This is a genomic window from Streptomyces sp. NPDC013455 (assembly GCF_040632975.1).
In the GTDB taxonomy this organism is placed as follows: domain Bacteria; phylum Actinomycetota; class Actinomycetes; order Streptomycetales; family Streptomycetaceae; genus Streptomyces.
In genome coordinates this window covers 1-57,365 of sequence record NZ_JBEYCX010000022.1, presented here as the reverse complement: position 1 = coordinate 57,365, position 57,365 = coordinate 1, and the positions used below count along the sequence as shown (strand labels likewise).

Genomic DNA, 57,365 nt, shown 5'->3' with positions numbered 1-57,365 from the left:
GACTGCGCGATGCCGTTGGTGGCGGCCGTCTGCGTCAGCCGGCGCGGGAAGATACCGGGGATCGGCTTCTTCTCCAGGTCGGCGAGGAGGTCGGCGATGCGGTCCTTCACCTCCTGCTCGGTGTCGCCGACGGGGCACTCCGTCGTCTTCGACGTGCAGTCCTGCGCGAAGCTGTCGAGGGCGCGCTGGAAGCCCCTCGCCTGGCCCAGCGCGCTCTGCTCGGGGGTCTGCGTGGGGTCCACGACGGCGTCCAGGACGGCCCGGCCGACGTGCCTGGGGAACAGGTGGGCGTAGACGCCGCCGAGTTCGGTGCCGTAGGAGATGCCGAAGTAGTGCAGCTTGGCGTCGCCGAGGACCTGGCGCATCAGCTCCATGTCGCGGGCCGCGTCCGTGGTGCGCACGTGCGGCAGGATCTTCTCGGAGTTGCGCTCGCAGGCCGCGTTGAACCGGCGGGTGCGCTGGAGGAGCTGGGCGCGCTCGGCGCCGTCCTCCGGGGTCGCGTCCTGCTGGAAGTACACGTCCAGCTGGGCGTCGCTCTCGCACGTCACCGGCGCGCTGCGGCCCACGCCGCGCGGGTCGAAGCTGACCAGGTCGTAGCGGGTGCGCAGGGCGGCGTAGTCCGCGCCGAACGCGGGCAGGGTGGTGACGCCGCTGCCGCCCGGCCCGCCGAAGTTGAACACGAGCGAGCCGATCCGCTTGTCCGCCGGGCCGCCGGCCTTGGCGCGGATCAGGGCGATGCCGATGGTCTCCCCCTTCGGCTCGCCCCAGTCCAGCGGCGCCTTCATGGTGGCGCACTGCCACTCGGTGCCGTTCGGCAGCGGGGACGGAGGGCTGCCGCCGCCCTCCGCCGCGGACGGGGCGGGGCAGTCCTGCCAGTCCAGCTTCTGCCGCGTGAGGTCCCCGTCCTCGGCGCCGTCGCCGCCGCAGCCGGCCAGTACGGCGGAGAGCAGCACGGCGGTGGTCGTCAGCGCGGCGGCGCGCAGCCGGAACGGGTTCGCCATACCCCCATGGTGGGGGTGCGCACGCCGGGGCGCGCGGGGCGCGGGCCGGACGAGGTAACAGCACCCGGCGCGATGCGGGCCCGTGGGAGCACACCCTGTGAGATGCGCACCCTGGGAGATGGGCCCCGGCCAGACGCTACAGGGCTCCCTTGCGGGTGAGGTGGTTGAAGGCCAGCCAGCCCGGCAGCACCGGCAGCCACAGGGTCAGCAGCCGGAACAGCAGGACGGCCGGGGCGGCGACCTCCTTGGGCAGGCCGAAGGCGATCAGACCGAGCGTGAGGCTCGCCTCCACGGCGCCGACGCCGCCCGGGGTGGGCGCGGCGGAACCGAGCGCGTTGCCGGCGAGGAAGACGACGGCGACGCTGGCGATGCTCAGCGAGGTGGTGCCGTCGCCGAAGGCCCGCACGGAGGCGTCCAGGCACATCACGAAGCAGGCGGTGAGCAGGAGCATGCCGCCGATGCCGGTGATGAGCTTCTGCGGCCGCTGGAGCACGTCGAGCATGCGCGGCACCACTCCGGCGAACAGCGACCTCACGCGCGTGATGACGAATTTCCGCAGGAACGGCACGGACGTCACCACGAGGACGAGGACCGCCACGGTCAGCAGGCCCGCGATGACCGTGCGGGACGGCGACAGCGACGGCGTCTTCTCGGTACCGGTCAGATAGCCGAAGGACAGCAGCATCAGGATGTGGCAGCCGAGCCCGAACAGCTGCGACGCGCCGACACTCGCCACCGCGAGCCCCGGGCGCACGCCGGTGCGCTGGAGGAAGCGCGTGTTGAGGGCCACACCACCGACCGCGGCCGGCGCCACGATCTTCACGAACGACCCGGCGACCTGCGCCGCCACCGTCCTCGGGAACGGCACCCGCTCCGGCACGAAACCCAGCAGCGACATGGCGGCGGCCACGTAGCTGAGCGCGGAGAACAGCACCGCGGCGATCACCCAGCCCCACTGGGCCTGCGCGAACAGCGTGCCGAACTCGATGTGGGTGAGCTGCGTCAGGAGGTAGTACGCGCCGATCGCACCGGCGATGAAGCTGATCAGCGTCCGCGGCCGCACCCGCTCCAGGCGGGCCGGCTCCACGGGCGCCTGCGGCCTGATCCGCAGCACCTCGTGCCGGATCTGGGTGAGCAGGTCCTCTTCCCGGGCCTCTTCGAGGGCTTCGTCGATGGCCCGCCGCTCGGCGCGCTGCTCGGCGCGGACCGTCTTCTTGTCGGGCTTGGCCTGGTCGGGCCCGGCCGCCTCGCCCGTCTCCTCCAGCCGGGCCAGCTTGGCCTGCCGGGAGGCTTCGAGCACCGCCTCGCGTTCCCGCTGGGCCCGCTCCCGGGCCAGCCGCCGCAGCGTCGCGCGCGTGGAGCGCGTCAGCGCGATCGGCTGGAGCATCGGCAGGCAGTCGGCGACCGCGTCCGGGCCCAGCACGCCGACCGCCGAGGCCACCGCCCGCTCGGCGCCGACCCGGAGGCCGAGTGTGGTGAGCAGCTGTGCGACGTCCATCCGCAGCAGCAGTTCACCGGCGGCGATCTCGCCGCCGCGCAGCTCGGTGAGGATCACCTTGCCGGAACGATCCACCAATAGGGCGTCACCGGCCAGCCTGCGGTGCGCGATGCGCCGCGACTGCAACGCCTTCACCTGGTGCCAGGTGTGGCGCAGCAGATCGTCGGTGATCTCCTCGTCGGCCAGCGCGTCCAGTCTGCGCCCGCCGGTGTGCTCGTAGACGAGCATGACCGCGTCGGGGCCGAGTTCGGAGGTGGCGATCAGCTTGGGGGCGTTGGCGCCCGCCGCGATCGCCGCGTACGCCAGCAGCGCCTCCTGTTCCAGCGCCTGGCGCAGCGACTGGAGGCTGGAGCGGGTGGCGAAGCCGCGCAGGGTCAGATTGCGCCACGCGCGGTAGAAGAAGCCCTGCGCCTGCTGTTCCCGGTCGACGACCGTGACGTCCAGCGGCGGGCCGTTGTCCAGGGTGACGAAGTAGCGCCGGCCCCGGTCGCCGCTCTCCGTCTCCACGGTCTCCTCGCGGGCCGCGCTGACCGGCTGGAAGCCGACGTGCCTGAGGCCCGCCATCAGGGTCTGGCCGGTGGGGCGGACGTTGGGCGAGCCGACCGCGTAGAGGGTGCCGTAGGCGATGGTCCAGCCGATCAGCACCGTCAGGATGATCGAGAAGGGGGTCGTGTAGCCGGTGACGAGCATCGAGAACGCGTCGAGCAGCAGCACGATCCACAGCACCGCGCGCCACCGGGGCCGCCGGGACATCCCGACGGCGGTCATATAGGCGATGACCGGTGCCAGATAGCCGTGCACCGGGTCGGTCAGGGCGTGGACGTCCCCCGGCGAGGGCTGGGTCAGCGCCTCCTGGATCGAGTCCGGGGCGGCCCGTGCGACCCACAGGTCGGTGGCGAGGGTCACTCCGTGGGCCAGGACGGCCGCCAGGACGCCGTCGGCGATCCGCAGTCCGTCCCGTTTGATCAGCCGCTCGATCGCGAAGGCGACCGGTACCAGCAGGATCGCGATGCTGGACGCCAGCCCCGCGATCTTGATCAGCAGGTCCGGGGCCTGGCCGGTGCCCTTGTTGATGTCCTGTTCGAGGCCGGAGGTGGTGCCGTGCGCGAACGCGGCGATCGCCAGCAGTACGGCGATGGCGAGCACGCCCACCAGGAGCCGCATGAGGTCGGAGGGGCGGTGCACGCGCGCGGGGAGCAGGGGTTCGTCGCCCTCCACCCGCTCGGCGTGGGGGTCGTCCTCGGCGCACGCGGGGCGGTCCGCCGACGCGTCCGCCGCGCCGGGCGCCGGCTCGGCGGCACCGGCACTGGGACCAGCATCAGCATCAGTACCCGGACCGGCACCGGAGTGCGGTGCGCTGTCGTCCTTCTCGTGCGCACCGGTACCGCCGTTCCGCCCGCGGGCACGGGTGTCGTCCTGGTGCGTGTCGCCGTCGCCGCCGCCCGCGCGGGCGGTGTCGGGGCGCGCCGAGGCGTCAGGGGTGCCCGCCGCTCCTTCGGGGTGCACGCCCTGCTCCTTCGTCGTCTCTTCTTTGTCTCGTATCACCAGTCACCGCCCGCATGATGGTGGCATGACCCGCCGGCGCACACGGGCATCAGGGTGCGGATGCGCGGGCGCACAGTCTGCCCCAAGGACCGCCGGGGGGCGAGAGGACCGTGGCTCACGGTCCCGGCCGGGATGTCCGAGGGGTGCGGCAGGATGGGGTGAATGAGCCAGCACAGCCCTCCCGAAGACGCCCGTGAGGAGTACGCGGACGCGCTGCCCGAGTACGCCGAGCGGGTCCTCGAGGTCGCCGAGCGGATACCGCCGGGCCGGGTGATGACGTACGGCGATGTCGCCGAGTGGCTGGAAGAGGGCGGGCCGCGCCAGGTCGGCCGGGTGATGGCCCTCTACGGCGGCGCCGTCCCGTGGTGGCGCGTCGTACGCGCCGACGGTGTGCTGCTGCCCGGACACGAGCTGCGGGCGCTGGCCCACTACCGCGCCGAGGGCACGCCGCTGAAGCAGGCGGGCAGGAGCGCCGAGGGCCACCTGCCGCGGCTCGACATGCGGCGGGCCCGGTGGGACGGCGCGGACGCGGAGGGTCACACCTGACAGCTTCCGCCATCCGGTGGCCCCGGGGCGCGCCTGTGGTCCGAACGGGTGACGTGGGGGACACCCGCGGGATGCCGTACGTTCGAGGGATGTGGGACGCGCGTGGCGCGAGCGCCGCGAGGGAAGAAGCGGAAGCTCTGCTTCCGCCCGGAGCGGCGGCGTAGCGTCGGCAGCACGTGTCCCGCTCACCCCGCGGTCACCGCCTCGCGCGCGTGACCGCCCGCCCACCAGCACAACCACCAGGACCGGCCGATCACGTGAGCTCCTCCTCGTCCACCAGGCCCCTGCCGCACCCTCCGGTGCGGCAGGGGAGTCGTGGCGCTTACCGACTGGTCCGTACCCCGCCGGCCGTCGTGGATCCCCCTCGTCTGGACGCGGCACAGCGCGCCGTGGTCGACCACCGGAGCGGACCGCTCCTCGTCCTCGCCGGCCCCGGCACCGGCAAGACCACCACCCTGGTCGAATCCGTCGCCGCGCGGATCGCCCGGGGCGGCGACCCCGAGCGGATCCTGGTGCTGACCTTCAGCCGCAGGGCCGCCGTCGGGCTGCGCGACCGCATGGCCCTGCGCATGGGCGCGGCCCGCGCCCCCAGGGCGACCACGTTCCACTCGTACTGCTACGCGCTGGTCCGCGCCCACCAGGACAGCGGCCGGTTCACCGAGCCCCTGCGCCTGCTCTCCGGCCCGGAGCAGGACGTCACCGTCCGCGAGCTGCTCGCCGGCCAGATCGACCTGGAACGGCTCGGGCTGACCCACGTCCGCTGGCCGGACGAGCTGCGCGCCTGCCTGACCACGCGCGGCTTCGCCGACGAGGTCCGCGCCGTCCTCGCGCGCAGCCGCGAGCTGGGCCTCGGCGCCGACGCCCTGGACGCCTTCGCGCGCCGCATCGGCCGCCCCGACTGGCGGGCCGCGGCCGCCTTCCTCGCCGAGTACCTGGACGTGCTCGACCTCCAGGGCGTGATCGACTACGCGGAACTGGTCCACCGCGCGGTCCTGCTCGCCCGCCGCCCGGAGACCGCCGCCCGGCTCGCCGCCCAGTACGACGCCGTGTACGTCGACGAGTACCAGGACACCGACCCGGCCCAGGTCCGGCTGCTGCACGCCCTGGCCGGCGGGGGACGCACCCTGGTCGCCCTCGGCGACCCCGACCAGTCGATCTACGCCTTCCGAGGCGCCGACGTGAACGGCATCCTCGACTTCCCGTACGCCTTCCCGCGCGCGGACGGCCGCCCCGCGCCCGTCGAGGTGCTGCGCACCTCCCGCCGCTCCGGCGCCGCGCTGCTGGCCGCCACCCGCCTGATCACCCAGCGCATGCCCGTGCCCCGGCTGCCCGCCGGCACCGTGCGCGCCCACCGCGAGCCCGCCCCCGTACGGGACGGCGGCCGGGTCGAGGTCCACACGTACCCGACGCCCGGCGCGGAGCTGGACAACATCGCGGACATCCTGCGCCGCGCCCACCTGGAGGACGGCGTCGCCTGGAGCGACATGGCCGTCCTGGTGCGCGCCGGGGCCCGCATCCCGACCCTCCGCCGCGCCTTCACCTCGGCCGGCGTCCCGCTGGACATAGACGGCGACGACCTGCCCCTGCGGCACGAGCCGGCCGTGGCACCCCTGCTCACGGCTCTGCGCGCGGTGGCCACGGCGGAGGCGGGCCGCCGCGACGGCCGCACCGAGGCGGAGGAGCCCGCGGGAGCGCCGGCGGAAGGGGGCGACGCGACGCCCGACGGGACGGCCGCGCGGGGGGAGACTTCCGCGGCACCGGCACCGGCACCGGCACCGGCAGCGGAAGGCGACGCGGCACCGGCACCGGCACCGGAAGGCGACGCGGCACCCGAGAAGACCCCCGCGCGCGGGGAGTCTGCGGAGGCAGACGCGGCGCGGGCGGAGACGGCCGCGCGGGAGGAGCCCGCGGCGGCACCGGCTGAAGAAGGCCCTCGGGAGACCGCGGCCGACCACGACGGGACGCACCCCCCGCGCGCCTGCTGGCTCGACACCGAGACCGCCCTCACCCTGCTCACCTCCCCGCTCGCCGGCATGGACGCCGCCGATCTGCGCCGCCTCGGGCGGGCCCTGCGCGAGGAGGAGCGGGCCGCGGGCAACCCCCTGCCGCCCCCGTCCGACGAGCTGCTCGCACGGGCCCTCGCCGAGCCCGAGCGTCTGGCCGTACACGACCCCGCGTACGCGCGCGGGGCGCAGCGCCTCGGCGCGCTGCTCCGCAAGGCCCGCGAGCGTCTGGCGGGCGGGGGCACGGCCGAGGAAGCGCTGTGGGACCTGTGGGAGGGCACACCCTGGCCCGCGCGCCTGGAGCGGTCCGCGCGGCGCGGCGGCGCGGCCGGCCGCAACGCCGACCGGGACCTGGACGCCGTGTGCGCGCTGTTCGCGACCGCCGCCCGCGCGGAGGAGCGCACCGGAGGCCGCGGCGCCCTGAACTTCCTGGAGGAGATCGAGGCCGAGGACATCGCCGCCGACACGCTCACGCGCCGCGCGGTACGGCCCGACGCCGTCCGCCTGATGACCGCGCACCGGGCCAAGGGACTGGAGTGGCGGCTGGTCGTCGTCGCCGGGGTCCAGGAGGGCGTCTGGCCCGACCTGCGGCGGCGCGGATCCCTGCTGGAGGCCGACCGCATCGGCCGTGACGGTCTCGCCGAGCCGCTGACCCCGGGCGCGCTGCTCGCCGAGGAGCGCCGCCTGTTCTACGTCGCCGCCACGCGCGCGCGTGACCGGCTCGTCGTCACCGCCGTGAAGGCGCCGGCCGACGACGGCGACCGGCCGTCCCGGTTCCTGACCGAGCTGGGCGTCGAGCCGAAGGACGTCACCGCGCGCCCCCGCCGCCCGCTGGCGGTCTCCGCGCTCGTCGCCGAGCTGCGCGCCACCACCGTCGACCCGCGCGCGTCCGCCGCCCTGCGGGAGGCCGCCGCACGCCGGCTGGCCCGGCTGGCCGCGCTCGCCGACGAGGAGGGCCGCCCCCTGGTCCCGTCCGCGCACCCCTATCGCTGGTGGGGCATGTTCGAGCCGACCGAGAGCAAGGTGCCGCTGCGCCACCGGGACCAGCCCGTGGTGCTCTCCGGCAGCGCCCTCGACCAGCTCGCCCGCACCTGCGCGCTCCAGTGGTTCCTCGGCCGGGAGGTCAAGGCCGACGCCCCCGCCACCGCCGCGCAGGGCTTCGGCAACGTCGTCCACGTCCTCGCCGACGAGGTCGCCTCCGGCCGCACCCCCGCCGACCTCGACGTCCTCATGGAACGCCTGGACTCCGTGTGGAACGCGCTCGCCTTCGACGCGCCCTGGAAGTCGGGGCAGGAGAAGGAGAACGCGCGCGTGGCGCTCGAACGCTTCCTGCACTGGCACGTGCTGGACCGGGCCGGCCGCACCCCCGTCGCGAGCGAGCAGGACTTCGACGTCACCCTGGAGGCGGGTGATTACCAGGTCCGCATCCGCGGTCAGATGGACCGCGTGGAGACGGACGCGGAGGGCCGCGCCTACGTGGTCGACTTCAAGACCGGCAAGCAGGCACCCACCGCGCGCGAGGTGGAGCGGCACCCCCAGCTCGCGGTCTACCAGCTCGCTCTCCGCGAGGGCGCCGCCGACGCGGCCTTCGACGGCGTGCGCCCCGAACTAGGCGGCGCCGAACTGGTCCACCTCAGACAGGGCGCCGCCCAGCGCGACGGCGGCGACAGCCTGCCCAAGGTGCAGACGCAGGAACCGCTGGCGGGGGAGTGGGTCGGGGAGCTGCTGGCCACCGCCGCCGGCAAGGTGCTCGACGAGCGGTTCACGCCGAGCACCGGCCAGCACTGCACGCACTGTGCCTTCCGCGCCTCGTGCAGCGCCCGGCCGGAGGGCCGGCACGTGGTCGAGTGACGCACCGCCCGCCCGGCCGGAGGGCCGGCAGGGGGGCGAGTGACGTACCGTCCGCCTGGCCGGAGGGCCGGCGCGGGGTCGAGTGACGTACCGTCCGTCTGGCCGGAGGGCCGGCAGGGGGTCGAGTGACGTACCGCCTGCCTGGCCCGGAGGGCCGGCGCGGGGTCGAGTGACGTACCGCACGGCCCGGGCTGACCTGCGGTTCTCCGGTCCCGGACGGGTCGGGAGGCCCCGACTGTCAGTGCCCGCCGCTAGCCTCTTTCGACATGTCCGCCCGTATCAGCGACCCCGAGCAGCTCAAGGAGCTCCTCGGCATCCCGTTCACCCCGGAGCAGACGGCCTGCATCACCGCGCCGCCCGCCCCGCAGGTGATCGTGGCCGGCGCCGGTTCGGGCAAGACGACCGTGATGGCGGCCCGCGTGGTCTGGCTGGTCGGCACCGGACAGGTCGCCCCCGAACAGGTCCTCGGCCTGACCTTCACCAACAAAGCCGCCGGTGAGCTGGCCGAACGCGTCCGCAAGGCACTGATCAAGGCCGGCGTCACCGACCCCGACGCCCTCCCGCCGTCCGGCCGCCCCTCGGCGTCGGCGCCCGCCGACGCGTCCTGGCCGGACCCCGGCCACCCGCCGGGCGAGCCGGTCATCTCGACGTACCACGCCTTCGCCGGCCGGCTGCTCACCGACCACGGTCTGCGCCTCGGCCTGGAACCCACCTCGCGGCTGCTCGCCGACGCCACCCGCTACCAGCTGGCCGCGCGTGTCCTGCGCGAGGCCCCAGGCCCCTACCCGGCACTGACCCGCTCCTTCGCCGACCTGGTCAGCGACCTGCTCACCCTGGACTCCGAACTCGCCGAACACCTCGTCGCCCCCGACGAGCTGCGCGCCTGGGACGCCGGCCTGCTGCGCACCCTGGAGGGCGCCAAGCTCACCAACGCCGACCTGCGCAGGGTCCCGGAGACCGGCGCGGCCCGCCGGGAACTCGCCGACCTCGTCCGGCGCTACCGGGCCGCCAAGCGCGAGCGGGACCTGCTCGACTTCGGCGACCAGATCGCCCTGTCCGCCCGCCTCGCCGGCATCCCCGAGGTGGGCCGGCTGCTGCGCGAGGAGTTCCGCGTGGTGCTGCTGGACGAGTACCAGGACACCTCCGTGGCCCAGCGCGTCCTGCTGGCGGGACTCTTCGGCGGTGGCACCGGCCACCCCGTCACCGCGGTCGGCGACCCCTGCCAGGCCATCTACGGCTGGCGTGGCGCTTCCGTCGCCAACCTGGACGACTTCCCCGAGCACTTCCCCCACGCCGACGGCCGGCCCGCCACCCGGCAGGCGCTCAGCGAGAACCGCCGCAGCGGCGGCCGGCTGCTCGACCTCGCCAACGGCCTCGCCGGGCCGCTGCGCGCCATGCACGCGGGCGTGGAGGCCCTCCGCCCGGCCCCCGGCGCGGAGCACGACGGCACGGTCCGCTGCGCCCTGCTGCCCACCCACGCCGAGGAGATCGACTGGATCGCCGACTCCCTCGCCCACCTCGTGCGCACCGGCACACCTCCCGGCGAGATCGCCGTCCTGTGCCGGACCGCTGCCGACTTCGCCGAGATCCAGGGCGCGCTCGTCGCCCGGGACGTCCCCGTCGAGGTGGTGGGCCTGTCCGGGCTGCTGCACCTGCCCGAGATCGCCGACCTCGTCGCCGTCTGCGAGGTCCTCCAGGACCCTGGAGCCAACGCCGCCCTGGTGCGCCTGCTGACCGGACCGCGCTGGCGCATCGGCCCGCGCGACCTCGCCCTGCTGGGCCGCCGCGCCCGCCTGCTCGTCGCCCACGCGCGCGTGGACGGCACCGACGACCCCGACCGCAGGCTCGCCGCGGCCGTGGAGGGCGTGGACCCGTCCGAGGTGATATCCCTCGCGGACGCCCTGGACACGTTCCTCGAGGCACCCGTGGAAGACGGCGCGGACGACGACGGGCTGCCGTTCTCCCCGGACGCGCGCGTGCGCTTCGCCCGGCTCGCCGCCGAGCTGCGCGACCTGCGCCGCTCGCTGTCCGACCCGCTGATGGACGTCCTGCACCGCGTGCTCGCCGTCACCGGCCTGGAGGTGGAGCTGTCGGCGTCCCCGCACGCGCTCGCCGCCCGCCGCCGCGAGACCCTGTCCAACTTCCTGGACATCGCCGCCGCCTTCGCCGCGAGCGACGGCGAGGCCACCCTGCTGGCCTTCCTCGGCTTCCTGCGCACCGCCGCGCAGTACGAGAAGGGCCTCGACAACGCGCTCCCCGGGGGTGAGAACACCGTCAAGGTGCTCACCGCGCACAAGTCCAAGGGCCTGGAGTGGGACGTCGTGGCCGTCCCCGGACTGGTGAACGGCACGTTCCCCAGCGCCCAGGGCCGCGAGAAGTGGACCGCCCAGGCCAAGGTGCTGCCGCACGCGCTGCGCGGCGACCGCGACACCCTGCCCGACATCGAGTCCTGGGACGCCCGGGGCATGAAGGCCTTCCACGAGGCCATGAAGGACCACCAGCACACCGAGGAGCTCCGGCTCGGCTACGTCACCTTCACCCGGCCCCGCTCCCTGCTCCTCGGCTCCGGCCACTGGTGGGGACCGAGCCAGAAGAAGCGGCGCGGCCCCTCCGACTTCCTCGAAGCCCTGCACGACCACTGCGCCGCCGGGTACGGCGAGATCGAGGTGTGGGCGGACGAGCCCGCCGAGGACGCGGAGAATCCGGCCCTGCAGGCGGCCGGCGCCGACCAGGTGTGGCCGCTCCCGCTGGACGCCGGTGCCCTGGCCCGCCGCCGCGCCGCCGCCGAGACCGTCCTCGCCCACCTGGAGGCCACCGCCCGCCCCGACGTCCCCGGCCCGGCCCTGCACGACCCCGCCGGGGACGAGAACCCCGACTGGCCGGCGCCGGACGAGGATCCGCACGGCGAGGATGCCCACGCTGGTGACCCCTACGGCGAGGATCCGTACGCCGAGGATCCGTACGCGGGGGATCCGTACGCGGGCGATCCGTACGCGGAGCCGTACGCCGAGGACGCCGACGATCCGTACGCGCCCGGCGACCCGTACGCGCCCGACGCCCCGTACGCCGACGCCGCGTACTCCGGGGATGCGCACGCCGGCGACCCGTCCGCCGACGAGACGTACGGCGACGAGCACGGCGGGGGCGAGCCGCACCGCGGCGGGGGCGCACCGCACCGCGGGGGCGAGCCGCACGGTGAGGGCCGTGACGGGAGCGGCCCGGGCGACGGATGGTCCTCGGTGCCCCGCCAGGCGGCCGGCCCGCCCCGCCGCCCCCGGCCCGCCGCGCCGCCGGTGCCGGCCCCCCTCACGCCCGAGGAGGCCCGCACCATCGCCTCCTGGGACCGCGATCTGGAGGCGCTGACCGGAGAACTGCTGCGCGCCCGGCGGACCGTCACCGACGTCCCCCTGCCCGCCACGCTCACCGCGTCCCAGCTGATGCGCCTCGCCGAGGACCCCGAGGGGCTCGCGCAGGAACTCGCGCGCCCCATGCCGCGCCCCCCGCAACCGGCCGCGCGCCGGGGCACCCGGTTCCACGCATGGGTCGAATCCCGCTTCGAGGAGCTGACGCTGCCCCTGCTGGAACCGGACGAGTTGCCCGGCGGTGACGCGGAGATCGCCGACGAGCGCGACCTGGAAGCCCTCAAGGCGGCCTTCGAGCGCACCGAGTACGCCCGGCGCACCCCCTACCGGGTCGAGGCGCCCTTCCAGCTCGGCCTCGCCGGCCGCGTCGTACGGGGCCGCATCGACGCCGTCTACAGAAGCGACGGCGACGACGGGACGACGTACGAGATCGTCGACTGGAAGACCGGCCGCACCGGCACCGCGGACCCCCTCCAGCTCGCCGTGTACCGGCTGGCCTGGGCAGAGCAGCGGGGCGTTCCGCCCGAGTCCGTCACGGCCGCCTTCCTGTACGTGCGCAGCGGTGAGGTCGTACGTCCCGAGGGCCTGCCGGACCGGGCCGCGCTGGAACGGCTGCTCGCGGGGGAGACGGAGCGGTCACCGCACGGGACCTGAGTGTGACGAACCGCCCTCCGAGGATGTCGGCGCGGGCGGATAGGCTCAGGACCATGAGCCAGACCCCGGACAGCGCCGTCCGCATGTACATCGAGCAGCACCGCGCCGCCTTCCTCGACGACCTCGCCGCATGGCTGCGCATCCCCTCCGTGTCGGCTCAGCCCGACCACGCGCCCGACGTACGGCGCAGCGCGGACTGGCTCGCCGCCAAGCTGACCGAGACCGGCTTCCCGACCGCCGAGGTCTGGCAGACCCCCGGTGCCCCGGCCGTCTTCGCCGAGTGGCCCTCCGACGACCCGGAGGCGCCCACGGTCCTGGTCTACGGCCACCACGACGTCCAGCCCGCCGCTCGTGAGGACGGCTGGGACAGCGACCCCTTCGAGCCGGTCGTCCGCGGGAACCGGCTCTACGCGCGCGGGGCGGCCGACGACAAGGGCCAGGTGTTCTTCCATACCCTCGGCGTCCGCGCCCACCTCGCCGCCACCGGTCGCACCGCGCCCGCGGTCCACCTGAAGCTGCTGGTCGAGGGCGAGGAGGAGTCCGGCTCCCCGCACTTCCGCGCCCTGGTGGAGGAGCGGGCCGGACGGCTCGCCGCCGACGCCGTCGTCGTCTCCGACACCGGCATGTGGGCCGAGGACACCCCGACCGTGTGCACCGGCATGCGTGGCCTCGCCGAGTGCGAGATCCGGCTGTACGGCCCCGACCAGGACATCCACTCCGGCTCCTTCGGCGGTGCCGTGCCCAACCCGGCCACCGCCGCCGCCCGGCTGGTCGCCGCCCTGCACGACGAGCACGCGCGCGTGGCGGTCCCCGGCTTCTACGACGGCGTCGTCGAGCTGACCGACCGCGAGCGCGAGCTCTTCGCCGAACTGCCCTTCGACGAGGAGCGCTGGCTGCGCACCGCCAAGTCCCACGCCGCCCAGGGCGAGGCCGGATACACCACCCTGGAGCGCGTCTGGGCCCGCCCGACCGCCGAGGTCAACGGCATCGGCGGCGGTTACCAGGGCCCCGGCAGCAAGACGATCATTCCGTCCACGGCCATGGTGAAGCTGTCCTTCCGGCTGGTCGCCGGCCAGGAGCCCGAGCACATCGAGAAGGCCGTCCGCGCCTGGGCCGGCGAGCAGGTGCCCGCCGGGATCCGGTACGAGATCGAGTTCAGCTCGGCCACCCGCCCGTGCCTGACCCCGCTGGACCACCCCGCGCTCCAGTCCGTGGCCCGCGCCATGGGCCGCGCCTTCCAGGGGCCCGTCCGCTTCACTCGCGAGGGCGGCTCGGGGCCCGCCGCCGACCTCCAGGAGGTCCTCGGCGCCCCGGTGCTCTTCCTGGGCATATCCGTCCCCTCGGACGGCTGGCACGCCCCCGACGAGAAGGTCGAGCTGGACCTCCTCCTCAAGGGCGTCGAGACCAGTGCCTACCTGTGGGGAGACCTGGCCGAGAACTGGCGCCCCGCACGCTGACACGGCCCGCGCCGTACGGAACGGCACCGCGCGGCGGGGCACACTGGAAGGACCGCCCCGTCGCCCCGCCCGCGCCCGGCCCTGCGCCCTCCCGCCCTACGTCCCGCCGAACCGCCCGCCGAAGAACCGCCGCCCTGGGGGAGTTGGAAGCACCCGTGACCACCTGGACCGACCACTCAGCCGACCGACCCATCTCGCTGACCGCCCCGAGCGGCATCGACCGCGCCGCCCACCACCGGCTGGACGAGGCCTGGCTCGCGGCGGCATGGAGCCACCCCACGACCCGCTGCTTCGTGGTCTCCGGCGGCCAGGTGCTCATCGACGAGACCCCGGACGGCCGGACCGAGCTGGTCATGACCCCGTCGTTCGAGGCCCCGCTGACCGAGGCCCACCGCTACTTCCTCGGCATCGACGAGGAGGGCGTCAGCTACTTCGCCCTCCAGAAGGACTCGCTGCCCGGCCGTATCGACCAGTCCGCGCGCCCCGCGGGGCTGCGGGAGGCCGGCCTGCTGCTGTCCGCGCGCGACGCCGGACTCATGGTGCACGCGGTCGGTCTGGAGAACTGGCAGCGCACCCACCGCTTCTGCTCCCGCTGCGGTGAGCGCACGGTCATCGCGGCGGCCGGCCACATCCGCCGCTGCCCGGCCTGCGGCGCCGAGCACTACCCGCGCACCGACCCCGCCGTGATCATGGCCGTGACCGACGAGGACGACCGCATCCTGCTCGGCCGCCAGGTCCACTGGCCCGAGGGCCGCTTCTCCACCCTCGCCGGCTTCGTCGAGCCCGGCGAGTCCATCGAGCAGGCGGTGCGCCGCGAGGTGTCCGAGGAGGTCGGCGTCACCGTCGGCCCCGTCGAGTACGTCGCCAGCCAGCCCTGGCCCTTCCCGTCCAGCCTCATGCTCGGCTTCATGGCCCGCGCCACCTCCACCGAGATCGACGTCGACGGGGACGAGATCCACGAGGCCCGCTGGTTCTCCCGCGAGGAGCTGCACGCGGCCTTCGAGGCCGGCGAGGTGCTGGCGCCCTACGGCATCTCCATCGCGGCCCGCCTGATCGAGATGTGGTACGGCAAGCCCCTGCCGACCCGCAGCTTCATCTGAGCCCATGCCGATCCACGGCGTCATCGCAGCGCACAACGCACAGGGCGGCCCCTGAGAGACAGGGGCCGCCCTGGCGGCCGATCACCGCGGAGATCCGCGGAGCGGTCACCGCGGAGTTCCGCGGAGCGTCACGCGGCGAGCTTCTGCTTCACCTGAGCCAGCGACGGGTTCGTCAGCGTGGTGCCGTCCGCGAAGAGCACGGTCGGGACCGTCTGGTTCCCCCCGTTCGCCTTCTCCACGAAAGCGGCGGACTCGGGGTCCTGCTCGATGTTGATCTCGCTGTACGCGATGCCCTCCCGGTCGAGCTGGCTCTTCAGCCGCCGGCAGTAGCCGCACCAGGTCGTGCTGTACATCGTCACAGTGCCCTGCATGTCTCTCGCGCTCCTCAGGCAGCTCGGGAAAAGTCCGTCCAGGGAGAGAACGTAAGCCACCGGCCCGCCATTCCCGACCGGGGTACCGCCTCCGCGCTGTGACGCCTGCCGCATCACCCGACCGCGAGCCCACTGTTCATACGACTGCCGGCCCCCGCCTGTGGACAACCGGCGCAGCCGTCCCGGGCGACCTGGCAGCATGGCTGTGTGACAGCAGCAACGCACTCCACCCTCTTCCCGCGGGTACCGGACTCGGCCGACGCGGTGCTCGAAGGGCTCGACCCCGAGCAGCGCGAGGTGGCCACCGCCCTGCACGGTCCGGTGTGCGTGCTGGCCGGAGCGGGCACCGGCAAGACCCGGGCGATCACCCACCGCATCGCCTACGGAGTGCGCGCCGGCATCCTGCACCCGTCCAGCGTGCTCGCCGTCACGTTCACCAACCGCGCCGCCGGAGAGATGCGCGGCCGGCTGCGCCAGCTCGGCACCCAGGGCGTCCAGGCCCGCACCTTCCACTCGGCCGCCCTGCGACAGCTCCAGTACTTCTGGCCGAAAGCGATCGGTGGCTCGATGCCCCGGCTCGTGGACCGCAAGATCCAGCTCGTCGCCGACGCCGCCGCCGCCCTGGGCACCCGCCTCGACCGGAACGAGCTGCGGGACGTCACCGCCGAGATCGAATGGTGCAAGGTCACCCAGACCGTCCCCGCGGACTATCCGTACGCGGCCGCGAAGGCCGGTCGGGAGGCCCCCCGCGACCCGGCCGAGATCGCCCATCTCTACGCGGCCTACGAGGACCTCAAGCGCGACCGCGCGGTCATCGACTTCGAGGACGTCCTGCTGCTCACCGTGGCCATCCTGCAGGACCGGCACGACATCGCCGAACAGGTCCGCGCGCAGTACCAGCACTTCGTCGTGGACGAGTACCAGGACGTCAGCCCCCTCCAGCAGCGGCTGCTGGACCTGTGGCTCGGCGACCGGGACAACCTGTGCGTGGTCGGGGACGCCAGCCAGACCATCTATTCGTTCACGGGAGCAACGCCCGATCACCTGCTCGACTTCCGTGCCCGCCACCCGGGCGCCACCGTCGTGAAACTGGTCCGCGACTACCGCTCCACCCCCCAGGTGGTCCACCTCGCCAACGGACTGCTCGCGCAGGCCCGCGGCCGCGCCGCCGGCCACCGGCTGGAACTCGTCTCCCAGCGCCCTCCGGGCCCCGAGCCGGTCTACACCGAGTACACCGACGAGCCCGCCGAGGCCGAGGGCGCCGCCCGCCGCATCCGCGAGCTGATCGACGCGGGCGTCCCGGCCGCCGAGATCGCCGTCCTGTTCCGCACGAACTCCCAGTCCGAGACCTACGAGCAGGCCCTCGCCGACGCCGGGGTCCCCTACCAGCTGCGCGGCGCCGAACGCTTCTTCGACCGGCCCGAGGTCCGCAAGGCCGGCATCGCCCTGCGCGGCGCGGCCCGCTTCGGCGGCAACGACTCCCTGCTGGACCAGGCCGTCGACCTGCCCTCGCAGGTGCGGGCGGTGCTGTCCGGCGAGGGCGGCTGGACCAGCGAGCCCCCGGCCGGCTCCGGCGCCGTCAGGGAGCGCTGGGAATCCCTGGCCGCCCTGGTCAACCTCGCCCACGACCTCGCCGCCGCCCGGCCCGCGGCCACCCTCGGCGACTTCGTCGCGGAACTGGACGAGCGGGCCAGCGCCCAGCACGCCCCGACCGTCCAGGGCGTCACCCTCGCCTCCCTGCACGCGGCCAAGGGCCTGGAGTGGGACGCCGTCTTCCTGGTCGGTGTCGCCGAGGGCATGCTGCCCATCACCTACGCCCGGACCGACGAGCAGATCGAGGAGGAACGCCGTCTCCTCTACGTCGGTGTCACCCGCGCCCGCGAGCGGCTCCACCTCTCCTGGTCCCTGTCCCGCTCGCCCGGCGGACGCCCGAGCCGCAGGGCGAGCCGCTTCCTGGACGGCCTGCGCCCCGGCACCACCCCCACCGTCGGCCGCTCCGCGGCCGCCGCGGCCGGCGGCGTGGAACGCGGTACCGCAGGCGGTACCGGTGCCGTCCCCCGGCGCGCCCAGCGCACCCCTGCCCGCTGCCGGGTCTGCGGGCGCACGCTCACCGACGCGGGCGAGATGAAGCTGATGCGCTGTGAGGACTGCCCCTCGGACATGGACGAAGGGCTCTACGAGCGGCTGCGCGAGTGGCGGGCGGTCCAGGCGGAGCGCAGCGGCCAGCCGGACTTCTGCGTCTTCACCGACCGGACGCTGATGGCCATCGCCGAGGCGTGCCCGGAGAACACCGCCGAACTCGCCCGCATCCCGGGCGTCCTCAGCCGCAAGCTGCGCAGCTACGGAGCGGATGTTCTCGCCATATGTGCAGGTCAGGAGTGCGAGGAGGGCGGCGGGAGGGATTGATGCGAACTCGTCGGAAAAATAGTTTGCACATGCCCCGGCAATCCCCATAGGTTCTAGGCACGGAAGCAGCGGCCTTCTCCAAGGCCCTGGTTCCGTGTTGTACTTGCATATCCGACGGACCGGTTCACCCGGTCCCCAAGACGCCGAGAGGAGGCGAGTCCAGTGATCAGCATCAACTTCAGCACCATCAGCGCGGCCAAACTGACCGATCGCTCGACCGTCTCCACGTGCATGCTCGGCGCCTCGAACCAGGGCACCGGTCTGTCCGGCATCCGTGCCGTGCGTCCGGCGTCCTCCCTCGCCCTCGCGGGTCTTCCTGTCCGCGAGCGTGACGAGCGACCGACCCAGGCACTGGAAGCGGTAGCGGCACAGGCTCACGCCTATGCCTTTGCGGCGGCCGGTGCCGGATTCAGGAAGCAGACGACGCAGCACCACCTGATGTGGGCCTTCCGTGGGCCAGAACCCTGGAGTGATCCAGCCTGACAGTCGATCAGGCCGGCGCCTTCAGGGCCGCGGAACCCCATCCGGGATCCGCGGCCCTTCTGTTTGTCCCGAACGGGGACGACGGAGCGAAGGGGCCTCGGGACAAGGAAAGAACCCGGTACCCAGCCGCCCCCCGGTCAACCGGCCGGAACGACCAGACGAGGAAGACCAACCGTGCAACTCGAAGCGCACGCCCCGTCCGTACCGCCTTCGCAAACGATCCCCCCGCCCGGCCTCACGGAGGACTCCGCCTTGACCCCCCTCACCGCGCTCACCGCGCTCGACGACGCCATCGAGAACCTCGGCGTACCCGTCCCCTGCCGCTCCTACGACCCGGAGGTCTTCTTCGCCGAGTCGCCCGCGGACGTGGAGTACGCCAAGTCCCTCTGCCGCACCTGCCCGCTGGTCGAGGCATGCCTCGCCGGCGCCAAGGAGCGTCGTGAGCCCTGGGGCGTCTGGGGTGGCGAGCTGTTCGTCCAGGGTGTCGTCGTCGCCCGGAAGCGGCCCCGTGGCCGCCCGCGCAAGAACCCGGTCACAGCATGAACACCGCAGGAACGATCGACCGCCCCCTCACGCACGACCCCCAGAAGCAGGCCCCGATGAAGCCGTCCACCAGCGAGCCCGTCGGCTCCGCGACCACAGACTTCACCACCACCGGCGCGACCGAAGCGCGCCAGAACAGGAACCGAGAGATGCAACTCATGCAAGAAGCCCTGGCTCGTGCGCATATGCACGAGCGGCTCCATGAAGCCGCGCGTGAACGCCGGGCCGTACGCCTGGCCACCGCCCGGCGGATGCAGCGCCGGGCCGAGCGCGCCTCGTTGCGCGCCCGCCGCGCGCTCGCCATGGCCGTCATGCAGTAAGGAACACACCTGAGCGACGGTGGCCTCCCGGCAGGGAGGCGCAGCCTCACCGCGGGGGCCGGTCCGGCCGAACGGACCGGCCCCCGCGGTGCGTTGCGCACGGCGAACCGCCGGGCACGGGGTTATCGTCGCCGGGTGACGAGTCTTCCCGGAGAAGGTGAGCAGGGCGGCTCCACCGCGGCGTCCCGCCCCGTCGTGTGCGCCCGCTGCGGCACCCCCGCGGACGGACCCCAGCCGGTCACCTGGACCTGCTCCGTGGAGAGCGGAGTCCGCCGGTACTTCTGCGAGAGCTGCTCCCGCGAGAACCTCCGGGCGATCGAGGGACGGCTGGACTCGGCCTGGTGGTGAGCACGCCGACCGGGCACGTCCGAGGAGCCGGTCCGGGACGCCCGCGCGTGGCCGGGAGTCCCGTGGGCCGGTGCCGCCGCGGACCCGGTCAGGCGCCCGCCGCCGGTTCCTCCTCGCCGGCGTCCTCCCCGGCCGGGTCGGCCACGAAGCCCGGCAGCCACTCCTCCAGTTCCTCCCGCAGCCGTACCGTGGCGCCCAGCTGGCACAGCACCCCGATCGTGCTCAGCGTCACCCGGTGTATCAGCAGGTAGGCCGGCGGCAGGTTGAGCCGCTTGCCGAGCTGGTAGGCGGGGGAGCGGGGGTCTCCGATGCGGGCCGCCTGGCTGCGCATCCAGGAGCGGGTGAAGGTGAACGCCTCAACCTGGGCCGGCTCGATGATCGGCATCAGGTAGTCGAGGACCGCGTCCGGGTCCAGCTCGATGGTCTCCTTCACGAACCCCTCCGCGCAGAGCAGCTCGTAGACGGTCTCGGCCTCACCGTCCAGCGTCATCCGCAGGGAGACGCCGATCGGGGCCGGCAGCCCGCCGGGCAGCCGGTCGACCGTGCCGAAGTCCAGCACGCCGAGGCGCCAGTCGTCCTCACCGCCGGGGCCGCCGGGCAGCAGCCGGAAGTTGCCCGGGTGCGGGTCGGCGTGCAGCAGACCGGTGCGGGCCGGCCCGGAGAAGAGGAAGCGGGCCAGGAGCTGACCGGCCCGGTCGCGCTGCTCCTGGGTGCCGTCCGTGATGATCTCGGACAGCGGGACACCGTCGATCCACTCGGTGACCAGGACCTGCTCGCACTGGTGCACCACCGCCGGGACGACCACGTCCGGGTCGTCCGCGAACTCCTCCGCGTGCGCCCTCTGGGCCTGCGCCTCCAGGCCGTAGTCCAGCTCCTCGGAGACCCGGTCCCGCAGCTCCGCGATCAGCGGCTTGATGTCCATGCCCGGGATGAGGGGCCCCAGCAGCCGGGCGAACCGGCTCAGTTGGCCGAGGTCGGAGAGCAGGGCCTCGCCGGCGCCCGGGTACTGCACCTTGACCGCCACCTCGCGGCCGTCGTGCCACACCGCCCGGTGCACCTGGCCGATCGAGGCGGCCGCGGCCGGCTTGTCCTCGAACTCCTCGAAAAGATCACGCCAGTCCGGTCCGAGCCGCTCCTCCAGCACCGCGTGCACCGTGCGGGTCGGCATCGGCGGCGCCGCGTCCTGCAGCTTGGTCAGGGCGGCGCGGTAGGGACCGGCGATCTCCTCCGGCAGTGCCGACTCGAAGACGGACATGGCCTGCCCGAACTTCATCGCGCCGCCCTTGAGCTCGCCGAGCACCTTGAACAGCTGCTCCGCCGTGCGCTGTTGCAGCTCGCGGCCGACGATCTCCGCGGACTCGCCCACGATCCGTTTGCCCAGCCCCCAGGTCGCCCGGCCGGCGAAGCCGAGCGGGAGCGCGGCGAGCTTGGCGGTACGGGTTACCGCCTTCCGGGGAAGATCAGACATGCGCCCTCCAAGTCCCAGTCGGCCGCGCCGCGCCCGCTTCGCGTCGTCGCTCCGTCGACGGCCGTTGCACCCCCATTGTCGCGCGTGCCTCCCCGGTCGTTGCGGGGTGCTCCCGCTCACACTTCTCCGCCGCCCCGCAGCCGCACTCCGGATGGGGCCGGACCGGCCGGGCGTGCCAGGTCAGGCCGGGCAGGGACACCTCCCAGCGGGTGCCCGTGCCGGACGGCGTCCGACCGTCGAGGAAGGCCAGGGCGTGCGCGGCGGCGAGACCGGCGACCGCCGCGGCCAGGGCCAGATCGCAGGCGCCGGTCCGGCGGGCCCTGCCGGACCGCCACTGGGCGACCAGCCGGGGCCAGGCCGGGTCCCGGTCCCTGCGGTGCTGCTCCAGACAGCCGGCGCAGCCCGTCCCGCCGGGCAGCACGAGCGGACCGACGACGCCCGTGCCCTCCACGACACCGGTGTACATGTGGGGCGTGCCGGAGGCCATGAGGGGCTCGGCGGTGCACGGATCCGGGGCGTGCACGGCGACGTCGTCGCGGGGCGCGAAGATCACCAGGGCGAGGCCGGGCTCCTCGGCGCCGGATCCCGGGCGGTGGGCGTGACGCGGCGGGCGGTCCGGCGCGGCGCGGCGGACGGCGGCCCGCGCCGCGGCGTCCCGCCGGTCGCCGAGCGACTCGGCGGGCAGCCCGCCCGGCGCCACGTCCCACGGTTCCACGCGGCCCACGTCCCGCACGTCGACCTCGCCGACGCCGGCGCCCGACAGCAGCGACGCCAGCAGGGCACCGACCCGGCCGGCGCCCCGCACCCGCACCCGCAGCGCCCGCCGGGCGGCCAGCAGGGCCGGCGCCCCGCCCGGCTCGGGCGTGATCAGGGACAGCGAGGCGAGGTCGGGGCGCAGCCGCTCAAGGACCTCCGTCTTCGCCCGCAACGCGTCCGCGGCCGGCCCGCCGCCGCGCGCGTCGTCGACGAGGCCCGCCCGGGCCAGCCGCTCCACCAGCGCGTCGACGCGGTCGTCCGGCACGTCCATGCGCCGGCCCTCCTCGCGCAGCAGCGGCAGCCCGCGGGTGCCGTCGAGCAGCTCAAGGAAGCTGCCCGTCGCCGGGTCCACCGGGCCCAGCGTCACCGCGTGCGCCGGGGTCATCCCGAACTGCACGGTGTCGCGATCGCGCCAGCCGCGCCGCAGCGCGGGCTTCACCACCGGATGCATGCCTCGCCCCCCGTCTCCGTCGTGTGGGCTCCGCAGTGTCCGGGGCCCCGGTCCTGCCGGCGCAACCGGTTGGCCCGCGCCGACGCCTGCCAGCATGCCCGCCCCGCGCGCCGGGTGCCGTGAGTTGTCCACAGGCGGGAGGAATCAGTCGTACAAATGCGGGCCGCGTCACAGTGCACCGCGTCACAGTGCACCGCGTCACAGTGCACCGCGTCACAGGGCGCCGCGTCACAGGGCGCCGCGTCACAGGGCGCCGCGGGGCACGGAACACCCCGGCCGCCGTCCCCCCCCCGTGTCCGTCGGACGAGGTGATCGGTCCTACGAATCAGACACATGGTGGGGGGTCGGCGGCGAACCGTCCGGCAGCCGGGACTTTGCCCGCACCCACCGGGTAACGTCGGGGCGTGCCCGCCGACCCACTGCACCGTGCCGGAGAACCACAGCACCGCATGACGAGCCAGCCGCCCGGCGGCTCGGGGGCGAGCGCGATCGAGGTCCGCAGGAGTGCCCGGCGCCGCCGGACGGTCTCCGCGTACCGCGAGGGCGATCGCACCGTCGTACTGATCCCCGCCCGGATGTCGAAGGCGGAGGAGCAGCGCTGGGTGTCCGTCATGCTCGACAAGCTCGCCGCCCAGGAGAGCAAGCGGGTGCTGGGCGACAGCGAGCTGACCGAGCGCGCCGAGCGGCTGTCGGCCCAGTACTTCGACGGCCGTGCCCGGCCCGCCTCCGTGCGCTGGGTCACCAACCAGAACACCCGCTGGGGTTCGTGCACCCCGGCCGAGGGCAGCATCCGGCTCTCGCACCGGCTCCATGGGATGCCGGAGTACGTCATCGACTACGTCCTCTGCCACGAGCTGGCGCACCTGCTGGTCCCCGGCCACGGCCCCGACTTCTGGCGGCTGCTGGAGGCGTACCCGCGCACCGAGCGGGCGCGTGGCTACCTCGAGGGCGTGGTCGCCGCCGAACGGCTGCCGCACGTGCCCGGCGCGCGGGGTGAGCGGGACGCCTGAGCGTCCTGTGTGAGCGGTCGGGTGCGGTTGTGTACCGGGTGTGTACCGACCGCGCCCGCCTCGGGCCGCCGTCGGTCTTTGCCGTTAGCCTGGCGCGACGCACTCACATTCGGGATGGGGGACGGTCGTAACGCATGGCCAGGGAATTCCAACGCGGCCACAAGGCCAGGATCAGTGACCTCACGGCGGGCACGGATCTGTACGTAGGCGTGCAGATCTCCGCCCCCGGACTGACCTTCGACATCAGCTGCTTCGGTCTGGACGCCGACGAGCGCCTCTCGGACGACCGGTACTTCGTCTTCTTCAACCAGCCGAAGTCCCCCGAGGAGTCCGTCCAGCTGCTCGGTGCCCAGGCGGGGGACACGGAGTCCTTCCGGGTCACGCTCGACCGGATCCCCTCGAACATCCGCAAACTGTCCTTCACGGCGACCATCGACGGCGCCGGACAGATGTCGCAGATCGCCCCCGGATATTTGCGCATCGTGGCCGGCGGCGAGGAGGTCGCCCGGTACTCCTTCGACGGCTCGGAGTTCTCCACCGAGCGGGCCGTGATGCTCGGTGACTTCTACTTCAAGGACGGGTGGCGGTTCGCCGCCGTCGGGCAGGGCTTCGACGGCGGCCTGGAGGCGCTGCTGAGGAACTTCGGCGGCGAGGTGCTGGAGGAGGAGGCGCCCGCCGCACCGCAGCAGCCGCAGGCGGGCGCGGCCCCCGGCTTCGCCCCGCCCGCCCAGTCCGCACCGCCGCCCGCGTTCGCCGCCCCGGCTCCCGCGCCCGCCCCGGCTCCCGCGCCCGCCCCGGCTCCCGCGCCCGCCCCGGCCCCCGCGTTCGGCGCACCGGCCCCGGCGCCGGCCCCCGCACCGCAGCCCGCACCGCAGCCCGCACCGCAGGGCTTCGCCCCGCCGCCCGGCCACACACCGCCGCCCGGCCACACCCCGCCCCCGGCGCCCGCGCCCCACGTGCACGCCGCGCAGACGGTCGTCGCACCCATGGCCCCGCCCGGCGGTACCGTCCCGCCGCCGGCCGCCCCGGCCCCCGCGCCCTACGGCCAGCCGCCCCAGCAGCCGTCGTACGGCGGTCAGCCCGGTGCGCCGCTGCCGCCGGGCTACGGCCAGCAGCCGCCCTCCTACGGCGGTCAGCCGGCCCCGCCCATGCCCCCGGGCTACGGGCAGGCCCCCGGCCGGCCGCCCGCCGGCCACGGAGTGCCGCAGGGCGCGCCCCAGGGCGGTGCCGGCGTCACGGCCGCGCTCCAGGCGTTCAAGGAGACGCCGACCGGGCAGCGCTGGACGCAGCAGAACAAGAAGATGGTCCGCGTCGACCTCGGCATCGGCGGCCAGCCGGTGCTGGCCCGGCAGGGCAGCATGGTGCTCTACCAGGGCAAGGTCGACTTCAGCTACAAGGGCGCGGGCTTCGCCGGCCGGATCGTGGGCAACGCCACCGGCCAGGAGATGCAGCTGATGCGCTGCACCGGCCAGGGCCAGGTGTTCCTCGCCGAGAACTCCACGATGCTGCACCCCATCGAGCTCCAGGGCGACGGCATCTGCGTGTCCGCCGAGAACGTCCTCGCCTTCGACGAGAGCCTCCAGTACGAGGTCCGCCGCATCGAGGGCCACGGCATCCCCGGCGGTGCCCTGTTCACCATGCAGTTCACCGGCGTCGGCACGATCGTGGTGAAGACCCACGGCACGCCCGTCGTGCTGCCGGTCACGCCCACCACGTTCGCCGACTGCAACGCCGTCGTGGCCTGGTCGTCCGCCGCCCAGGTGGTCGTCTCCAGCCAGGTGCGCATGCGCCGCAACGCCTACCCCGGCGACACCGGGGAGAGCGTGAACCTCCAGTTCCGGGGCGCGCCCGGCAACTTCATCGTCGTCCAGCCGTACGAGGTTTGAGGGAGCCCGTCATGAACCAGCCGCTCGCGGGCTACGCCCCCGCACCCGTCACCGCCCGCATGGAGAACCACGGCAACCACATGCTGAAGGTGGCCATGCAGTCCGGCCACGACCTCTTCGCGCGCGTGGGCTCGATGGTCGCCTACGAAGGCTTCATCCAGTACGAGCCCAACCCGCCGGCCGTGCGCCAGATCGCCCGGGACTGGATGACCGGCGAGGGCGCCCCCCTGATGAAGTGCTCCGGCGACGGACTGCTCTACCTCGCCGACTACGGCGCGAACGTCGTCGTGATCAACCTCAACGGCGACGGCATCTCCGTCAACGCCACCAACCTGCTCGCCTTCGACGCCCACCTGCAGTGGGGCGTCGAGCGGGTCAAGGGCATGGCGAAGTTCGCCGGGCAGGGCCTGTGGAACACCAGGATCTCCGGGCAGGGCTGGGTCGCGCTGACCTCCCGGGGCAAGCCGATCGTCGTCGACTGCGGCGGCGGCGAGGACGAGACGTACGTCGACCCCGACGCGCTCGTCGCGTGGTCCCCGAACCTCAAGGTGAAGGGCAAGCGCAGCTTCAAGGCGCAGTCGCTCATCGGCCGGGGCAGCGGCGAGGCCTACCAGATGGCCTTCTCGGGCCAGGGCATCGTCGTCGTCCAGCCCAGCGAGGACAGCACCGACCGTCTCCGGATCCGGGGCTGAGGGGGAGCCAGAAAGTCATGCAGAGCCCGCTTTTCGCCTACAACGACCAGCAGACCCAGGACCGCTGGTCCCTGCAGAACAAGCAGATGCTCCGCGTCGCCCTGGAGGGCCACGACGACATCCTCGCCCGCAAGGGCACCATGGTCGCCTACCAGGGCCTCGTCGAGTTCGACGCCGAGTACCAGAACGACGGCTCCTCACGCGCGCGTGCGCGCACCGGCGAGGGCCTGGACCTGATGCGCTGCCACGGGCAGGGCACGGTCTACCTCGCCAACCTCAAGCAGCACGTGCACCTGCTGGACGTCGAGCAGGACGGCCTGACCGTCGACAGCAGCTACGTCCTGGCGATGGACTCCTCCCTGCACCACGAGGTCATCGCCGTCGACAGCCTCTACGGCATCTCCGGCTCCGGGAAGTACCAGCTCAACATCACCGGGCGGGGCAAGGTGGCGCTGATGACCTCGGGCGCGCCGCTGCTGATGCAGGTCACGCCCGACAAGTACGTCAACTGCGACGCCGACGCGATCGTCGCCTGGTCCACCGGGCTGCGCGTGCAGATGCAGGCCCAGACGCACTCCTCGGGCGTGTGGCGCCGGCGCGGCAACACCGGGGAGGGCTGGGAGCTGAGCTTCATGGGCTCCGGGTTCGCGCTGGTGCAGCCCAGCGAGCTGCTGCCGCCGCAGAACGCCGTGATCGGGCAGGGCGTCGCCGCCCAGTTCGGCATGGGCCAGCAGGGCGCGCGCGGCCAGAACCAGGGCAACGTCTGGAGCTGAGCCGGACGGGCGAGCGGGAAGGGGTGACCGCCCGGCGGTCACCCCTTCTCCCGTCAGAGCCTGGCGCGCGTGGCCTCCAGCAGCCGTACGACGGACTCGTCCGCCACGCCGGCCACCTCCTCATAGGCGTACCAGCGCAGGTCGAGCGACTCGTCGCTGATCGCCTGCACCGCGCCGGGCGGGGCCAGCACCGCGTACTGGACGTCGAAGTGCCAGTGGCACGGCGCCGGGATCGGATGCCGGTCCAGCCGGACCGGGCCGCCCGGCAGCAGCGTCAGCCCGGTGATGCCGGACTCCTCCGCCGCCTCGCGCAGCGCCGCCGCCTCCAGTGTGGCGTCGCCCGGCTCGCAGTGACCGCCCATCTGGAGCCACATCCGCAGCTTGCGGTGCAGGGTCAGCAGCACCCGGCCGCGCTCGGGGTCGATCACCAGGGCGCTGGCGGTGAGGTGACCGGCGTGGCAGGACTTCCACATGCCGTCCGGACGGGCCGCCAGGTGATCCAGGTAGGCCTGGCGCAGCTCGTCCTGGCCCTCGTAACCCTTCAGGACGAGGACCGCGTCGTCGTACAGGCTCACTCGGCGCCGTCGCCCTCGGCGTCGTCGTCCTTCTTGCGCAGGTCGGGCCCGCCCGTGCCGCCCGCCGCCTCGCCGAGCATCTTGTCCAGCTCGGAGAAGTCCATGTGCTCGCGGTGGACGAAGCCGTCGGGGTCGTCCAGGTCGGTCGCGGTCGGCAGCATGTCCGGGTGCGCCCACAGGCCGTCCCGGCCGTCGACCCCGCGCGCGTCGGTGAGCGAGGCCCACAGGCGGGAGGCGTCGCGCAGCCGGCGCGGGCGCAGCTCCAGGCCGATCAGCGTGGCGAAGGTCTGCTCGGCCGGGCCGCCGGTCGCGCGGCGGCGGCGCAGCGTCTCGCGCAGCGCGTCGGCGGACCCCAGACGCGGCTTGGCGGCGGCGTGCACCACCGCGTCCACCCAGCCTTCCACGAGCGCCAGAGCGGTCTCCAGGCGGGCCAGGGCGGCCTTCTGCTCGGGCGTGTCCTCCGGCTGGAACATGCCCTGCTGCAGCGCGTCCTGCAGCTGCTCGGGGTTCTGCGGGTCGAACTGGCCGACCACGTCCTCCAGCTTCGCCGTGTCGACCTTGATGCCGCGCGCGTAGCCGTCGACCGCGCCGAACAGGTGCGAGCGCAGCCACGGCACGTGCGCGAACAGGCGCTGGTGGGCGGCCTCGCGCAGTGCCAGGTAGAGCCGCACCTCCTCCTGCGGCACGCCCAGGTCCTTGCCGAACGCCGCCACGTTGGCCGGGAGCAGCGCGGCCTTGCCGGCCGGGCCGAGCGGCAGGCCGATGTCGGTGGAGCCGACGACCTCGCCCGCCAGCACGCCCACGGCCTGCCCGATCTGCGTGCCGAACATGGCGCCGCCCATCGAGCGCATCATGCCGATCAGCGGGCCGGCCATGGCCTGCATCTCCTCCGGCAGCACGTCACCCATGGCCGCGCCGACCCGCTCGGCGACCGGGTCGACCAGCTCCTGCCAGGCCGGCAGGGTCGCCTCGACCCACTCCGCGCGGGACCAGGCCACCGCCGTGCCCGACCCCGACGGCAGCGACGTGGCGTCGTCCAGCCACAGGTCGGCCAGGCGGACGGCCTCCTCCACGGCCCTGCGCTCGGCCGGGCCGACGCTGGCGTCCTTCGTGCCGTCGGAGGTGCCCTGGGCGACCGTCTGGCGGGCGATCTGCTTGGCCATGTCCCAGTTCACCGGGCCGCCCTCGTACGAGAGCATCTGGCCCAGCTGCTGGAAGGCGGCGCCCAGGTCGGTGGGGTTCAGCGAACCGAACATGGCTGCGAGCGGGTTGTCGGCGCCGGGGCCGCCAAAGCCGCCGGCTCCGGGCAGGCCGCCGAAACCGAACGGATTGGCCGGTCCCTGCCCACCACCGCTCTGCTGGTCCTTCTTCTTGCCCTCGTCGCCGTCTTCCGGCTCCTCCGGCGGAAGGCCGAAACCGAATGGGGTGTCACTCACGGGATTCCTCGGCTGGTAGGGCCACCGGTCTCCTCCGGCGGCGCGGCTGCCCGACAACACCACCCAGCGTAGACACCCGGGCCCGATCGGGCCTCGGTGCTTCGCCCACGGAAGGCCTGCGGCAGGATGGATGCACCTGGTACGTACGCGTCACTCGCGCCCGTACTGAAGACAACCGCTGGAGACGCCCGGTGAGTTCCCCAGATCCGCAGGTTCGCGCAGCGCGAAACCATTCAGCCCCTCCCGCCGCGCGCGGGCCCGTCGTCGCGGTGACCGGCGCCGCCACCGGGGTCGGCGCCCTGCTCACCGAGCGGCTCGCCGCGTCGGAGGAGATCAGACAGGTCGTCGCCATCGACGAGCGGCGCGGCGAGTGCGCCGACGCCCAGTGGCACATCCTCGACGTGCGCGACCCGGCGATCGCGGACAAGCTGCGGGGCGCCGACGTGGTCGTGCACCTCGCGCTCGACCTCGACCTGGAGACCGACGCGGCGGCGCGCACGGCTTACAACGTCCGGGGGACGCAGACCGTCCTGACCGCCGCGGCGGCGGCCGGCGTGCACCGGGTGGTGCTGTGCACCTCGGCGATGGTCTACGGCGCGCTGCCGGACAACGAGCTGCCGCTCTCGGAGGACGCCGAGCTGCGCGCCACGGCCGAGGCGACCGGCGTCGGGGACCTGCTGGAGATCGAGCGGCTGGCGCGGCGCGCGCCCCGGGCGCATCCCGGGCTGAACGTCACCGTGGTCCGCCCCGCCGTCCTGGTGGGCGGCACGGACACCGCGCTGACCAGGTACTTCGAGTCGCCGCGGCTGCTGGTCGTCGCCGGGTCGCGGCCCGCGTGGCAGTTCTGCCATGTCGAGGACCTGTGCAGTGCCCTGGAGTACGCCGTCCTGGAGAAGGTCGACGGGGAGCTGGCCGTCGGCTGTGACGGATGGCTGGAGCAGGAGGAGGTGGAGGAGCTGAGCGGGATCCGGCGGATGGAGCTGCCGTCGGCGGTCGCGCTCGGCGCGGCGGCCCGGCTGCACCGGATCGGGCTCACCCCGTCCCCGGCGGGGGACCTCGCCTACACGATGTACCCCTGGGTGATCAGCGGCAGCCGGCTGCACGATGCCGGGTGGCGGCCGAAGTGGACCAACGAGGAGGTGCTCGCCGAGCTGCTGGAGGAGGTCTCCGGGCGGCACACGGTGGCCGGGCGGCGGCTGGGACGGAAGGACGCGACGGCGGCCGGTGCGGCGGGGGCGACGGTGGCGCTGCTGGGCGCGGCGGCCGTCGTACGGCGGGCCCGGAAGGCCCGGCGGCGGGTGTGAGGCGCGGGGGCTCCGGGCCCGTCGGTGCCGGAGCCGCGGCAGCCGCGGCAGCCGAATGAAGCGCGGCGGCCGCGGGAGCTGTAGGAGCATCCAAAACGCCCCGCGCGCGTGCCTGGTGAAACGCGTATTCCGCGATGTGGGGCGGGTGCGGCACGATGGACGCATGGCACTCACGAACGACCACCCCGGTGAGCGGGCGGCTCAGGATCCCATCAAGCTGATCGGTGTCCGGGAGACCGCGCTCTCCGTGGACGAGGTGTTCCGGGCCGTCGGGGACGACGCGGCCGGCGGCATCGCGCTGTTCGTGGGGACCGTGCGCAACCACGACGGGGGCGCCGACGTGGACGCGCTCGGGTATTCGTGCCACCCCAGTGCCGAGGCCGAGATGCGGCGGATCGCCGAGAAGGTCGTCGCGGACCATCCGGTGCGGGCGCTGGCCGCCGTCCACCGGGTGGGCGACCTGCGGGTCGGAGACCTCGCCGTCGTCGTCGCCGTGGCCTGTCCGCACCGCGCGGAGGCCTTCGACGCCTGCCGCAAGCTGATCGACGACCTCAAGCACGAGGTCCCCATCTGGAAGCACCAGAGGTTCTCGGACGGCACCGAGGAGTGGGTCGGCGCCTGCTGACCCGGACGGCGCCCCGGCCACCCGCCCTCGACCCGCCCGCCCCGACCGCTCGCCCTTGACCCGCACGCCCCGACCGCTCGCCCTCGACCCGCCCGCCACGGCCCGCACGCCCCGACCGCTCGCCCTCGACCCGCACGCCACGGCCCGCACGCCCCGCCCGCCGTCCCGCGCCCCCCGGCCACCCTGTCCGGACCCGCACGTCCCCCGGCCCGCCGGCCCGCGGCCCGCATCGCCGACCGTGCCCTCCCCCCTCCCCCCCTCCCCCCTGCCCCCTGCCCCCGGCCGCCTCGCCGCCCACGCCCCCGTTGCCCCGGTCGGCCCCGGCCATGACCCGTTTGCCGTCACACGCGGCGCACGCTTCCCTCCGGTTGCGTAACCGGGACCCTGGCGTGAGCGTTGTCCCTGCGGATGGTTAATCTGCTGATCAGTCAGTTGCGGACGCTCATGGCGTATGGGAGGTCGGCATGGGGGTGCTTGTCTGGCTGCTGATTCCGCTTATGGCTGCGATCGGCGGCGGCCTGTGGGGCAGCTGGGCCAACCGGACCCGCAAGGCGCGCGGTGACGGCCCTGAGCTGGACGGATACGCCCGGTTCCGCGAGGCGATGGAGAAGCCCCGCTCCGGTGCGGGCGGTGTGTGACGGGGGTGCCCTCACCGTGCCCTGACGAAGGCGTCCCGTACTGTCGTGGCATGCCACGCCGCACCGCGACGATGCTCGCCTCGACCCTGATGCTGATCGCGCTCCTGTGCGCGGGAGTGCTCATCCCCGTGCCGTACGCGGAGATGTCTCCCGGCCCGACGGTGAACACGCTCGGGGAGCACGACGGCGAGCCGGTGCTGCAGATCTCCGGGCACAAGACGTATCCGACCGACGGCCACCTGAACATGACCACGGTCCGCGTCACCAGCGCGGACTTCCGGATGAACATGGTGGAGGCGGTCTACGGCTGGCTGGCGCACGACAGCAAGGTCGTCCCGCACGACACCCTCTACCCGGACGGCAAGACGGAGGAGCAGTCGACCCAGGAGAACGCCGAGGAGTTCAGCCAGTCCCAGGAGAGCGCCAAGGTCGCCGCCCTGAAGGAACTGGGCGTCCCGGTGAAGTCCTGGGTGATCGTCTCGACCGTCGTCAAGGGTTCCCCCGCCGAGGGCAGGCTGCACGCCGGTGACGTGATCGAGTCCGTCGACGGTACGGCGGTGAAGCAGCCGGCCGACGTCGCCAAGCTGGTCACCCGGCACAAGCCGGGCCAGAAGGTCGTCTTCACCGTCGTGCCGGCCAAGGAGCAGGCCGCCGCGGAGAAGGCGCACCGGACGGCGACCCGGAAGCAGGACGTCACCATCACGACCACCACCTCCGCCGACGGCGGGGCCAAGCGGGCCGTCGTCGGGATCTCCGCCGGGACCGACCACACCTTCCCGTTCACCATCGACATCAAGCTGGCCGACGTCGGCGGGCCCAGCGCCGGCCTGATGTTCGCACTCGGCATCTACGACAAGCTCACCCCGGGCAGCCTCACCGGCGGCAGGTTCGTCGCCGGCACCGGCACCATCGACGACAACGGCACGGTCGGCCCGATCGGCGGCGTCGAGATGAAGACCGTCGGCGCGCGCAGCAAGGGCGCGCGGTACTTCCTGACGCCCGCCGACAACTGCGCGGCGGCCGCCAAGGACACCCCGGACGGGCTCACCCTGGTCAGGGTCGAGACCATCGGCGACGCGCTCGACGCGCTGAAGGACATCCGCAGCGGCGACACCGCCGCGCTGCCGAAGTGCACCACCAAGGGCTGAGCGGACCGTGACACGGCTGGGGGCGCTCCTGGACACCAGGAGCGCCCCCAGCGCCGCATCGGGGCGGAGCGGCTCAGTCCGCGAAGGTCGCCGTCAGTGCGTCCGCCAGACCCGGCACCAGGTCGGGGCCGGTCAGGACCTCGGTCGAGGAGTCCTTCTCACGCAGCCGCAGCGCCGACTCGCGGCTGCCGTCGCGCAGCACGGCCACCGTCATCCGCACCTCCTGGCGCTCGGGGTGCCGCGCCACCCAGGTGGCCAGACCGGCCTCGTCCAGACCGGACGGGACCTGCCCCTCGGCCGACGGCGGCAGCATCAGGCGCTCGACCGTGAGCGCGCAACCGGTCACGGCGTCGGGCCAGGCGATGGTGGCGAGGAACTCGTCCAGCGGTGCGCCGGACGGGATCTCGTCCTGCTCGATGGGGGTGAGACCGGCGGTCTCGGATTCGTCCGTGAGGCCCAGTTGAGCCGCGAGCGAAGGTTCCTGAGCCCGCAGCCGTGCGGTGTCTACAAGGGCGAAGAGGCGAGCGGGCTGGTCCCAGCCGAGGCCGGAGGCGTACTCGTCGATCTCGAGTACGGCCCGGGTGAGCGGGTTCGCTGCCATGGGAGTGTTGGACATGGTCACAATCCTGCCTCGTTCCCGGCCGGAATCGGGAACCGAGTAAACCCTGAGTAAGTTGCATAAGTGTGGGCCCGCGATCACGGGGGGCCACGGCGGGCCCGCGAACCCGAGGGTCCGACGGATCGACAGCGAACTTCGAGGTGCGCACCTTGGCTTTCCAGATGCCGGACCGCGGCGGAGGCCCGACGGGGCCACGGATCAGAGCGGGCCGCCCGTCCCGGCGGGTGAGGGCCCTGCTCGTGACACTGGGCGTGCTCGCCGTCCTGGGCATGGCGTTCACCATGTTCGCGGGCTTCTGGACGGACTGGTTGTGGTACCGGTCGGTGCACTACTCGTCGGTCTTCACCACCACCCTGTCGACCAAGATCAGCCTGTTCTTCGTCTTCGGACTGCTGATGGCGGTCGCGGTCGGCTTCAACATCTGGCTCGCGCACCGGCTGCGGCCCCCGCTCAGCGCCATGTCGATGGAGCAGCAGAGCCTCGACCGCTACCGGATGGGCATCGCGCCGTACAAGAAGTGGCTGCTGATCGCCGTCACCTCCCTGGTCGGGCTGATCGCGGGCGCCTCGGCCTCCGGCCAGTGGCGGACGTGGCTGATGTGGGTGAACGGCGTGCCCTTCCACCAGAAGGACCCGCAGTTCCACCTGGACGTCTCCTTCTACGCATTCGACCTGCCCTGGTACCGGTTCCTGCTGGGCTTCGGCTTCGCCGCGGCCATCCTGTGCCTGATCGCCGCCGCGCTCACCCACTACCTGTACGGCGGGCTGCGCGTCACCAGTCCCGGTGCGCGGGCCACCGCCGCCGCGACCGGCCACCTGTCGGTGCTGCTCGGCATCTTCGTCGCCCTCAAGGCCGTGGCCTACTGGCTCGACCGGTACGGCCTCGCGGTCAAGTCCAGCGACTTCAAGGCGACCGGCAACTGGACCGGCCTGCGCTACGTCGACGCCAACGCCTACCTGCCGGCCAAGACGATCCTGTTCTGCATCGCCGTCATCTGCGCGCTGCTGTTCTTCGCCACCCTGTGGCGGCGTACCTGGCAGCTGCCGGTCATCGGCTTCGGCCTGATGGTGCTGTCGGCGATCCTCATCGGCGGCCTGTACCCGGCCATCGTGCAGAAGTTCCAGGTCCAGCCCAACGAGCAGGCCAAGGAAGCGCCGTACGTCCAGAAGAACCTGAAGGCGACGCGCGAGGCGTACGGCATCGACGACGCCAAGGTCACCGCGTACTCGGGCCAGTCCACGACCTCGGACAAGTCCACGCTGCGCAGCGACGCCAACGACGCGGCGAGCATCCGGATCATGGACCCGAACATCGTCTCGCCGACGTTCCAGCAGCTCCAGCAGATGAAGAACTACTACGGCTTCCCGACCAACCTGGACGTCGACCGGTACCCCACCGAGGACGGCAAGGAACAGGACACGGTCGTCGGCCTGCGCGAGCTGAACCTGGACGGCGTCCCGAAGAACAACTGGATCAACGACCACTTCCGCTACACGCACGGCTACGGCGTGGTCGCCGCCAAGGGCACCGAGGCGAAGGACGGCGAGCCGGTCTTCACGGAGTACGACCTGCCGTCCCGCGGTGACCTCGGCACGTACCAGCAGCGGATCTACTACGGCGAGAAGACCACCACCTACTCGATCGTCGGCGGTCCCCAGAAGGAGATCGACTACTCCGACAACGACCGCGAGAAGACCACCAGCTACCGGGGCGGGAGCGGGGTCAACCTCGACAACCCGGTCAACCGGGCCGCGTACGCGGTGGCGTTCAACGAGCCGCAGATCCTCTACTCGGGCGCGATCGGCGAAGGCTCGCGGATCCTGTACAACCGCACGCCGAAGGAGCGCGTGGAGGCGGTCGCCCCCTGGCTGACCATCGACGGCGACGCCTACCCGGCGGTCGTCGGCCACCGCATCCAGTGGATCGTCGACGCCTACACGACCACCAACGGCTACCCGTACTCCTCCCGCACGACTCTGGGGGACACGACGGCCGACTCGCTGACCGCGACGAACGACTCGCGGGCCGTGGTGGCCCAGCAGAACCAGGTCAACTACATCCGCAACTCGGTGAAGGCCACCGTCGACGCGTACACCGGCGAGGTCCGCCTCTACGAGTGGGACACCAAGGACCCGGTGCTGAAGACCTGGATGAAGGCGTTCCCGGACACCGTGCAGCCGCGGAGCGCGATCTCCCCGGAGCTCATGGACCACCTGCGCTACCCGCAGGACCTGTTCAAGGTCCAGCGCGAACTGCTCACCCGCTACCACGTGACGGACGCCGAGACCTTCCTCACCGGCAGCGAGGTCTGGCAGGTGCCGGACGACCCGACCAACAAGTCGGGCAACGCGGTGCCGCCGTACTACCTGAGCATGAAGATGCCGGACCAGACGAAGCAGGCGTTCTCGCTGTCGACGACGTTCACGCCCAACGGGCGGGACAACCTGAGCGCGTTCATGACCGTCGACGCGGAGGCCGGCACCGGTGACTACGGCAAGATCAGAATCCTGAAACTGCCGACCAGCACGACGGTCGACGGACCGAAACAGGTACAGAGCAAGTTCAACTCCGAACAGGACATCGCCGCCGCGATCAAGCTCCTCAAGGGCGGCGACTCCGACATCGAGTACGGCAACCTGCTGACCGTGCCCCTGGACGGCGGACTGCTCTATGTGGAGCCGGTCTACGTACGCGGCGGTGGACTGAAGTACCCGCTGCTGCGCAAGGTGCTGGTCACCTACGAGGGCCGCACCGCGTTCGAGAACTCGCTGGGCGAGGCGCTCGACAAGGTCTTCGGCGCCCAGGGCCCGGTCACCACGCCACCGGACACCGGCCCCGCCAACCCGCCGAGCACCGGCGACCCGACGGTCCAACAGGCCCTGAAGGACGCCCAGAAGGCCTTCGACGCCGGACAGCAGGCGCTGAAGGACGGGCCGGACTGGGGCGCGTACGCCAAGGCGCAGAAGGACCTCCAGGACGCGCTGAAGCGGGCCGAGGAGGCACAGTCCAAGTCCGGCGGGACCGGCGGCGAGAAACAGAGTTGATCAAGCCCCTCCCGCGTCGTGGTACGGTTGACCTGCAACGGCGCGGGGTGGAGCAGCTCGGTAGCTCGCTGGGCTCATAACCCAGAGGTCGCAGGTTCAAATCCTGTCCCCGCTACTGAAGTCGAAGGCCCGGATTCCGACAGGGATCCGGGCCTTCGTGGTGTGCGAACTCATGTCCTGGAGGGAGTGACGGCCGCGCCGCCGTGGGTAGTTGGGTGGTGTGTGTTTGACTTGTCTCTCTGTGGGCATGTCGACAAAACGCTGAAGTGACCTCACGGGCTGCGGTATACCGGGTGTACCCAGGTTGCAGGTGGTGCGACGATGGACGTTATGGGGGACAAGGCAACTCTGTGTGAGACAGGGCGATTTGTGCAGCCTTCCGGTACGGAGCCGGCCCGCGACGAATTGGTGGACCTGGGGGACACCACCGAGGAGACGCGCCTCGCGCTCGCCGCGCAGAGCGGTGACGCCGAGGCGGCGAGCGTCCTCGGTGCCATGCTGCTGCGCCGCGGTGACCTCGACGGAGCCGAAGCCCACCTGCGGGCCGCCACCGCGGCCGGCGACCGGGCGGCCGCCAACAACCTGGGGGTCCTGCTGCACCAGCGCGGCTACGCCGACGAGGCGGCCGGCTGGTGGCGGATCGCCGCCGTGGCCGGTTCCGCGGCCGCCGCGCACGCGCTCGGCCGCTACCACCGCGAGCGCGGGGACGAGCCCGCCGCCGAGTACTGGCTGCGCCAGTCGGCCGAGCAGGGCCATGTCCTCGGTGCCTACGCGCTCGCCGACCTGCTCGAACACCGCGGGGACGTCGCCGCCGAGCACTGGCTGCGGGCCGCCGCCGAGCGCGGGCACCGGGAGGCGGCCTACCGGCTGGCGCGCGCCCTCGACCGCAAGGACGCGCCCGGGGACGAGACCGCGGCCGACAACGCTGTCGCGGAGGCCGAGCAGTGGTACCGGCAGGCCGCCGCGCGCGGTCACCGGCGGGCCGCGCTCCAGCTCGGGGCGATCCTGGAGAAACGCGGGGAGCTGAGGGAGGCCGGGCGCTGGTACCTGACCTCCGCCAAGGACGGCGAGGCGCGGGCCGCCTGCGCGCTGGGCTTCCTGCTGCGCGACGCCGGTGACACCGAGAGCGCGGCCGTGTGGTGGCTGCGCGCCGCCCAGGACGGCGACGGCAACGCGGCCAACGCGCTGGGCGCCCTGCACGCCGAGCGCGGCGAGACCCAGACCGCCGAGCGCTGGTACCGGGCCGCCCTGGACGCCGGCGACGACAACGGCGCCTACAACCTGGCCCTGCTCTGCGCCGAGCAGGGCCGCATCGCGCAGGCCGAGCAGTGGTACCGGCGCGCCGCCTACGCCGGGCACCGGGAGGCCGCCAACGCGCTGGCCATCCTGCTGCTCCAGGGCGGCGACAGGACCGGGGCCGAGCCGTGGTTCTCCAAGGCCGCCGAGGCCGGCAGCGTGGACGCGGCCTTCAACCTCGGCATCCTCTACGCCGGGCGCGGCGAGGACGAGATGGCGCTGCGCTGGTACGAGCGGGCGGCGGCCGCCGGGCACGCCGAGGCCGCGCTCCAGGTCGGGATCGCCCGGCTGCGCGAGGGCGACGAGCGGGAGGCCGAGCGGCACCTGCGCTGTGCGGCGGGTGGCGGCAGCGCGGAGGGCGCCTACCGGCTGGCCACCCTGCTCGACGCGCGCCGGCCGCCGGAGCCCGCGCACGAGCTGGGCGAGACCGTGCAGGAGAAGACCGAGTGCGAGGAGTGGTACGAGCGCGCCGCCACGCAGGGGCACCGGCGGGCGCAGGTCCGGGTCGGGATGCTCGCGGCGGCCCGCGGCGACGTGGTGGAGGCGGCGCGCTGGTACCGGGCGGCGGCCGAGGCCGGCTCCCGCAACGGCGCCTTCAACCTCGGGCTGCTGCTCGCCCGGGAGGGGAGCGAGCCGGAGGCTGCGGTGTGGTGGACCCGGGCCGCCGACGCCGGCCACGGCCGGGCGGCGCTCCGGCTGGCCCTGGTCTACGCGCGTCGCGGCGAGCTGGCGGAGGGGCAGCGGTGGGCCGACCGGGCGGTGGCGCTGGGGCCCGCGGAGGTCGCGGAGCGCGCGGGGCGGCTGCGCGACGCCCTGCGCGAGGAACTGTCGGCATGATCCCGACCGCGCTCCGCCGAGCGATTTGCATCCCGGCGCCGTTGTCACGTAGTGTCGTGTTCACCGACGCGGGGTGGAGCAGCTCGGTAGCTCGCTGGGCTCATAACCCAGAGGTCGCAGGTTCAAATCCTGTCCCCGCTACTGAAGGCCGAGGGCCGGAATCCAGATGGATTCCGGCCCTCGGTGTTTTCCGCGTGCCCGGGTGAGTGGGCGCGCGTACGCGAAGAGCCCCGGCGGTGCCGGGGCTCTTCGCGGGGAAGCGGGTGGCTACGCGCTCGCGCAGTTCGGGCACAGGCCCCGGTAGGTCACCTCGACGTCCGACACCGTGAAGCCGAAGCGCTCGGTGTCGGGGAGGTCGGCCAGGGGGTTGCCCGTCGGGTGCACGTCGCGGATGGCGCCGCACCGCGCGCAGACCAGGTGGTGGTGCGGCCGGTGGGCGTTCGGGTCGTACCGCTTGGCGCGCTTGTCCGTGCTGACCTCGAGCACCTCGCCGAGGGAGACCAGCTCGCCCAGGGTGTTGTAGACGGTCGCCCGGGAAATCTCGGGCAGCTTGGCGACGGCCCGCGCGTGCACCTCGTCGGCCGTCAGGTGGACGTGCTCGCCGTTCAGGACCTCGGCCACCACGCGCCGCTGCGCGGTCATCCGCCATCCGCGTCCACGCAGCCGTTCCAGAAGGTCGCTCATGGCCACCAGCCTAACAGGAGGGGGAACCAGGTCGGGAATAGGTGTGACTTTGGATCCCTGTTTGACTTAGACAAAGTCCATTGTAGGATCGAACCTGGGTTTGGCCACAGGACAGGATTGGTCAGCGATGACGCAGGAGGCGCACGTGACGCAGGGACCGCTCACCACGGAGGCCGGTGCCCCGGTCGCCGACAACCAGAACAGCGAGACGGCGGGCGTCGGCGGTCCGGTCCTCGTCCAGGACCAGCTGCTGCTGGAGAAGCTGGCCCACTTCAACCGGGAGCGCATCCCGGAGCGCGTGGTGCACGCGCGGGGCGCCGGCGCCTACGGCACCTTCACGGTGACCGCCGACGTCACGCCGTACACGCGGGCCGCCTTCCTCTCCGAGGTCGGCAAGGAGACCGAGGTCTTCCTGCGGTTCTCCACCGTGGCCGGCAACCTCGGCGCGGCCGACGCCGTCCGGGACCCGCGCGGCTTCGCGGTGAAGTTCTACACCGAGGAGGGCAACTACGACCTCGTCGGCAACAACACCCCGGTCTTCTTCATCCGGGACGCGATCAAGTTCCCGGACTTCATCCACACCCAGAAGCGCGACCCGTACACCGGCAGCACGGAAGCCGACAACGTGTGGGACTTCTGGTCGCTGTCGCCGGAGTCGACCCACCAGGTGACCTGGCTCTTCGGCGACCGGGGCATCCCGGCGTCGTACCGGCACATGGACGGCTTCGGTTCCCACACCTTCCAGTGGAGCAACGAGGCCGGCGAGGTCTTCTGGGTCAAGTACCACTTCAAGACCGACCAGGGGATCAGGAACCTCACCGCCGAGGAGGCCGAGGTCCTCGCGGGCAAGGACCCCGACTCCCACCAGCGCGACCTGCGCGAGGCGATCGAGCGCGGGGAGTTCCCGAGCTGGACCGTGGGCGTGCAGATCATGCCGGCGGCGGACGCGGCGACCTACCGCTTCAACCCGTTCGACCTGACCAAGGTCTGGCCGCACGCCGACTACCCGGTCGTCGAGATCGGCAAGCTGGAGCTGAACCGCAACCCGCGGAACGTCTTCGCCGAGGTCGAGCAGTCGATCTTCTCCCCGGCGCACTTCGTGCCCGGCATCGGCCCGTCCCCGGACAAGATGCTCCAGGGCCGGCTCTTCGCCTACGGCGACGCCCACCGCTACCGCGTCGGCATCAACGCCGACCACCTGCCGGTGAACCGCCCGCACGCCACCGAGGCGCGCACCAACTCCCGGGACGGCTTCCTGTACGACGGCCGGCACGGTGACGCGAAGAACTACGAGCCGAACAGCTTCGGCGGGCCGCAGCAGACCGGCCGCCCGCTGTGGCAGCCGTTCGACGGCTTCACGGCCGGCACCGGCGACCACCCGGCCCCGGTGCACGCCGAGGACGACGACTTCGTGCAGGCGGGCAACCTCTACCGGCTGATGTCGGAGGACGAGAAGGAGCGGCTGGTCGCCAACCTGGCCGGCTTCATCTCGAAGGTCTCGCGCGAGGACATCGTCGAGCGCGCGATCGGCAACTTCGCGAGCGCCGACGCCGACTTCGGCAAGCGGCTGGAGGCGGCGGTGCGGGCGCTGCGCGGCTGAGCCGGCCGCGTCCGCGGCTGGGCGGGCCGGACCCCGAGGTGCTCCGGGGTCCGGCCCGCTTCGCGTGCTCAGGGCACCGGTGCGGCCTGCCGGTCCGGTACCCAGCAGCGGATGATGTCGCGGACCGAGACGATCCCGGCCACCTCGCCGCGGTCGAGGACGACCAGGTGCCGGAAGCCGCCGTGCGCCATGGCGCACGCCGCGCGTTCCAGGCTCCAGGTCGGGGCGGCGAAGACGACGTCGGTGGTGGTGTGGGCGTGGGTGGGTTCGGTGTCCGGGTTCTGGCCGAGGCCGATGCAGTTGAGGATGTCGCGTTCGGTGAGGATGCCGATGCCGCCGGCGTCCGGGTCGAGGACCACGGCGGCGCCGACGCGGCGGGCCGACATCAGAGCGGCTGCCTGGCGGAGGGTGTGAGCGGGGCCGAGGGTGAGTATCACCGTGCTCATGGCGTCACGGACGAGCATGAAGGGGCCACCTCCTAGGAACCCCTGAATGTTCAGGGGTTCACAAGTTCACAAGTGGGGTGGGCTCAGAGTGCCAGGTAAAGCACAGGTCAACAAGAGGGCGCGCGAGGGCGGTTGAGCGCGCACCCGGCTTCCTGACGGCGGTTCAGCGACCCCCGCCGAGATACCCCAGCAGCTGGTCGTGGAGCAGGCCGTTGGACGCCGCCGCGTCGCCGCTGTGCGGGCCCGGACGGCCGTCGAGGCCAGTGAAGGTGCCGCCCGCCTCGGTCACGATGATCGCGTTGGCGGCCATGTCCCACAGCGACAGCTCCGGCTCGGCGCAGAAGTCCACGGAGCCCTCCGCGACCATCATGTACGGCCAGAAGTCGCCGTACGCGCGCGTGCGCCAGACCTGACGGGTCAGGTCCAGGAACCCGTCCAGCCGGCCCCGCTCCTCCCAGCCGGAGAGCGAGGAGTAGGCGAAGGAGGCGTCCGCCAGCCCGCCGACCCGGGAGACGTGAATGCGGCTGGCGGAGGTGAGACTGCGGCCGCTGAAGGCGCCGTGGCCCTTCGCGGCCCACCAGCGGCGGCCGAGCGCGGGAGCGGAGACGAGACCGACGACGGGCTCGAAGCCTCCCACGCCCTCCTCCATGAGGGCGATGAGCGTGGCCCACACCGGGACACCGCGGACGTAGTTCTTGGTGCCGTCGATCGGGTCGACCACCCAGCGGCGGGGGCCGCTGCCCTCGACGCCGTACTCCTCGCCGAGGACGGCGTCCCTCGGGCGGGCGCGCTGGAGCCGGCCGCGGATCACTTCTTCCGCCGCCTTGTCCGCTTCGCTCACCGGGGTCATGTCCGGCTTCGTCTCCACCTTCAGGTCGAGCGCCTTGAAGCGGTCCATGGTGGCGGCGTCGGCGGCGTCCGCGAGAACGTGGGCGAGACGGAGGTCGTCGAGGTAGTCGGGCATGTGGGGAACGGTATCCGTCCGGCGGGCCCGCGGGCCACCGGGGGGCCGGACGGGGGACGGCCGCCGCGAACCCTTGACAGTGCATACAAGCGCGTCAAATCTGGGCCCAGTGTCGCCGTGCCCAGGGAGGCGAGGATGCCTGCTGCCCGGGAATCTCTGTTGGACGCCGCGTACACGGCGCTGGCGCGCCGGCCGTGGTCCGCGGTGCGGATGGTCGACGTGGCGGTGTCGGCCGGAGTCTCCCGGCAGACGCTGTACAACGAGTTCGGCAGCAAGGAAGGGCTGGCCAGGGCGCTGGTGCGGCGGGAGGCCGACGGTTATCTCGCCGGTGTCGAGCGCGCCCTGGCCGGGGCCGCCGGGCCGGAGGACCGGCTCACCGCGACCGCCGAGTGGACGGCCGCCGCCGCCCGGGACAACGCCCTGGTCAGAGCCTTGCTCACCGGCTGCTGGAGCGAGTGGCTGCCCGCCCCGCCGCTCACCGCCGCACCCTCCGCCTCCGCGGTGCCGGCGCAGCGCCGGGCGGACGGGCCGCTGCCGGCGCCCCGCGACTTCGTGCGGATCGTCCGGGACCGCGCGGCCACCGCGCTGGCCGGTCCCGGCGCCGGCCCGGACGACACCGCCGAACTGCTCCGCTGCTGCGAACTGGCCGTCCGGCTCGCCCTGTCCTGCGTGGCGGCCCCACCCGGCGAGGGCGGCATCGCCGAACTGGTCCACGCGGTGCTCCCACGCCACCTGGCGTGAGCACCCCGGCCCCGCCCGCCGGTGTTCCGCGCCTCCCGGTGCGAGCGCCCCGGCCCCGCCCACCCCCCCCGGTGTGCCCTAGTGGGCCGACCCCGACAGCTGGAGTCCGATGACGCCGACGATCACCAGGCTGATCGAGACGATCTTCAGGGTCGAGACCAGGTCGCCGAGGAAGACCATGCCGTAGATGGCGGTGCCCGCCGCGCCGATGCCGGTCCACACGGCGTAGGCCGGCCCGACGTCGAGCTTCTTCAGGGACAGGGTCAGCAGGCCGAAACTGCCCAGCGCGAACGACGCGAAGGCGATCGTCGGCCACAGACGGGTGAACCCGTGCGAGAGCTTCAGGCACACGGCGAAACCGGTCTCCAGAAGTCCGGCCACTATGACCAGCAGCCACGCCATGAACGGTCCTCCCGTTGGTCCGGATCTCCGGCTCGGTGCGATTATGCACTTACCGGACTCACGCCCCGGCAAACAACTCGAGGCTCAGTCGCCTTCCGTGCGCTCCCGCGTCGCCAGCAGCCGGCGCAGCGAGTACAGCCGCGCCGGATCCGCGTGCCCCTCCCGCACCCAGGCGTCCAGCGCGCAGTCCTGCTCGTCGTGACTGCACGCGCGCGGGCAGCCCTCCGTGCCGGGCACCAGGTCCGGGAAGGCGTGGATCACCCGGGACGGATCGATGTGCGCGAGCCCGAAGGACCGGACGCCGGGGGTGTCGACGACCCAGCCGTCCGCGCCGGTCAGCGGCAGGGCGAGGGCGGAGGTGGTGGTGTGCCGGCCCCGGCCGGTCACCGCGTTGACGTGCCCCGTCGTACGCCGGCGCTCCTCGGGGACCAGCGCGTTCACCAGCGTCGTCTTGCCGACGCCCGAGTGCCCCACGAACGCGGTGATCCTGCCGTCCAGGTGCGCGCGCACCCGGTCCGCCGCGTCCCCGTTCTCCAGCTCCTCCCGGCTGGTGACGACGTAGGGGATGTCCAGGGCGCCGTACAGCTCCAGCAGCTTGTCCGGCGGGGCCAGGTCCGACTTGGTCATCACCAGCAGCGGCTCCAGACCGCCGTCGAAGGCCGCGACCAGACAGCGGTCGATCAGCCGGGGGCGGGGCTCCGGGTCGGCCAGGGCCGTCACGATCGCCAGCTGGTCGGCGTTGGCGACCACCACCCGCTCGTACGGATCGTCGTCGTCGGCGGTACGGCGCAGCAGCGAGCTGCGCTCCTCGATGCGGACGATCCGCGCGAGGGTGTCCTTCTTGCCGGACAGATCACCGACCAGCGCCACCCGGTCACCGACCACCGCGGCCTTGCGGCCCAGCTCGCGTGCCTTCATCGCCATGACGGCCCGGTCCCCCACCAGGCAGGTGAGCCGTCCGCGGTCGACGGTGAGGACCATGCCCTCGGCCGCGTCCTCGTGCTTGGGCCGGATGTTGGTCCGCGGCCGGTTGCCCTTGCGGTTGGGGCGGCTGCGGATGTCGTCCTCGTCGGTGTGCTTGCCGTAGCGGCGCATGGTGTACGTCCCTACTGCCCGAGCATCCCGGTCCACAGCTCGGGGAAGTCCGGCAGCGTCTTCGCGGTCGTCGCCACGTTCTCGATGCGCACTCCCTCCACGGCCAGGCCGATGACTGCTCCGGCGGTCGCCATCCGGTGGTCCTCGTAGGTGTGGAAGACCCCGCCGTGCAGCGGGCGCGGGCGGATGTGCAGGCCGTCGGCCGTCTCCGTGACGTCACCGCCCAGCTCGTTGATCTCCTTGGTGAGCGCGGCCAGCCGGTCCGTCTCGTGCAGCCGCAGGTGCGCCACGCCCCGCAGGGTGGACGGCGAGTCGGCGAGCGCGGCGACCGCCGCGATGCCCGGGGTCAGCTCACCCACGTCGCCGAGGTCCACGTCGATGCCGTGGACCGCACCCGAACCGGTGAACACCAGCCCGAAGTCGGTGAGTTCGCAGGAACCGCCCATCTCGGTGAAGATCTCCCGCAGCCGGTCACCCGGCTGGGTGGTGCGCGCCGGCCAGTCCGGGATCAGCACCTTGCCGCCGGTGACCAGCGCCGCCGCCAGGAACGGCTGCGCGTTGGACAGATCCGGCTCGACCGTCAGGTCCCGGCCGAGCAGCGCGCCCGGCGTCACCCGCCACACGTTCGGCTCGCCGCCCGACTCGGGGGTGTCCACCTGGGCGCCGACCGCGCGCAGCATGTCCACCGTCATCCGGATGTGCGGCATCGACGGCAGGGACGCGCCGGTGTGCCGGACCTCGACGCCCTGGTTGAAACGCGGACCGGACAGCAGCAGCGCCGAGACGAACTGGGAGGACGAGGAGGCGTCGATGGAGACCGGACCGCCGTCCAGCGCGCCGCCGCCGTGCACGGTCAGCGGGAGCGCGCCCCGGCCGTCGTCGTCGATCCGGGCGCCGAGCGTGCGCAGCGCGTCGATCACCCCGTCGAGGGGACGCTCGTACGACCTGGGGTCCCCGTCGAACCGGATCGGACCGTCGGCCAGCGCGGCCACCGGCGGCAGGAACCGCATCACCGTGCCCGCGTTGCCGACGTCGACCGTGGCCGGGCCGCGCAGGCCGTTCGGCAGCACCCGCCACGCCTCGCCGGTACCGTCGGGGCCCACCCCCTCCTCGATCTCCACGCCCATCGCGCGCAGGGCGCCCGCCATCAGGAGCGTGTCGCGGGACCGCAGCGGGCGGCGCAGCCAGCCGGGCTCGGAGGCCAGGGCGGCCAGGACCAGCGCGCGGTTGGTGACCGACTTGGACCCCGGCACGTGGACCGTCGCGTCGACGGCCCCGCTCGCGTGCGGGGCGGGCCAGAGGGCGGTGGAGGAGGTGTTCGGGGCCATGGGGCCACTGTATAAGGAGGGCCCGGTGTCAACCTTCCAGCAGCCAGCGGCCCCCGCCGATGAGCGAGGAGAGCGACACCGCGTGGAACAGGAACAGCCACAGCCCCGCCGGTACGTGCGTCAGCCTCGACAACTGGTCCGCGTCCGAGTCGCCGGCCCCACCGCGACGCCGCTTCGCCTGCAGCTCGAACGGCGGCCGCACCCCGCCGAACAGCAGGAACCACACCACCGCGTACGCGAACGCCGCCTGGACCTGCGGCCCCGCCAGCCAGGACACCAGCAGGAACGCCCCGCCCGCGAGGACCACGGTCAGCACGCCGTACGCGTTGCGGATCATCACCAGCATCGCCACCAGCAGCGCCGTCGCCGCCCACAGCAGCAGCGTGATGCGGCCCGCGGCCAGCAGCGCGGCCCCGCCCAGGCCCAGCAGCGAGGGGGCCGTGTAGCCCGCGGCGGCCGTGAGGATCATGCCGATCCCGTACGCCTTGCCCCGGCTCACGGTGAGCCCGCTGGTGTCGGAGTGCAGCCGGATGGCGGTGAGCTGCCGGCCGGTGAGCAGGGCGACCAGGCCGTGGCCGCCCTCGTGCGCGATCGTGATCGCGTTGCGGGATATCCGCCACAGCGGGGGCGGGACGACGACGGCGAGCCCGGCGGCCAGTGTGGCGAGGACCACCCACAGATCGGGGTCGGGCTGGGTGCCGGTGAGCCGGTCCCAGATGTCGGGCAGGGCGGTGGCGGCGAGGCTGGCCATGTGTCTGCGTGGCCCCCTGTTCTCGTACGGAGTCTGGCAGTGTGGCACGTATGTGCGGACGGTATGCATCGAGTCGTGGGCCCGGGGATCTCGCCGGAATCTTCGAGATCGAGAAGTGGGAGCCCGAGGAGACCCTGGAGCCCGACTACAACGTGGCGCCGACCAAGGAGGTCTACGCCGTCCTGGACCGTCCCCTGAAAGACGCGGACTCTCCGCGTCCGGTTCGCCAGCTGCGCAAGCTGACGTGGGGGCTCGTCCCTTCCTGGGCCAAGACGCCGGAGGGCGGCGCCCGGATGATCAACGCCCGCGCGGAGACCGTCCACGAGAAGCCCGCCTACCGCCGGGCCTTCGCCGCCCGCCGCTGCATCCTGCCCGCGGACGGCTACTTCGAGTGGGTCACCGGCCCGCAGGAGCGCGAGCTGGAGGTCGAGGGGAAGAAGAAGCGGCCGCGCAAGCAGCCGTACTTCGTGCTGCCCGCCGACGGCTCGGTCTTCGCGATGGCCGGCCTGTACGAGTTCTGGCGCGACCGGACCCTGCCCGACGACCACCCGCGGGCCTGGTGGGTCACCTGCTCGGTGATCACCACCGAGGCGGAGCGGACCCCGCTGGCCGTCGCCCCCGCCGAGGGCCCGCAGGCCCTCGCCGAGATCCACCCCCGGATGCCGCTGATGCTCACCCCGGACCGCTGGGACGCCTGGCTCGACCCCTCCCGCACCGACCCCGACGGCCTGCGCGACCTGCTCGCGCCGCCCCCGCCCGGACTGATGCGCGCCTACCCGGTCTCCACCGCCGTCAGCAACGTCCGCAACAACGGCCCGGAACTGCTGAAGGAGCTCGAGGCGCCGGAAGAGGGCACACTCTTCTGACGTGACGGAAGAGATGGTGGGTACGGACGCCGGGGACGCCCGGATCAGCTGGCACACGGCACGGCGGGCACGGCTGGTGCTGGCCCTGAGCCACGGGGCCGGCGGCGGCATCGAGGCCCGCGACCTGCGGGCACTGGCCGGGGCGCTCCCCGCGCACGGCGTCACCGTCGCCCTGGTGGAACAGCCCTGGCGGGTCGCCGGCAAGAAGGTGGCGCCCGCCCCGAAGACCCTGGACACCGGGTGGCGCGGACTGTGGCCGGCGCTGGCGAAGCCCGGCCTGCCGGTGATCTCCGGCGGCCGCAGCGCCGGGGCCCGGGTCGCCTGCCGCACGGCCGCCGAGCTGGGCGCGCACGCCGTGCTCGCGCTGAGCTTCCCGCTGCACCCGCCGGGCAGGCCGGAGAAGTCCCGCGCCGGGGAGCTGCTGGGAACCGGCGTGCCGACGCTGGTCGTCCAGGGCGGCAACGACCCCTTCGGGCGGCCGGAGGAGTTCCCCGAGGGCACCCACGAGCTGATCGAGGTGCCGTACGGCGATCACGGCTTCGCCGTGCCGAAGCGGGCGGAGATCGGCCAGGACCGGGCGCTGGAGATCATCACCGAGGGCGTCGCCGGGTGGATCGCGTCACTCGGGTGACGCCCGGGAATGCTGCGCGGCGACCTGCTGTTGTGGCGGTCAGAAGTGCTGAGGCCTCGGCACCGACGTCGTGGGGAAAGGAAGTCCGCCGCATGGGTTCGACCATCTGCCCGGCCCGCAAGCGCAGTGCTGACCTGGACTGGACGGTGCTGCACGCGGCCAAGACCGCTCCTATTCGAGCGGCGGCGGGCACGGGTCGTGTTCTATCCTCCGAATCGAGTGGGACCGGTCTCGGTCCTGCCCGGGATCTTGAGGAGGTGGGTCCGGTCACTGGGACCGACGCAGGGACCGACAACGGCCAGGCGGAGCTGCCCGAGGGCCAGGGCATCAGCGCGGACGCGTCCGCGGAGACGAGCGCGGAGCGCAGCGCGCGCTTCGAGCGGGACGCGCTCGAGTTCCTCGACCAGATGTACTCGGCCGCGCTGCGCATGACGCGCAACCCGGCCGACGCCGAGGACCTGGTGCAGGAGACCTACGCCAAGGCGTACGCGTCCTTCCACCAGTTCCGCGAGGGCACCAACCTGAAGGCGTGGCTGTACCGGATCCTCACCAACACCTTCATCAACTCCTACCGCAAGAAGCAGCGTGAACCGCAGCGCTCCGCCGCGGAGGAGATCGAGGACTGGCAGCTCGCCCGCGCCGAGTCGCACATGTCGACGGGTCTGCGCTCGGCCGAGTCGCAGGCGCTGGACCACCTGCCCGACTCGGACGTGAAGGAAGCGCTGCAGGCGATCCCCGAGGAGTTCCGCATCGCCGTCTACCTGGCGGATGTAGAGGGCTTTGCCTACAAGGAGATCGCGGACATCATGGGGACACCCATCGGAACGGTGATGTCCCGGCTGCACCGGGGCCGCCGCCAACTGCGCGGCATGCTGGAGGACTACGCCCGTGAGCGCGGACTGGTCCCGGCCGGCGCCGGAGAGTCGAACGAAGCGAAAGGCTCGGGCTCATGAGCTGCGGAGAGCCGCACGAGACGGACTGCGGTGAGGTCCTCGACCACCTGTACGAGTTCCTCGACAGCGAGATGCCGGACGTCGACCGCGACAAGTTCCAGCACCACTTCGAGGAATGCTCGCCGTGCCTGGAGAAGTACGGTCTGGAGCAGGCCGTGAAGAAGCTGGTCAAGCGGTGCTGCGGGCATGACGACGTGCCCGCAGACCTGCGCGCCAAGGTCATGGGGCGGATCGAGCTGATCCGCTCCGGGCAGACCGTGCCGGAGCACGACGTGACCAGGACTCCGACGGCACAGCAGGAGTCCTGACCCCCGTGGGGCAACGCGTCACCCGTCCGTGCTAATCCTCAGGTCATAAGCCCCGCGCCCCCGCAACCCGCCCTACGCTCCGAGCTCGGACAGGACCGGGGCGAGGAGGGGCGCGATGGAGGCGGTACCGGCGAGGGCACTGGGCTACGTGGCCGCCGTGGCCCTGGCGGCCGTGCTCGTCCTCGTGCCGCTGCCGGCCGCACACACCTCCTGGTGGACGCCGGCCCTGCTGGCCGCGCTGTACGCGGTCTGCGAGCACGTCGTGCACCGCCGCTTCGGCGGCACCTTCTACCCCGTCCTGCTCGCCGCGGCCTTCCTGCTGCCGCCGGCGGCCGCCGCGCTCGTCCCGCTGCCCGCCGCCCTGCTCCGTCCGGTCGAGCACCGCCCGGGGCCGCCCCGGCGGGTGTGGCGGGCCGCCCGGCCCGCGCTCGCGGTGTGGGCGGCCGCCCGGGTGCACGGCGCGTTCGGCGGCCGGGACGCCGTCACCGGCTGCGACCTCCCCCACGCCCTGCTGCCCGCGGGCGCCGCCGTCCTCGCTTTCTGCCTGGTGCTCACCGCCCTCGACGGCGGTCTGCGCGCGGCCGCCGGACTGGTGCCGCCGCGCCGGGCCTGGCGCGGGCTGCTGGTGCGCTGCCTCGCCCCCGTCGCGGTGCACGGACTCGCGGGCCTGATGATGGCCGTGCTGTGGCGCAGCCCGTACGGCCCGGTCGCCGCCCTGCTCGTGCTGCTGCCGATGTGCGTCTCCGGCTGGGTGTTCGCCCAGTACCACCGCGAGCACGCGGCCCACCAGGCCACCATCCGCGCCCTGGTCCAGGCCGTCGACATCAAGGACGGCTACACCCGCGGCCACAGCGAGCGCGTGGGGCGGGCGTCCGTGCTCATCGCCCGCGAACTCGGCCTGGACGACGACCGTGTCGAGGTGCTCCGCTTCGCCGGCATCCTGCACGATGTCGGCAAGCTGGGCGTGCCCACCCGGCTGCTGCGCAAGGACGGGCCGCTCACCCCGCAGGAGCGGCGGATCATCGAGCTGCACCCGGAGTACGGACACGAGATGGTCCGCGGGATCTCCTTCCTCGGCGAGGCCCGCGCGGCCATCCTCCACCACCACGAGCGGCTGGACGGCAGCGGCTACCCCTACGGCCTGGCCGGCGACATGATCCCCGAGTGCGCCCGGATCGTCGCCGTCGCCGACGCCTTCGACGCCATGACCTCCACCCGCTGCTACAGCAGGGCCCGGCCGGTCGAGGCGGCCGTCGCCGAGCTGCGGCGCTGCGCGGGCGCCCAGTTCGACCCCCGCATGGTCGGCGCGCTCGACCGCGCCCTGCGCCGCTCCGGCTGGCACCCGGCGGTCACCGCCGACGAACCGGCGTGTGGCCTCCGGTCCGCGGAGCCGGCCCCCGGCACCGGGGCGCGCCGATGATCCTGCTGCGGTTCATCCACGGCGCCGCCGCGCTCACCGCGGCCGGCTCCCTCGCCGTCGTCCTGTGGACCGGCCTGGAGGACCGGGGCGTCGCGCTCGCCTTCGGGGCGCTCATAACCGTCGGCGAGCTGGCCCGCTGGGGCGACGCCCGCTCGGCGCGGCAGGCGGCGCCGCTGGGTGCCGCGGGCTCCCTGTCGTACGCCCTGCTGGGCCCCGACGCCGGGCGGCCCACCCAGCACAGTGCCGCGCAGGTCGTCACCGTTGTCCTCGTCGCCGCCCTGCTCGGCGCCGTCCCGCACATCTGGGCCGGCCGTACCCCCACGGTCGACCACCTGGCGCGCCGCGTCCTCACCGTCGGCTTCGCCGCCGTCTGCTTCCAACCCCTCTTCAACCGGGGCGTGTTCACGGCCTGGGGCGGCCCCGCCTACACGCTGCTGCTGCTCACCCTGCTCGGCCTCACCGCGCTGTGCGGCGCCGTCCTCGCCGCCGCGCTCGCCCATTGCCGCACCCGCTGGCCGTTCGGCCCGCTGCTGCGCGAGGAGCTGCGCGGGCTGCTCGGCATCGGCTCGGCCGTCTGCGCGACCGGCGCGGTGATGGCGCTCGCGATGGCCGTCGTCGGCCTGTGGGCGCTCCCCGTGTTCTGCCTGCCCCTGCTGCTCGTCCAGCTGTCCCTGCGCCGCTACGCGGCCGTCCGCGCCACCTACCGGCAGACCATCGCCTCCCTGGCCCGCGCCACCGAGATCGCCGGCTGCACCCCCGCCGGGCACGCCCACCGCGTCGCCGCCCTCAGCCTCGCCGTCGGCCGGGATCTCGGCCTGACCGGTCCCGAACTGACCGTCCTGGAGTACGCGGCGCTGATGCACGACATCGGCCAGCTGAGCCTGGTCGACCCGGTCCCGGCCGGTGCCACCGCCGCCCTGCCCGCCGCCGAGCAGCGGCGCATCGCGCTGCTCGGCGGGGCGGTCGTCCGGCAGACCGGAGTGGACGCGGCCGTCGCCGTCGTCGTCGAGCGGCAGGCCGACCCGTACGCCGAGCAGCCGCTCGCCGCCCGGATCGTGCGCGCCGTGAACGCCTACGACGAGAAGACCCTCGGCACCGGACCCGAAGGCCCCCTGCGCGCACTGGAGGAGCTGCGGCTCGGCACCGCGGGGGACTACGCTCCCGAGGTGGTGGAGTCGCTGGCCCGGGTGCTGGCGGGACCGCGGGGAGCGCGTGAGCGCGTGCCGGCGCGGCGGACCGGCCTGTCTGATCCCGCTCCCGGCTGGGTAACCCATGGGTAATGAGCGCCTTTCCCGCGGCACGTGGTTGGATGCCAGGGAGAGGGTGTCCGGGGGCACAAGCCAGCCCACTGTGCGGAACTGGAACTGGCAGGCGGGAATCGTGAGGATCTTCGGCAAGGGACGGCACCGGCCCTCCGCCTCCTGGCGGCAGGCCACCGACCGGGCGTTCACACTCATCGGCGACGGCCGGTACGAGGACGCGGGCGAGCTGCTGACACGCGCTGCCGATCTGGAACCGTGGCTGTCGGAGTCCTGGTTCAACCTCGCCCTGCTGCACAAGTTCCGGCACGACTGGGAGCAGGCGCGCGCGGCCGGGCTGCGCGCGGTCGCCCTGCTCGACCGGGAGACCGGGGCGCCCGACTGGTGGAACGTCGGAATCGCCGCGACCGCCCTCCAGGACTGGCCGCTGGCCCGCCGCGCCTGGCAGGCGTACGGACTGAAGGTCCCCGGCGGTGCCGCGGCCTCCGCGGAGCCGCTCGGCATGGAGCTGGGCAGTGCTGCCGTACGGCTCTCCCCGGAGGGGGAGGCCGAGGTCGTCTGGGGCCGTCGGCTGGACCCCGCCCGGCTGGAGGTCCTCTCCATCCCGCTTCCCTCGTCCGGGCGGCGCTGGGGCGAGGTCGTCCTGCACGACGGCGTCCCGCACGGCGAGCGCACCACCTCCGCCGGGCACAGCTACCCGGTCTTCGACGAGATCGAGCTGTGGGCGCCGTCCCCCGTCCCCACCTGGGTGGTCCTGCTGGAGGCGGCCACGGAGGCGGACCGGGACGCGCTGGAGCAGCTGGCGGCCGACGCCGGGTTCGCCGCGGAGGACTGGTCGTCGTCGGTGCGGCTGCTGTGCCGGATGTGCTCGGAGTCGCGGATGCCCTCGGACGAGGGCGAGGGTGTGCACCTCGACCCGCACGATCACAGCGAGCCGGGTCATCCCGGGCCGCTGGGGCACCGGACGGACGGGCAGCTGTGGGTGCCCGAGCGCGAGTGCGGTCTGGCGGCGCCGGCCTCGCTGGTGCGGGGGCTGCTGGACGGATGGGTGGCGGACAGCCCGGACTCCAGGGACTGGCGCGATCTCGAAGAGGTTTGCTGAGCCTTGGGCGACCAGCCGCCTTTAGGCTGTACCCGCAGAGATTTCCAGGCTTGCAGGAAGGCGTACGTCGGTCATGGCGCAGCAGGACACCGATCAGCAGCACGCGGGCGTGCTCCCCGTCGACGACGAGGGTTACGTCGTCGACACGGAGGACTGCGAGGAGCGGGAGAGTGCCTGGCGCGAGCGCGGCACCTCGCGGCCGATCACGGTCGTCGGCAACCCGGTGCTGCACAAGGAGTGCAAGGACGTCACCGAGTTCGGCGAGGAGCTCCAGCAGCTGGTCGCCGACATGTTCGCCAGCCAGCGCACCGCCGAGGGCGTGGGCCTGGCCGCCAACCAGATCGGTGTCGACCTGAAGGTCTTCGTCTACGACTGCCAGGACGACGAGGGCGTCCGGCACGTCGGCGTCGTGTGCAACCCGAAGCTGGTCGACCTGCCCGCCGAGAAGCGCCGGCTGGACGACAGCAACGAGGGCTGCCTGTCCGTGCCCACGGCGTACGCGGCGCTCGCGCGGCCCGATTACGCCGAGGTGACCGGCCAGGACGAGCGGGGCAACCCGATCAGGGTCCGCGGCACCGGCTACTTCGCGCGCTGTTTGCAGCACGAGACCGACCACCTCTACGGCTACCTGTACATCGACCGGCTGTCGAAGCGGGACCGCAAGGACGCGCTGCGGCAGATGGCCGAGAACGAGCCACGCTACCCCGTGGTCGCCAACGACTGAGCCGCTCGGGGCAGTCGGGCGCCCGGCCGGGATCCCTCCTGGCCGGGCGCCTTCGTGTTGCCGCAGATCGCTCGTTCGTGCGTCGGACAACCGATCTTTCCGCGCCTCTAGTGATCCTTAATCAGTCACACAAGGGGGGATTCTCGGCACCGTGGGGTAGTGAGTGGAGCAAATCCGTTCCCACGGCGGTCAGTTGTGGTGCTGAATGGAAGTGCGGGGATACGCAACGGCGCACGCCCGGCACAACAGGAGGGGCATGCGCTCCTGGCGGCTGAGAGGGGTTTGTTCGTGCAAGCTTTCCCACACAGCACCACAGCGGCACCGACGGCGGTGGTAGTCCCACCCTCACTGGCACTCCCGGTGATCGAGTCCGCCTTTCCCCGGCAACTGCATCCGTATTGGCCGAGACTCCAGGAGAAGACACGGCTGTGGCTCCTGGAAAAACGGCTCATGCCGGCGGACAAGGTGCAGGAATATGCCGATGGACTGTGCTACACCGACCTCATGGCGGGCTACTACACCACCGCCCCCGACGAGGTCCTCCAGGCCATAGCCGACTACAGTGCCTGGTTCTTCGTCTGGGACGACCGCCACGACCGCTTCGTCGTCAACGGCCGGACGGGCGACTGGCGGCGGCTGCGCTACCGGCTGCACGCGGCTCTCGACGCACCCAGGCATCATCTGCACCACCCGGACCCGCTGGTGGCGGGCTTCGCGGACAGCGTGCTGCGGCTGTACGGCTTCCTGCCGCACACCTGGAACCAGCGGTTCGCCCGGCACTTCCACGCGGTGATCGAGGCCTACGACCGTGAATTCCGCAACCGCAGCGAGGGGTACATACCCGGCGTCGAGGAGTATCTCGCGCTGCGCCGCCTCACCTTCGCGCACTGGATATGGACGGACCTGCTCGAACCGAGTGCCGGGTGCGAACTCCCGGAGGCCATACGGAAAGACCCGGCCTACCGTCGGGCGGCCCTGCTCAGTCAGGAATTCGCCGCCTGGTACAACGACCTCTGCTCCCTTCCGAAGGAAATAGCGGGGGACGAGGTCCACAATCTCGGCATCAGTCTCATCACTCACGAGGGCCTGTCCCTGGAGGACGCGGTCGAAGAAATCAGACGACGCGTCGGCACCTGCATCCGGGAATTCCTGGACGCCGAACGGGGCGCCCTGAGACTCGCCCGCGAGGCGGACGACGGAACGGCCCGCGGAAAGGAATTGAGCGCCGCCGTCCGGGCCTGCGTCGGTTCCATGCGCAATTGGTTCAGCTCCGTCTACTGGTTCCACCACGAGTCCGGCCGGTACATGGTCGACAGCTGGGACGACCGCTCCACGCCCCCCTACGTCACGAACGAAGCGGCAGGTGAGTCATGACCGTCGAGTCGGTGAAGCCCACGACCCCCGAGGCGCCCGAACTGCGCGAACCACCCCTGGCCGGCGGTGCCCTGCCGGTCCTCGGGCACGGCCTGAAACTGGTCCGCGACCCGCTCGCCTTCATGTCCGGGCTGCGCGACCACGGCGACGTGGTGCGCCTGCGGCTCGGCCCCAAGACGGTGTACGCCGTCACCACGCCCGCGCTCACCGGTGCGCTGGCCCTCAGCCCCGACTACAGAATCGACGGCCCGCTGTGGGAGTCCCTGGAGGGCCTGCTCGGGAAGGAGGGCGTGGCCACCGCCAACGGCCCCCGGCACCGCCGGCAGCGGCGCACCATGCAGCCCGCGTTCCGGCTGGACGCGATACCCGCCTACGGCCCGGTCATGGAGGAGGAGGCGCACGGGCTGACCGAGCGCTGGAAACCCGGCGAGACCATCGACTGCACCTCGGAGTCCTTCCGGGTCGCCGTCCGCATCGCCGCCCGCTGCCTGCTGCGCGGCGAGTACATGGACGAGCGCGCGGAACGCCTCAGCGTCGACCTCGCCCGTGTCTTCCGCGGCATGTACCGCAGGATGGTGATCCCGCTCGGACCCCTCTACCGGCTGCCGTTTCCGGCCAACCGCGAATTCAATCGGGCACTGGCCGATTTGCATCTGCTGGTGGACGAGATCGTCGCCGAGCGGAGGGCATCTGGTCAAAAGCCGGACGATTTGCTGACGGCATTGCTGGAGGCGAAGGACGACAATGGCGACCCCATCGGGGAACAGGAGATCCACGATCAGGTCGTCGCGATACTCACCCCCGGCAGTGAAACAGTGGCGTCCACGATCATGTGGCTGCTCCAGGTCCTCGCCGAACACCCGGAACACGCCGAGAAGGTACGGACCGAGGTCGAATCCGTGACCGGTGGCCGGCCCGTCGGATTCGAGCATGTCCGCTCGCTCACGCACACCAACAATGTCGTCGTCGAGGCCATGCGGCTCAGGCCCGCCGTATGGATTCTGACGCGCCGCGCGGTCACCGACACCACGCTCGGCGGCTATCGCATCCCGGCCGGGGCGGACATCGTCTACAGCCCCTACGCCATTCAGCGCGACGCCCGCTCCTACGCCGGCCACCTCGACTTCGACCCCGACCGGTGGCTGCCCGAACGGGCCCGGGAGGTGCCCAAGTACGCCATGAGCCCCTTCAGTGTGGGCAACCGCAAGTGCCCCAGCGACCACTTCTCGATGGCCCAGCTGAGCCTGATCACCGCGGCGGTCTCATCGAAGTACCGCTTCGAGCAGGCCGAGGGGTCCGACGACACCACCCGGGTGGGCATCACCCTGCGCCCGCACCACCTGCTGCTGCGGGCGCTGCCCTGGTAGGGCACCTGGTACCGGCGCGCGCTCAGGCGGCCTCCGGCCCCCGGAACGCGCGCCGGTAGGCGTTCGGGGTCGTGCCCAGCGCACGGACGAACTGGTGGCGCAGCGCGGCCGCCGTACCGAACCCGGTGCGCCACGCCACGGTGTCCATGGTCTCGTCCGTCCTCTCCAGCAACTCCTGTGCCAGCAGCACCCGTTGTCGCAGGATCCACCGGTAGGGCGTGGTCCCCGTCTCCTGCTGGAAGCGCCGGGCGAAGGTGCGCGGCGCCATGTGGGCGCGGGCGGCGAGCTGCTCCACCGTGACCTCCTGGTCGAGGTGCGCCTCCATCCAGGCCAGCACCTCGCCGACCGTGTCACAGGGCGCCTTCGGCAGCGGCCGCTCGATGAACTGCGCCTGCCCGCCGTCCCGGTGGGGCGGCACCACCATCCGGCGGGCGATCTTGTTGGCCACCTCCGGGCCCTGCTCCTTGCGTACCAGGTGCAGACAGGCGTCGATCCCGGCGGCCGTGCCGGCGGAGGTGATGACGGGATCCTCGTCCACGTACAGCACGTCCGGCTCGACCCGCAGCCGGGGGTAGCGCCGGGCCAGCTGCTCGGCGTGGTGCCAGTGCACCGCGCACCGCCGCCCGTCCAGCAGCCCCGCCGCCGCCAGCACGAACACCCCGGAGCAGACGCTCAGCACGCGTGTGCCCCGCGCGACGGCCCGCCGCAGCGCCGCCAGCAGCTCCGCGGGGTACTCGCGCTCCGCATAGGTCTCCCCGGCGGGTACGGCGATCAGATCGGCCTCTTCCAGCCGCTCCAGCCCGTGGGGCGTGGACACGGTGAACCCGCAGTGCGTGCGCAGCTCGGGTCCCTCCGCCGAGACCACGGCGAAGTCGTACCCGGGCAGTCCCTCGTCGGCGCGGTCGATGCCGAACACCTCGCACACGACGCCCAGCTCGAAGGGATGCACGCCGTCCAGCAGCACGGCGGCCACGTTCTTCAGCATGCGGCCAGTGTGCCTCAGGACTGGCAGGAATTCGAGGGTCTGCGGCAGTACTGCCACTCCCGGTAAGGAGTGTCCGGCGCGACAGTGGTGTCCATGAACGGAAACCAGATCGAAGGCCTGATCGGAATGCTCGTCACCTTCGGGATCCTCGTCCTCTTGGTCCTCCCGTCCGTGCTCGGGGTGGTGCGCGAGCGGCGCATCGACCGTCAGCTCAGGGAGGCGGAGCGGCGCGAGGCCCCCGCCGAACCGGCGGGCGACGCCGCGGTGTCCCCGCGGGGCTCGGCGTTGTCGGCCAGCAGCGTCGCCAGGATCAGCAGCG

48 protein-coding genes, 2 tRNA genes and 1 pseudogene (1 of these 51 running past the window's edge) are annotated in these 57,365 nt (G+C 73.0%); 35 read left to right on the top strand and 16 right to left on the bottom strand.

Going from position 1 to position 57,365, the window contains the following annotated elements; genetic code table 11:
* Both ABZ576_RS28775 and ABZ576_RS28770 read right to left on the bottom strand, forming a co-directional pair.
* Positions 1-1,001, bottom strand: the 5' portion of a protein-coding gene (locus tag ABZ576_RS28775; RefSeq protein WP_360746989.1) for an alpha/beta hydrolase. Its footprint begins 547 nt before the window's first position; only the first 1,001 of its 1,548 coding nucleotides appear in the window; its start codon is at positions 999-1,001; its stop codon lies beyond the left edge, outside the window.
* A gap of 136 nt (positions 1,002-1,137) precedes the next feature.
* Complete coding sequence (locus ABZ576_RS28770; protein WP_360746986.1) at positions 1,138-4,005, bottom strand: lysylphosphatidylglycerol synthase domain-containing protein; 2,868 nt, start codon at positions 4,003-4,005, stop codon at positions 1,138-1,140.
* A 201-nt stretch (positions 4,006-4,206) separates the two neighbouring features.
* Between ABZ576_RS28770 and ABZ576_RS28765 the strand changes: the two genes are divergently transcribed.
* The 5 genes and pseudogenes from ABZ576_RS28765 (at position 4,207) to nudC (ending at position 15,017) form a co-directional block, all read left to right on the top strand.
* A complete protein-coding gene (locus tag ABZ576_RS28765; RefSeq protein WP_360746983.1) occupies positions 4,207-4,590 on the top strand; it encodes an MGMT family protein in 384 nt (127 codons plus the stop codon).
* 353 nt (positions 4,591-4,943) lie between these two features.
* Positions 4,944-8,444, top strand: coding sequence for an ATP-dependent DNA helicase (locus ABZ576_RS28760; RefSeq protein WP_360746980.1), 3,501 nt, complete (start codon positions 4,944-4,946; stop codon positions 8,442-8,444).
* A gap of 266 nt (positions 8,445-8,710) precedes the next feature.
* Positions 8,711-12,503 (top strand): annotated as a pseudogene (locus tag ABZ576_RS28755) (ATP-dependent DNA helicase).
* A gap of 10 nt (positions 12,504-12,513) precedes the next feature.
* Entirely contained in the window at positions 12,514-13,917 is a 1,404-nt protein-coding gene (locus tag ABZ576_RS28750) for a dipeptidase (RefSeq protein ID WP_360746976.1), read from the top strand.
* Positions 13,918-14,072: 155 nt separating this feature from the next.
* On the top strand, positions 14,073-15,017 hold the full coding sequence (gene nudC, locus ABZ576_RS28745) for an NAD(+) diphosphatase (RefSeq protein ID WP_360746973.1): 945 nt from the start codon (positions 14,073-14,075) through the stop codon (positions 15,015-15,017).
* 128 nt (positions 15,018-15,145) lie between these two features.
* Here the strand turns inward: nudC and ABZ576_RS28740 are convergent, their stop codons facing one another.
* Positions 15,146-15,388 (bottom strand): mycoredoxin, encoded by a 243-nt coding sequence (locus ABZ576_RS28740; protein ID WP_201827110.1) that lies wholly within the window; start codon positions 15,386-15,388, stop codon positions 15,146-15,148.
* Between the two features lie 207 nt (positions 15,389-15,595).
* Here ABZ576_RS28740 and ABZ576_RS28735 point away from each other — a divergent pair, with 207 nt between their 5' ends.
* The 5 genes from ABZ576_RS28735 (at position 15,596) to ABZ576_RS28715 (ending at position 19,488) form a co-directional block, all read left to right on the top strand.
* Complete coding sequence (locus ABZ576_RS28735; protein WP_360746970.1) at positions 15,596-17,794, top strand: ATP-dependent DNA helicase UvrD2; 2,199 nt, start codon at positions 15,596-15,598, stop codon at positions 17,792-17,794.
* A 162-nt stretch (positions 17,795-17,956) separates the two neighbouring features.
* A complete protein-coding gene (locus ABZ576_RS28730) occupies positions 17,957-18,277 on the top strand; it encodes a hypothetical protein (protein WP_360746967.1) in 321 nt (106 codons plus the stop codon).
* A 174-nt stretch (positions 18,278-18,451) separates the two neighbouring features.
* A complete protein-coding gene (locus ABZ576_RS28725) occupies positions 18,452-18,820 on the top strand; it encodes a WhiB family transcriptional regulator (RefSeq protein ID WP_360746964.1) in 369 nt (122 codons plus the stop codon).
* The gene (locus ABZ576_RS28720) at positions 18,817-19,140 is read left to right on the top strand and encodes a hypothetical protein (protein ID WP_360746961.1); all 324 of its coding nucleotides are present in this window, start codon (positions 18,817-18,819) and stop codon (positions 19,138-19,140) included. Before ABZ576_RS28725 ends, ABZ576_RS28720 begins: the two co-directional genes overlap by 4 nt.
* 135 nt (positions 19,141-19,275) lie before the next feature.
* A complete protein-coding gene (locus ABZ576_RS28715; protein WP_360746959.1) occupies positions 19,276-19,488 on the top strand; it encodes a hypothetical protein in 213 nt (70 codons plus the stop codon).
* Positions 19,489-19,576: 88 nt separating this feature from the next.
* Here the strand turns inward: ABZ576_RS28715 and ABZ576_RS28710 are convergent, their stop codons facing one another.
* Together ABZ576_RS28710 and ABZ576_RS28705 are read right to left on the bottom strand one after the other, a co-directional pair.
* A complete protein-coding gene (locus ABZ576_RS28710; protein WP_360746957.1) occupies positions 19,577-20,956 on the bottom strand; it encodes an AarF/ABC1/UbiB kinase family protein in 1,380 nt (459 codons plus the stop codon).
* Positions 20,949-22,163 (bottom strand): TOMM precursor leader peptide-binding protein, encoded by a 1,215-nt coding sequence (locus ABZ576_RS28705; protein WP_360746954.1) that lies wholly within the window; start codon positions 22,161-22,163, stop codon positions 20,949-20,951. The genes ABZ576_RS28710 and ABZ576_RS28705 overlap by 8 nt, the downstream gene beginning before the upstream one ends.
* A 404-nt stretch (positions 22,164-22,567) precedes the next feature.
* On the opposite strand from ABZ576_RS28705, the gene ABZ576_RS28700 reads away from it, so the two are divergent.
* From ABZ576_RS28700 to ABZ576_RS28685, 4 genes are all read left to right on the top strand, one after another.
* Positions 22,568-23,173: a M48 family metallopeptidase gene (locus ABZ576_RS28700; RefSeq protein ID WP_360746951.1), complete on the top strand. Its 606-nt coding sequence runs from the start codon at positions 22,568-22,570 to the stop codon at positions 23,171-23,173.
* Positions 23,174-23,307: 134 nt separating this feature from the next.
* Positions 23,308-25,059, top strand: a complete 1,752-nt coding sequence (locus ABZ576_RS28695; RefSeq protein ID WP_360746948.1) for a TerD family protein — start codon at positions 23,308-23,310, stop codon at positions 25,057-25,059.
* Between the two features lie 11 nt (positions 25,060-25,070).
* Positions 25,071-25,751, top strand: coding sequence for an AIM24 family protein (locus tag ABZ576_RS28690; RefSeq protein WP_360746945.1), 681 nt, complete (start codon positions 25,071-25,073; stop codon positions 25,749-25,751).
* A gap of 17 nt (positions 25,752-25,768) precedes the next feature.
* Positions 25,769-26,524, top strand: coding sequence for an AIM24 family protein (locus ABZ576_RS28685; protein ID WP_360746942.1), 756 nt, complete (start codon positions 25,769-25,771; stop codon positions 26,522-26,524).
* Positions 26,525-26,577: 53 nt separating this feature from the next.
* Here the strand turns inward: ABZ576_RS28685 and ABZ576_RS28680 are convergent, their stop codons facing one another.
* A complete protein-coding gene (locus ABZ576_RS28680; RefSeq protein ID WP_360746939.1) occupies positions 26,578-27,099 on the bottom strand; it encodes an NUDIX hydrolase in 522 nt (173 codons plus the stop codon).
* On the bottom strand, positions 27,096-28,535 hold the full coding sequence (locus tag ABZ576_RS28675) for a zinc-dependent metalloprotease (protein ID WP_360746936.1): 1,440 nt from the start codon (positions 28,533-28,535) through the stop codon (positions 27,096-27,098). Before ABZ576_RS28675 ends, ABZ576_RS28680 begins: the two co-directional genes overlap by 4 nt.
* A gap of 191 nt (positions 28,536-28,726) precedes the next feature.
* Here ABZ576_RS28675 and ABZ576_RS28670 point away from each other — a divergent pair, with 191 nt between their 5' ends.
* The 4 genes from ABZ576_RS28670 to ABZ576_RS28655 all read left to right on the top strand — a co-directional run bounded on the left by ABZ576_RS28670 (position 28,727) and on the right by ABZ576_RS28655 (position 32,250).
* Entirely contained in the window at positions 28,727-29,839 is a 1,113-nt protein-coding gene (locus tag ABZ576_RS28670) for an SDR family oxidoreductase (protein WP_360746933.1), read from the top strand.
* A 163-nt stretch (positions 29,840-30,002) separates the two neighbouring features.
* Positions 30,003-30,464, top strand: a complete 462-nt coding sequence (locus tag ABZ576_RS28665; RefSeq protein WP_360746930.1) for a molybdenum cofactor biosynthesis protein MoaE — start codon at positions 30,003-30,005, stop codon at positions 30,462-30,464.
* 464 nt (positions 30,465-30,928) lie between these two features.
* Positions 30,929-31,102 (top strand): hypothetical protein, encoded by a 174-nt coding sequence (locus ABZ576_RS28660; protein WP_360746927.1) that lies wholly within the window; start codon positions 30,929-30,931, stop codon positions 31,100-31,102.
* A 50-nt stretch (positions 31,103-31,152) separates the two neighbouring features.
* On the top strand, positions 31,153-32,250 hold the full coding sequence (locus ABZ576_RS28655) for a PDZ domain-containing protein (RefSeq protein WP_360746925.1): 1,098 nt from the start codon (positions 31,153-31,155) through the stop codon (positions 32,248-32,250).
* 73 nt (positions 32,251-32,323) lie between these two features.
* On the opposite strand, the gene ABZ576_RS28650 is transcribed toward ABZ576_RS28655, so the two are convergent.
* Positions 32,324-32,866 (bottom strand): PPA1309 family protein, encoded by a 543-nt coding sequence (locus tag ABZ576_RS28650; protein ID WP_360746922.1) that lies wholly within the window; start codon positions 32,864-32,866, stop codon positions 32,324-32,326.
* Between the two features lie 164 nt (positions 32,867-33,030).
* Here ABZ576_RS28650 and ABZ576_RS28645 point away from each other — a divergent pair, with 164 nt between their 5' ends.
* The 4 genes from ABZ576_RS28645 (at position 33,031) to ABZ576_RS28630 (ending at position 38,187) form a co-directional block, all read left to right on the top strand.
* On the top strand, positions 33,031-35,913 hold the full coding sequence (locus tag ABZ576_RS28645; RefSeq protein WP_360747185.1) for a UPF0182 family protein: 2,883 nt from the start codon (positions 33,031-33,033) through the stop codon (positions 35,911-35,913).
* Positions 35,914-35,954: 41 nt separating this feature from the next.
* Positions 35,955-36,028: transfer RNA gene (locus ABZ576_RS28640), tRNA-Met, on the top strand.
* 206 nt (positions 36,029-36,234) lie between these two features.
* Positions 36,235-38,046: a sel1 repeat family protein gene (locus ABZ576_RS28635; protein ID WP_360746919.1), complete on the top strand. Its 1,812-nt coding sequence runs from the start codon at positions 36,235-36,237 to the stop codon at positions 38,044-38,046.
* A 67-nt stretch (positions 38,047-38,113) separates the two neighbouring features.
* Positions 38,114-38,187 (top strand) — tRNA-Met (locus ABZ576_RS28630).
* Positions 38,188-38,313: 126 nt separating this feature from the next.
* Here the strand turns inward: ABZ576_RS28630 and ABZ576_RS28625 are convergent.
* Entirely contained in the window at positions 38,314-38,730 is a 417-nt protein-coding gene (locus ABZ576_RS28625) for a Fur family transcriptional regulator (protein WP_030339000.1), read from the bottom strand.
* A gap of 145 nt (positions 38,731-38,875) precedes the next feature.
* On the opposite strand from ABZ576_RS28625, the gene ABZ576_RS28620 reads away from it, so the two are divergent.
* Positions 38,876-40,330, top strand: coding sequence for a catalase (locus tag ABZ576_RS28620; RefSeq protein WP_360746916.1), 1,455 nt, complete (start codon positions 38,876-38,878; stop codon positions 40,328-40,330).
* 68 nt (positions 40,331-40,398) lie between these two features.
* Here ABZ576_RS28620 and ABZ576_RS28615 read toward each other — a convergent pair whose 3' ends face one another.
* Positions 40,399-40,794 carry a CBS domain-containing protein gene (locus ABZ576_RS28615; protein ID WP_360746913.1) on the bottom strand — a complete coding sequence of 132 codons (396 nt, stop codon included), beginning with the start codon at positions 40,792-40,794 and terminating at the stop codon, positions 40,399-40,401.
* A gap of 145 nt (positions 40,795-40,939) precedes the next feature.
* Positions 40,940-41,740, bottom strand: coding sequence for a histidinol-phosphatase (gene hisN, locus ABZ576_RS28610; protein WP_360746909.1), 801 nt, complete (start codon positions 41,738-41,740; stop codon positions 40,940-40,942).
* Between the two features lie 135 nt (positions 41,741-41,875).
* On the opposite strand from hisN, the gene ABZ576_RS28605 reads away from it, so the two are divergent.
* Complete coding sequence (locus tag ABZ576_RS28605; RefSeq protein ID WP_360746906.1) at positions 41,876-42,481, top strand: helix-turn-helix domain-containing protein; 606 nt, start codon at positions 41,876-41,878, stop codon at positions 42,479-42,481.
* Between the two features lie 78 nt (positions 42,482-42,559).
* Here the strand turns inward: ABZ576_RS28605 and ABZ576_RS28600 are convergent, their stop codons facing one another.
* From ABZ576_RS28600 to ABZ576_RS28585, 4 genes are all read right to left on the bottom strand, one after another.
* A complete protein-coding gene (locus tag ABZ576_RS28600; protein WP_208034153.1) occupies positions 42,560-42,883 on the bottom strand; it encodes a multidrug efflux SMR transporter in 324 nt (107 codons plus the stop codon).
* 84 nt (positions 42,884-42,967) lie between these two features.
* Positions 42,968-43,978, bottom strand: coding sequence for a ribosome small subunit-dependent GTPase A (rsgA, locus tag ABZ576_RS28595; RefSeq protein WP_360746903.1), 1,011 nt, complete (start codon positions 43,976-43,978; stop codon positions 42,968-42,970).
* An 11-nt stretch (positions 43,979-43,989) separates the two neighbouring features.
* Entirely contained in the window at positions 43,990-45,306 is a 1,317-nt protein-coding gene (aroA, locus tag ABZ576_RS28590) for a 3-phosphoshikimate 1-carboxyvinyltransferase (protein ID WP_360746899.1), read from the bottom strand.
* A 28-nt stretch (positions 45,307-45,334) separates the two neighbouring features.
* The gene (locus tag ABZ576_RS28585; RefSeq protein WP_360746896.1) at positions 45,335-46,057 is read right to left on the bottom strand and encodes a M50 family metallopeptidase; all 723 of its coding nucleotides are present in this window, start codon (positions 46,055-46,057) and stop codon (positions 45,335-45,337) included.
* A gap of 50 nt (positions 46,058-46,107) precedes the next feature.
* On the opposite strand from ABZ576_RS28585, the gene ABZ576_RS28580 reads away from it, so the two are divergent.
* The 10 genes from ABZ576_RS28580 (at position 46,108) to ABZ576_RS28535 (ending at position 56,061) form a co-directional block, all read left to right on the top strand.
* The gene (locus ABZ576_RS28580) at positions 46,108-46,923 is read left to right on the top strand and encodes an SOS response-associated peptidase (protein WP_360746893.1); all 816 of its coding nucleotides are present in this window, start codon (positions 46,108-46,110) and stop codon (positions 46,921-46,923) included.
* 13 nt (positions 46,924-46,936) lie between these two features.
* Positions 46,937-47,554, top strand: coding sequence for an alpha/beta family hydrolase (locus tag ABZ576_RS28575; RefSeq protein WP_360747183.1), 618 nt, complete (start codon positions 46,937-46,939; stop codon positions 47,552-47,554).
* Between the two features lie 257 nt (positions 47,555-47,811).
* Positions 47,812-48,507 (top strand): sigma-70 family RNA polymerase sigma factor, encoded by a 696-nt coding sequence (locus ABZ576_RS28570; protein WP_360747179.1) that lies wholly within the window; start codon positions 47,812-47,814, stop codon positions 48,505-48,507.
* Positions 48,504-48,815, top strand: coding sequence for a mycothiol system anti-sigma-R factor (rsrA, locus tag ABZ576_RS28565; RefSeq protein ID WP_360746890.1), 312 nt, complete (start codon positions 48,504-48,506; stop codon positions 48,813-48,815). Before ABZ576_RS28570 ends, rsrA begins: the two co-directional genes overlap by 4 nt.
* Before the next feature lie 115 nt (positions 48,816-48,930).
* Positions 48,931-50,235 carry an HD-GYP domain-containing protein gene (locus tag ABZ576_RS28560; protein WP_360746887.1) on the top strand — a complete coding sequence of 435 codons (1,305 nt, stop codon included), beginning with the start codon at positions 48,931-48,933 and terminating at the stop codon, positions 50,233-50,235.
* Positions 50,232-51,515: a metal-dependent phosphohydrolase gene (locus tag ABZ576_RS28555; RefSeq protein ID WP_360746884.1), complete on the top strand. Its 1,284-nt coding sequence runs from the start codon at positions 50,232-50,234 to the stop codon at positions 51,513-51,515. Before ABZ576_RS28560 ends, ABZ576_RS28555 begins: the two co-directional genes overlap by 4 nt.
* A 100-nt stretch (positions 51,516-51,615) precedes the next feature.
* A complete protein-coding gene (locus ABZ576_RS28550; RefSeq protein ID WP_360746881.1) occupies positions 51,616-52,596 on the top strand; it encodes a hypothetical protein in 981 nt (326 codons plus the stop codon).
* 73 nt (positions 52,597-52,669) lie between these two features.
* The gene (gene def / locus ABZ576_RS28545; protein WP_360746878.1) at positions 52,670-53,320 is read left to right on the top strand and encodes a peptide deformylase; all 651 of its coding nucleotides are present in this window, start codon (positions 52,670-52,672) and stop codon (positions 53,318-53,320) included.
* 288 nt (positions 53,321-53,608) lie between these two features.
* Complete coding sequence (gene cyc1 / locus ABZ576_RS28540; protein ID WP_360746875.1) at positions 53,609-54,694, top strand: epi-isozizaene synthase; 1,086 nt, start codon at positions 53,609-53,611, stop codon at positions 54,692-54,694.
* A complete protein-coding gene (locus ABZ576_RS28535) occupies positions 54,691-56,061 on the top strand; it encodes a cytochrome P450 (protein ID WP_360746872.1) in 1,371 nt (456 codons plus the stop codon). Before cyc1 ends, ABZ576_RS28535 begins: the two co-directional genes overlap by 4 nt.
* 22 nt (positions 56,062-56,083) lie before the next feature.
* Here ABZ576_RS28535 and ABZ576_RS28530 read toward each other — a convergent pair whose 3' ends face one another.
* Positions 56,084-57,046 carry a helix-turn-helix domain-containing protein gene (locus tag ABZ576_RS28530; RefSeq protein ID WP_360746869.1) on the bottom strand — a complete coding sequence of 321 codons (963 nt, stop codon included), beginning with the start codon at positions 57,044-57,046 and terminating at the stop codon, positions 56,084-56,086.
* A gap of 93 nt (positions 57,047-57,139) precedes the next feature.
* Here ABZ576_RS28530 and ABZ576_RS28525 point away from each other — a divergent pair.
* Positions 57,140-57,365 (top strand): hypothetical protein (locus tag ABZ576_RS28525; RefSeq protein WP_360746866.1); only part of this gene is annotated, 226 nt, incomplete at its 3' end.

Excerpts from the sequence above, each read along its gene's own strand:
- ABZ576_RS28765 (WP_360746983.1), top strand. The coding sequence starts at position 4,207 with ATGAGCCAGCACAGCCCTCCCGAAGACGCCCGTGAGGAGTACGCGGAC.
- ABZ576_RS28750 (WP_360746976.1), top strand. The coding sequence starts at position 12,514 with ATGAGCCAGACCCCGGACAGCGCCGTCCGCATGTACATCGAGCAGCAC.
- ABZ576_RS28740 (WP_201827110.1), bottom strand. The coding sequence starts at position 15,388 with ATGCAGGGCACTGTGACGATGTACAGCACGACCTGGTGCGGCTACTGC.
- ABZ576_RS28720 (WP_360746961.1), top strand. The coding sequence starts at position 18,817 with ATGAACACCGCAGGAACGATCGACCGCCCCCTCACGCACGACCCCCAG.
- ABZ576_RS28710 (WP_360746957.1), bottom strand. The coding sequence starts at position 20,956 with ATGTCTGATCTTCCCCGGAAGGCGGTAACCCGTACCGCCAAGCTCGCC.
- ABZ576_RS28705 (WP_360746954.1), bottom strand. The coding sequence starts at position 22,163 with ATGCATCCGGTGGTGAAGCCCGCGCTGCGGCGCGGCTGGCGCGATCGC.
- ABZ576_RS28695 (WP_360746948.1), top strand. The coding sequence starts at position 23,308 with ATGGCCAGGGAATTCCAACGCGGCCACAAGGCCAGGATCAGTGACCTC.
- ABZ576_RS28690 (WP_360746945.1), top strand. The coding sequence starts at position 25,071 with ATGAACCAGCCGCTCGCGGGCTACGCCCCCGCACCCGTCACCGCCCGC.
- ABZ576_RS28685 (WP_360746942.1), top strand. The coding sequence starts at position 25,769 with ATGCAGAGCCCGCTTTTCGCCTACAACGACCAGCAGACCCAGGACCGC.
- ABZ576_RS28665 (WP_360746930.1), top strand. The coding sequence starts at position 30,003 with ATGGCACTCACGAACGACCACCCCGGTGAGCGGGCGGCTCAGGATCCC.
- ABZ576_RS28660 (WP_360746927.1), top strand. The coding sequence starts at position 30,929 with ATGGGGGTGCTTGTCTGGCTGCTGATTCCGCTTATGGCTGCGATCGGC.
- ABZ576_RS28655 (WP_360746925.1), top strand. The coding sequence starts at position 31,153 with ATGCCACGCCGCACCGCGACGATGCTCGCCTCGACCCTGATGCTGATC.
- ABZ576_RS28650 (WP_360746922.1), bottom strand. The coding sequence starts at position 32,866 with ATGTCCAACACTCCCATGGCAGCGAACCCGCTCACCCGGGCCGTACTC.
- ABZ576_RS28645 (WP_360747185.1), top strand. The coding sequence starts at position 33,031 with ATGCCGGACCGCGGCGGAGGCCCGACGGGGCCACGGATCAGAGCGGGC.
- ABZ576_RS28635 (WP_360746919.1), top strand. The coding sequence starts at position 36,235 with ATGGACGTTATGGGGGACAAGGCAACTCTGTGTGAGACAGGGCGATTT.
- ABZ576_RS28625 (WP_030339000.1), bottom strand. The coding sequence starts at position 38,730 with ATGAGCGACCTTCTGGAACGGCTGCGTGGACGCGGATGGCGGATGACC.
- ABZ576_RS28615 (WP_360746913.1), bottom strand. The coding sequence starts at position 40,794 with ATGCTCGTCCGTGACGCCATGAGCACGGTGATACTCACCCTCGGCCCC.
- hisN (WP_360746909.1), bottom strand. The coding sequence starts at position 41,740 with ATGCCCGACTACCTCGACGACCTCCGTCTCGCCCACGTTCTCGCGGAC.
- ABZ576_RS28605 (WP_360746906.1), top strand. The coding sequence starts at position 41,876 with ATGCCTGCTGCCCGGGAATCTCTGTTGGACGCCGCGTACACGGCGCTG.
- ABZ576_RS28600 (WP_208034153.1), bottom strand. The coding sequence starts at position 42,883 with ATGGCGTGGCTGCTGGTCATAGTGGCCGGACTTCTGGAGACCGGTTTC.
- rsgA (WP_360746903.1), bottom strand. The coding sequence starts at position 43,978 with ATGCGCCGCTACGGCAAGCACACCGACGAGGACGACATCCGCAGCCGC.
- aroA (WP_360746899.1), bottom strand. The coding sequence starts at position 45,306 with ATGGCCCCGAACACCTCCTCCACCGCCCTCTGGCCCGCCCCGCACGCG.
- ABZ576_RS28585 (WP_360746896.1), bottom strand. The coding sequence starts at position 46,057 with ATGGCCAGCCTCGCCGCCACCGCCCTGCCCGACATCTGGGACCGGCTC.
- ABZ576_RS28580 (WP_360746893.1), top strand. The coding sequence starts at position 46,108 with ATGTGCGGACGGTATGCATCGAGTCGTGGGCCCGGGGATCTCGCCGGA.
- ABZ576_RS28575 (WP_360747183.1), top strand. The coding sequence starts at position 46,937 with ATGGTGGGTACGGACGCCGGGGACGCCCGGATCAGCTGGCACACGGCA.
- rsrA (WP_360746890.1), top strand. The coding sequence starts at position 48,504 with ATGAGCTGCGGAGAGCCGCACGAGACGGACTGCGGTGAGGTCCTCGAC.
- ABZ576_RS28560 (WP_360746887.1), top strand. The coding sequence starts at position 48,931 with ATGGAGGCGGTACCGGCGAGGGCACTGGGCTACGTGGCCGCCGTGGCC.
- ABZ576_RS28555 (WP_360746884.1), top strand. The coding sequence starts at position 50,232 with ATGATCCTGCTGCGGTTCATCCACGGCGCCGCCGCGCTCACCGCGGCC.
- def (WP_360746878.1), top strand. The coding sequence starts at position 52,670 with ATGGCGCAGCAGGACACCGATCAGCAGCACGCGGGCGTGCTCCCCGTC.
- ABZ576_RS28535 (WP_360746872.1), top strand. The coding sequence starts at position 54,691 with ATGACCGTCGAGTCGGTGAAGCCCACGACCCCCGAGGCGCCCGAACTG.
- ABZ576_RS28530 (WP_360746869.1), bottom strand. The coding sequence starts at position 57,046 with ATGCTGAAGAACGTGGCCGCCGTGCTGCTGGACGGCGTGCATCCCTTC.